Origin of the sequence: Streptomyces sp. NPDC093064, assembly GCF_044754605.1 — a bacterium.
Taxonomy (GTDB): Bacteria; Actinomycetota; Actinomycetes; order Streptomycetales; family Streptomycetaceae; genus Streptomyces.
Genome location: NZ_JBIVPK010000002.1, coordinates 1 through 55,352, shown reverse-complemented (window position 1 = coordinate 55,352; position 55,352 = coordinate 1). Strand labels below are relative to the sequence as shown.

Here is a 55,352-nt window from a genome sequence, read left to right as displayed (position 1 = left end):
CGGTGCGGATGCCCGGCAGCGCGGAGTAGAGGGTCTTGCCGGGGCAGAGGGTGGCGTAGCCGTCCCGGTGGCCGGAGACGGTGTTCAGGACGGCCTTCTGGCCGGTCTTGAACACGCCGGTGTTGTCGGCCGCGGTGAGGGTGACCTTGGCCTGCGGGTCGACGCCGTCCAGACCGAGCTTCCAGGCGCCGAGGTCGGCGATGGCCTGCTTGGCGGCGGCGGTCGGGGTGCCGCCGTTCTCGTAGTCGCCCAGCAGGGAGATGCCCGCGGAGTCGCCGTTGAAGCCGTAGGTGTGGGCGCCGCGCACCCGTTGGCCGACGCCCCCGGCGCGGCCCTCGAAGACGGTGCCGCACTTGTCGACGAAGAAGTTGTAGCCGACGTCGTTCCAGCCTTGGGTGCGCACGTGGTAGACGAGGATCGCGCGCATGATGGCGGGTGAGTCCGCGCAGCTGTAGTCGTTGGTGCCCGCGGTGTGGTGGACGAAGACGGCCTTCACCTTGGCCAGGTACTCGGGCGGGTCCTTGACCAGGGACTCGTCGGCGCCCCAGGTGGCGCGGTCGATGATCGCGGGGGTGGCGGGCTCGGTCGGCCCGGTCGGCGCCGTCGTCTCGGGTGCCGAGGGGGCGGGCGGCTGGGAGGCTTCGCCCGTGGGCTGCGGGGCCGATTCGGCCGGCTCCGGACCGGTGCTGTCGCCGGGGGCCGGGGAGTCGCCGGAGTCCGCGGGGCCGGTGGGCTCCGAGCCGTCGGTCGGCTGTGTGTCCGAGCCGGTGTCCGAGGTGGGTGCGGGTGACTCGGTGGTGGGGTCGGCGGAGCCGGTCGGCTCGGTTGTTTTCCCGCCGTCGTCGGTCGTGGCCTCGGCGGTGGGGGAGGGGGCCGTGTCCGAGGAGCCGTCGCCGTTGCCGGCTCCGCTGGTGGGCGTGGCGGACGAGGCGGTGTCCGGTGGGGTGTCGCCGGGCGCGGAGGAGGAGTCGGGGGAGGACGGCTGCTGGGTGGGGGCCGCGGTCTCGCCCGCGGAGTCTCCTGGCTTCGTGCCACCCTTGCCGTTGCCGTTGCCGTTGCCGTTGCCGTTGCCCTGACCGTTGCCGGTGTTGCCCTGGCCCTGGCCGTTGCCCTTGTTCTGGCCGTTGCCCTGGCTCTGCCCGTTCCCCTTGTTCTGGCCGTTCGCCTTGCCCTTGCCCTGCGGGGTGGTGCCGGGGTCGATCAGGTCGAGGCGCAGTCCGTCGGGGACGGTGGTCTGCTTCCCATCGGCCATGACCCGTGCCTCGACCGCGTCGGAGGGGCCCACCCACAGGGGTTCGGAGGCGCCGCGGGTGCCCGGGGCGCGACCTTCGTCGGTCTCGGGGCCGACCGTGTCGAAGTCGAGGTCGCGCCAGTCGGTCCACTCGCCGTCGGCGGCGGCGCGGGTACGTATCTGGGCGGTGCCGTCGAAGGTCCTGGCGCGGTCCTTCCAGGAGACACCGATCAGGGAGAAGGCCTTGGTGTCGGTGCGGGGAAGGGCGCGCTTCGAGCTGTCGTAGCCGACGAGCGCGATGGTGTCCGCCCTGGCCGGCCGGGCTTCCTCGGCGCCCGTGCCCGAGGAGTGATCGGGGGTCAGGACCACGGCGGCCGTGGCCAGACCCGCGCCGCCGATCACGGTGGCACCGACGGTCAGCCAGACCCGGCGCCTGTCGGCACGTGCGCGGCGGGAACGGGATCTTGAGGAACTCATGGTCTTCCCTCGGGGTTGTCGAGTGCGTGCTCTTCGCGATCAGGCAGCGCGCGGGGAATGCCGGTCGGCGGATTCGAATGCGACGCAGCTCGATGACGTGCCGTCGTCATTTCCGTCCTCTCGCACATGCCATTTCGCTGTTGCGTGAACCGGCGTTTATACCCGGCACCGGGAACGGCTGTCCAGTGAATGGAAATAACGGACAATCGACGCTCCTGCTTCGTTTGGAGCGTCAGCCAAGCTGGCCAAGTGCCGGTAATGTCCGGTCGCTTGACATGGTGTCCGTGAGATGAATAGGAATTTGTGGGCGGCCGCCCATGGTGTTGACCGCCGGCATCACGAAGCGGAAATGTGTCGCACGGTGCGCGCCGATCCGGAAAAAGGGAGTCCAATTCCTGGAATGCGGAATTCATGGCTCCGGAGAATCCGACGGATCCCGCTCGGCACGGAGCGAGGTGGATCGGCCGGGTCGTCGAGGAGGACTTCACCGTGCCCGACAAGGACCAACCTGCGCTAAAGTACGTCAAATTCGGGCTGTTTCACCCCTGGGAGAGTCCCGTGGCTCAGCAGGAGCGTGCCATCAGGACCCGCCGCGCGGTGCTCGACGCGGCCGCCGCGGTCTTCGCCGAACGGGGTTACGCCGCGGCCACCGTCGCCGAGATCCTCAGCCGGGCGAAGGTGACCAAGGGCGCCATGTACTTCCACTTCGACTCGAAGGCCTCCCTGGCCCGGGGCGTGCTCGCGGCGCAGGCCGGCATCGAGCACCACGTGCCCCGCGAACTCAAGCTCCAGGAATGGGTGGACGCGGGGATGACGCTCGCCGTCCGCCTCCCCGGGGAACCCCTGCTCCTCGCCGGTGTGCGGCTCTCCGCCGACCTCCAGGGCCGTGACGTCTTCGGCAGCGTCTGGCCCGCCTGGACGCAGCGCACCGCGGACTTCATCGAGGAGGCCAAGAGGCGCGGCGAAGTGCTGCCGCACGTCGTGCCGGAGACGACCGCGCACCTCTTCCTCGGGGCCTGGATCGGCGTCCAGTTCGTCTCCCAGGCGGTCGCCGGATGGGCCGATCTGGAGCGGCGGATGGCCGATCTCTTCGAGCACGTGCTGCCGGCCATCGCCACCCCGGCGGTACTGGTGCGGCTCGACACGGCGTCCGACCGGGGGAGTCGTGTCATCGCGGAGGCGGAGGCGGAGGCAGGGGCTGAGGCTGGGGCTGGGTCGAAGGCGGTGTCGCTGACCGCCGTGGCCGGCGACGGCTGAACGGGCGGGGCGCTCGACGCCCGGCCGGTCGGCACCGTCCCGTCGGAAGCGACCAGTCGGCACCTGCCGTCGGAAGCGACCGGTCGGCATCGTTCCGTCGGAAGCGCCCGGCTGGAACCGGCCACGCGGTTCGCGGACGGCCGCACGGCCGCGCCCCACGGACCTCGGTTCACCGCCCGGCCGTTTCCGTCAGGCCTCCCCGCCCGACCCCAGTGACCGTTGCTTGACCCGCTCCAGGTGCCGGGTGAAGACCTGCCGGGTCTGAGGGGTCAGGGTGCGCAGGGCCACCAGAGCGGTGATCACCACGTCGCACAACTCCGCCTCGACGTCGTCCCAGGTGTGGGTGGTGCCCTTGCGCGGGTTCCGGCCGGTCGCGCCGATCACGGCCTGGGCGACCTCGCCGACCTCCTCCGACAGCTTCAGGACCCGCGGCAGTACCGCCGCCTCCCGGCCCTCGTCGAGGGGGCGGTGACCGTCCAGCCAGGCCCACAGGTCGTCGACGGTGGACCAGATGTCCTCGGGCGGTGCCGGCGCGGTGCCGGGGTGCTGATCGCTCATGCAACGCAGCCTGCCACGACCGCCGGCTCCTGTTCCCGGCCTTGCGGCGGCCCGCCATGGCCGTCGGACCTGTTCCCGCCCGCGCCGCGGCCCGCCACGACCGCCGCGTCCTACTCCCCGAAAAGCGCCTCCTGCTCCCCCTCCTTCTCCTTACGCAGCCGCCGCACCCGCGCGCCCAGGACCACGGACGTCGCCGCGGCCGCCGTTGCGAACGCCGCCGGGACCATCCAGCCGCGGTTGACGGTGTGTCCGAGGGCGTGGTCCACGGAGAGCCGGCCGGGGCCCGCGATCACCAGGCCCACCGAGGTCAGGCCCAGCGAGGCGGCGTACTCGTAGCCGCCGCTCTGGGCGAAGAAGCCGCTGGGCGCGTGCACGGCTGCCGCCCCCGCCATCGCGCCGGCCGCCGCCGCACCCGCCGCCGGGGTCGCCAGGCCCATGGCCAGCAGCAGACCGCCGCCGGCCTCCGACAGCCCGGCCGCCATCGCGCTCGCCTTCCCCGGCCGGTAGCCCACGGACTCCATGAACCGGCCGGTCCCCTCGACCCCGCCCCCGCCGAACCAGCCCAGCAGCTTCTGCGCGCCGTGCGCGGCCAGCACGCCGCCGGTACCCAGCCGGAGCAGCAGCAGGCCCAGATCGCGTCGGTCGTAACAGGTCACGGTGACTCCCCAGGCAGACGGCGGATGAACAGCGGCGTCGGACTCGTTCAGGGTGTCCACCGTCGCACCGCCCACGCCCGCCGGGCTTGTCCTGCGCTCCGTTCGGGTGGCGGGGTCCGGGGACCGGTGTGACGCTGCCGACATGACGATTCAGACCGCCAGACTGAGCGACCCGGCCGTCCGTGCCTTCGTCACCGCCGTCAACGCGCACGACCGCGAGGGCTTCATGCAACTCCTCGCGCCCGGCGCGACCATGGCGGACGACGGAACCGACCGCGACCTCGCCGAGTGGATCGAGGAGGAGATCTTCTCCACGCACGGCCACATGGAGGTCGACAAGGAGTCAGCCGGCGGCCGCGCCCTCCTGGCCCGCTACTGCAACGACACCTGGGGCGAGATGCGCACGCGGTGGTCGTTCACCATCGCCGACGACGGCCGGATCTCGCGGTTCGAGACCGGCCAGGCGTAGCACAGCACCTGCTGTCGTCGCCGAGGGCGAGCACTGCATGGCCGTGCAGCACGCGCTGAACGTGCATCAGGACGCGCCTTCGATGCTCGCGCTGTGCGAGGAGCGGGACCTCGCCGGCGCCGACCCGCAGCGGCCGGCCCGCGCCGGGGCGCTGTGCGAAGTCCTGACCAGCGGCGGCCGTACGCTCGCCCAGGGCGCCCTGGCCCGGCTGTGGGCGTGCAGCGGGCGGACCGTTCCCGTCCCCGGATTCCGCTCGGCCGCCCAAGCCGAGGAGAACGCGGGCGCGCTCGCCAAGGGCCCGCCGACCGCCGCCCAGCCGGCCGGGACCGCCCGCGTCCTGGGGCGGTGAGCGGGCGTGGAGCCGGCGGTGAGGGTAATCCGACAGGGCATTCGGTAACCTGTCCTTTGATGATCTTTTGATCAGGCTTTGAGAACATGTCACGCATGGGCTCGGACTCGCTCTGTACGGTCCCCGGGTGCGTGATTCCTCTCGGTCCCCCCACCTGTCCCGGCGTTCCCTGCTCACCCTGGCCACGGCCGCCCCGCTGACCGCCATGACCGCCACCGGCCCGGCCGCGGCCGCGCCCCCCGCCCGCGCCGCCGGCGTGATCGGCGGCGCGCGGCTGGCCCGTGCGGGGGTGCAGGTGAGCGGTGCCACCGGCCTGCCCGCCCGCCTCACCGCCCGTGCCTGGCTCCTCGCCGACTGGGAGACGGGTCACGTGCTCGCCGCCCACCGCGCGCACCAGCCCCTCGCGCCCGCCTCCACGCTGAAGATGCTGTTCGCGGACACGGTGCTGGGGAAGTTCCACCGGGCCGAGCGGCACACCGTCACCGACGCCGAGCTGGCCGACATCCCCATGGGCTCCAGCCTCGTCGGGATTCAGGCCGGGACCACCTACACGGTGGAGCAGCTGTGGCAGGGCGTGTTCCTGCGCTCGGGCAACGACGCCGTGCACGTGCTCGCGCACATGAACGGCGGGGTGGCGAAGACGGTCGCCGAGATGCAGGCCAGGGCGGAGGACCTCCAGGCCCTGGACACCCACGTGGTCAGCCCCGACGGCTTCGACCACCCCGGTCAGCTGTCCTCGGCGTACGACCTGACGCTGATCGCCCGGCACGGGCTGCGCAACGCCGACTTCCGCCGCTACTGCGGCACGCACGACGCCGACTTCCCGGCCGGCCGGAACAAGAGCTTCCAGATCCAGAACACCGACCGCCTGCTGACCGGCGCGTGGGGCCTGAGGGCGTACAAGGGCCTGATCGGGGTGAAGAACGGCTACACCAGCGACGCCGGAAACACCTTCACCGGCGCGGCCGTACGCGGCGGTCGCACCCTGCTGGCCACGGTGCTGAACCCCCCGACCGGCAGCAACGCCGTCTACGAGGAGACCGCCGCCCTGCTCGACTGGGGCTTCGGGCAGGGGCGTTCCGCGCAGCCCGTCGGCACGCTGGTCGAGCCGCTGAGCGAGGGCGGGGCGAAGGTGGACGCGGGCGCGCCGCCCGAGAAGCAGGCCGCCGCCGGCCCGCCGGGCGCGGCGGCCGGCCGCCCCTCGGCCTGGCGGCTGCTGGAGGGCGCGGGCGGAACGGTCGCGCTGCTGACCGGCGGTATGTGGGCGCTGCGCCGGCGCTGGGCCGCGGCCGCCGACTCCGGAGGCCGCCACCGGCGCTGAGTCGCAGCCGTCTGAGCCGTAGCCGTATGTGCGGCAGCCGTTCCACGCACCGGTGCGGACCTCGCGGTCCCCCCGCGGGGTCCACCCCCGACCGGTGGCGTGGAACGACTGCCGCCTTCCCCCCCCCCGAGATGTGGCTCTGGGTCCGGCCGGCGGAAGTGCGCCGCTCCAACTGTGAAGCTCTGATGGAGGAGATGTCGAGCATAGGTGTGCTACCGGCCCCGATGGTACGGAGGTTGGAACTCCGCTTGTGCAGATTGCCCGTCGGTGGCCCGTTTCGCCGTCCGTCCCGGGCCGTTGGACTCCGGTCCGGCCCGTTTCGCCGTCCGTCCCGGGCCGTTCGGCTCCGTTCCGGACCGCTCAGCCCCGCCCCACGTACGGCATCGTCGTCGCCATGACCGTCGCGAACTGCACGTTCGCCTCCAGCGGCAGCTCGGCCATGTGCCGCACGGTGCGGGCCACGTCGGCGACGTCCATCACGGGTTCCGGGACCACCTCCCCATTGGCCTGGAGGGCGCCCGACTCCATCCGGGCCGTCATGTCGGTGGCCGCGTTGCCGATGTCGATCTGCCCGACCGCGATCCGGTACGGCCGCCCGTCCAGGGAGAGCGCCTTGGTCAGGCCGGTCAGGGCGTGCTTGGTGGCGGTGTAGGGCGCCGAGTGGGGCCGGGGCGTGTGCGCCGAGATCGAGCCGTTGTTGATGATCCGGCCGCCCTGCGGGTCCTGCTCCTTCATCTGCCGGTACGCCGCCTGCGCGCACAGGAAGGCCCCGTTGAGGTTGGTGTCCACCACGTGCCGCCACGCCTCGTAGGACAGGTCCTCCACCGGCACGCCGCCCGGTCCGAACGTGCCCGCGTTGTTGAACAGCAGGTCGACGCGTCCGAACCGCTCGACGGTGGCCGCGAACAGCGCGGCCACGTCGTCCGGCCGGGCCACGTTGGTGCGTACGGCGAGGGAGGCGGCCTCCGGGGCGAGCGCCGCCGTCTCCTCCAGCGTCTCGGGGCGGCGCCCCGCCAGGGCCACGGACCAGCCCGCGCGCAGCAGTTCCACGGCGACGGCCCGCCCGATGCCCGAGCCGGCGCCGGTCACCACGGCGATCTTCGATTGCCTGTCGGTCATGGCACGGAGCGTACGAGGACGGTCCGCCACGCGGAATCCACTGTCCGCCATACGGATGCCCGCCCGATGCCGCGGGGCTCAGGCGAGCGCGGGTTCCCGGTCCTGGCCGGCCTCCGGTCCGCCCGCCTCCCCCGGATACCGCACGCCGATGCGCTCCCGCACCGCGTCCAGCGTCCGCATCACCGCCAGGGTGCCCTCCAGCGGTACGAGCGGCGACTCCGTCTCACCGGCGCGCAGGGCCCGCATCACCTCCAGCGCCTCGTGCCGCAGGCTGGTGCGCGGACCGTCGGCCGGATCCGCGGTGAACTCCTCCGGCTCACGGCCGTGCCGGCGCAGCACGAAACGCTCCGGGTGGAAGAAGCCGGAGGGCACGTCGATCCGGCCCTCGGAGCCGGTGACCGAGGCGCGGGTCGCCGTGGAGCCCGTGATGGAGCAGTGCAACTGGGCCAGCGCGCCGCCGTCCCAGGAGAGCAGCGCGCCGGTCTGGAGGTCGACGCCCTCCGCGGAGAGCACCGCCCTGGCCGTCACGTCCGACGGCTCGCCGAGCAGCAACTGCGCGAACGACACCGGGTAGACGCCGAGGTCGAGCAGCGCCCCGCCGCCCAGGCGCGGGTCGCGCAGCCGGTGCGAGGGTGGGAAGGGGCCGGCCAGCCCGAAGTCGGCCTGGACGGTGCGCACTTCGCCGATCGCGCCGTCCTCGATCAGTGCCTTCAGGCGCCGTACCAGTGGATTGCAGTACATCCACATGGCCTCCATCAGGAACCGGTCGTGCTCCCGGGCGAGTGCGACGAGTTCCCGGGCCTGCCGCAGGTTCAGCGTGAACGGCTTCTCGCACAGCACGTTCCGACCGGCCTCCAGGCACAGGCCGGCGGCCGCCCGGTGGGCCGCGTGCGGGGCGGCGACGTAGACGACGTCGACGTCCGGGTCGTGGGCGAGCGCCTCCCAGTCGCCGTAGGCCCGTGGGATCCCGAACCGTTCCGCGAACGCCTTCGCCGGCTCCTCGGTGCGCGAGGCCACCGCCACGACCTCGGCGTCCGGCAGGTCCACCAGGTCCGCGGTGAACGCGGCCGCGATCTGGCCGGTCGCCAGAATCCCCCAGCGCACCGTCTTTTCCGCCACCCCGGACACTTCCGACATCCCGGACCCCACCCTCGATCACGCGTTCCTCGGCACGGTGTACGAGCTGAGAGCATAGGCGGCGGATCAGACGGAGAGGGCCGGACAAGGCCGAAGACGGCCGGTGAGGGCCGGAGAGGGAGGGTCACACATGTCGGAGGGTGGGGCGCCGGCGCCGCACGCGCCGCGGACGGCCGTACCGGAGCGGGGACTCGCCGGACCATCGGCGCGCGCGGCCCGCAGTGCCGGGCTGCTGGTGACCCTGATCCTCGGCGGGCTGACCGCGACGCCCCCGCTCGCGATGGACATGTACCTCCCGTCGCTGCCGGAGGTCACCCGGTCCCTGCACGCCCCGGCCGCGACCGTCCAGCTCACGCTGACCGCCTGCCTGGCCGGCATGGCGCTCGGGCAGATCGTGGTCGGTCCGATGAGCGACCGGTGGGGGCGCCGCCGCCCGCTGCTGGCCGGGCTGGCCGTCTACGTCCTCGCCACCGCGCTGTGCGCGTTCGCCCCGAACGTCGAGACGCTGGTCGCCTTCCGGCTGGCCCAGGGCCTGTCGGGCGCGGCCGGCATCGTGATCGCCCGCGCGGTCGTCCGGGACCTGTACGACGGCGTGGCCATGGCCCGCTTCTTCTCCACCCTGATGCTGATCTCCGGGGTCGCCCCGATCGTGGCGCCGCTGATCGGCGGGCAGATCCTGCGGGTGACGGACTGGCGGGGCGTGTTCGTCGTCCTCACGGTGGTCGGGGCGCTGCTGGCCGTCGTGGTCTGGACCCGGCTCCCGGAGACCCTGCCGCCCGCCCGGCGGCACGGCGGCGGGGTGGGCGAGACGCTGGGTTCGATGCGCCGGCTGCTCGCCGACCGCGCCTTCACCGGGTACCTGCTCGCGGGCGGCTTCGCCTTCGCCGCGCTGTTCGCGTACATAGCCGCCTCGCCGTTCGTGATCCAGGAGATCTACGGCGCCTCCCCGCAGACGTACAGCCTGCTGTTCGGGCTCAACTCGGTCGGGCTGGTCATCGTGGGCCAGATCAACGGCCGGGTGCTGGTCGGCCGGGTCCGCCTGGACCGGGTGCTGGCCGTCGGCCTCGCCGTGGTCATCCTGGCCGCGACCGGCCTGCTGCTGATGGCCGCGGGGGTCTTCGGGGACGTGGGCCTGGTGCCGGTGGCCGCCGCGCTCTTCGTGCTCATGTCCGCGATGGGCGTCACCCTGCCCAACACCCAGGCGCTCGCCCTGATGCGCACCCGGCAGCACGCCGGTTCCGCGTCCGCCCTGCTCGGTACGTCCTCCTTCCTCATCGGCGCGGTCGCCTCCCCGCTGGTCGGGATCGCCGGGGAGCACACCGCCGTGCCCATGGCGCTGGTCCAACTGGCGGCCGCACTGGTGGCGCTGGCCTGCTTCATGGGAATGTGCCGTCCCTGGAGGCCACGTGCGGCCGAGGGCCCGGGGGAGGAGAGCTGAGCGCACCGAGACTGCGCGGGGACACACCGGAGAAGGCCGGACTGGACCCCGCCGAGCTGCGTCACCTCGTCCGCGAGGTCCACGATCTCACCACCGGGGAGGATCCCTGGGCGGCGGGCGCCGTCGTGATCGCCGGGCGTGGTCCGGTGGTCGCCGTCGCGGAGGCGACGGGCTGGGCGGTGCGGTACGCCTCCTACGACCCCGACACCGACCGGGGGGTCGAACTGCCGCCCGCCCAGTGGGTGCCGATGACCCTGGACACGCCGTTCGACCTGGCCTCCCTCACCAAGCTGTTCACCGCGGTCGCCGTCGTGCAGCAGATCGAGCGGGGCACGCTGGGCATCGACGCGCGGGTGGGGGCGTACCTGCCGGAGTTCCGGGCGGCCGCCGCGCACGGCGTCACCGTACGGCAGTTGCTCACCCACACCTCCGGGCTGCGCCCCGAACTCCCGCTGTACGACTGCCCCGACGACGCCTCCCGGTCGGCGATGCTGCGCGCGGAGGCCCCGGTGGGCGAACCCGGCACGTACACCTACTCGGACCTCAACCCGCTGCTGCTCCAGCACGTCCTGGAGCGGATCACCGGCCGCACCCTGGACGTCCTGGTCCGCGACGGCATCACCCGCCCGCTGGGCATGGCGTCGACCCGCTTCGGCCCGTGCCCCGGCGCGGCGGCCACCGAGGACCAGCGGCGGCCGTGGGCCAAGGCGGACCGGGGGATGCTGCGCGGTGAGGTCCACGACGAGAACGCCTGGGCGCTGGGCGGTGTGGCCGGGCACGCGGGCCTGTTCTCGACGGCCCCCGACCTCGCGGTCTTCTGCCGCACGCTCCTCGCGGGCGGCTCCTACGGCCCCGCCCGGATCCTCGGCCCCGACTTCGTCGAGCTGCTGCTCGCCCCGCCGGGCCTGGGCCTCGCCGTGGACCAGCCGTGGTTCATGGGCGAACTGGCGGGCGGCGGTGCGGCGGGCCACACGGGCTTCACCGGCACGTCCCTGGTCCTGGACCCCGCCACGGACACCTTCCTGGTCCTCCTGGCCAACACGGTCCACCCCCGCCGCCGCCCACCGACAAGCACCCCACGCGCAGCAGCCGCAACCCGCCTGGCCCGAGCGGCCCGGACGGCCCGCCGGGCTTGAGGGGCGCGGGCGGTCCGGATGGTCTGCCGGGCCTGAGTGGCGCGGGCGGTCCGGGCGGTGTGTCGGGCCTGGGAGGCGTGGGCGGTCCGGGCGGGTCGCGGGAGCTGAGCGGCGCGGGCAGTCTTTGGGGCCTGTCGGCCGCGGGAGGCGGGAGTGGTCCGCGGCGCTCGCCGGGCCTGGGAGGCGCGAGCGCGGTCTGGGCAGCTTGACGGGCCTGGGTTTCGCCGTGGGTCAGCCGCGGTTCATGGGCGAGCCGGCGGATGGCGGTGCGGCGGCCCACACGGGCTTCACCGGCACGTTCCTGATCCTCCTGGCCAACACGGTCTACCCTCGCCGCCGCCCACCGACAAGTGCCCCACGCGCAGCCGCAACCCGCCTGGCCCGAGCGGCACGGTCGGTCCGCCGGGCCTGAGGGGCGCGAGCGGGTCCGGGGCGGCTCGTCGCAACCCGGCCGGCACGAGGTGGGAGGCGTGGGTCGGACCGTTGGAGCTGAGTAGTGGCGGCGGTTTGGGGGGCGTGGTGGGCCTGAGAGAATCGGATGGTGAATGACGTCGTACCCCCGTCGGAGACTCTCCGCTCCGCGCTCTCCGGTCTGCTCGACGGGCTGCCGCCCCGGCAGGCCGCGGGCGCCGTGGAGCGGCTGATCGCCAACTACCGGGGGAGCACCCCGACCGACGCGCCGATCCTGCGCGACCGCGCGGACGTGGTCGCCTACGCCGCCTACCGGATGCCGGCCACCTTCGAGGCGGTCCGCTCGGCGCTGGAGGCATTCGCGGAGGCCGCGCCCGACTGGACGCCCGGCAGCCACACCGACGTCGGCGGCGGGACCGGCGCCGCCGCCTGGGCCGTCGGCGCCACCTGGGACGGCGTCCGGCCGGTGACCGTGCTCGACTGGGCCGAGCCCGCGCTCGCCCTCGGCCGGGAGATCGCCGAGGCCGACCCGGCCCTGCGCGACGCCCGCTGGCAGCGCGCCCGGATCGGCGCAGCGCTCACCCTCGACGACACCGACCTCGTCACCGTCTCCTACGTCTTGGGCGAGCTGACCGAGGCCGACCGCACGGCCGTCGTGGACGCCGCCGCGGCCGCCGCCCGCGCCGTCGTGGTCGTCGAGCCCGGCTCACCCGACGGCTACGCCCGTGTCATCGAGGCCCGGGACCGGCTGATCGCGGCCGGCTTCCAGGTCGCCGCGCCCTGCCCGCACAGTGCCGCCTGCCCGATCGTGCCCGGCACCGACTGGTGCCACTTCTCGGCCCGGGTCAGCCGGTCCTCCCTGCACCGCCAGGTCAAGGGCGGCTCCCTCGCCTACGAGGACGAGAAGTTCAGCTACGTCGCCGCCACCCGCTTCCCGGTCGCCCCGGCCCCCGCGCGCGTGGTCCGCCGCCCCCAGATCCGCAAGGGCCAGGTCCTGCTGAACCTGTGCGCGCCCGACGAGGGCCTGCGACGGGAGACGGTCACCAAACGCCACGGCGACCTGTACAAGGCGGCCCGCGACACGGACTGGGGCGACCCCTGGCCGCCCCCCGACCCGACGCGCTAGCCGCCGGCCCCGCACGGTGCGGAAGGAGCGGCGAGACGCGTCGTCTCACGCCCCTGCTACCGTCGGCGCATGCCCGACAAGCCCGCCCCCGACGCCAGCCGCCGCAGTGAGAAGTCCCGCCGCGCGATCTACGCCGCCGCGCTCGCGCTCGTCGCCGAGACGGGGTACCCGAAGATCACGATCGAGTCGATCGCCGCGCGGGCCGGCGTGGGCAAGCAGACGATCTACCGCTGGTGGCCCTCGAAGGCGGACGTGCTCATGGAGGCGTTCCTCGACCTCGGCGAGCAGGCGGCGGCCCGGCAGGGGGACGCGCAGGGGGAGGGGCAGCCGGACGGGATCCCCGACACCGGCGACCTCGCCGCCGACCTCAAGGCCGTCCTGCGCGCCACCGTCGACGAGCTGTTCGACCCGGCGTTCGAGGCGCCCGCCCGGGCCCTGGCCGCCGAGGGCGTGGTGAACGAGCAGCTCGGCCGGGAGTTCGTGGCCAAGCTGCTCCAGCCGCAACTGGAGCTGTACGTCCGCAGGCTGCGCTCGGCCCAGGACGCCGGCGCCGTACGCCCCGGCGTCGACCCGCGCATCGCCCTGGAGCTCTTCGTCTCCCCGCTCGCCCAGCGCTGGCTCCAGCGCACCGCGCCGATCTCCTACGAGTACACCGACACCCTCGTCGACTACGCCCTGTACGGGCTCGCGCCGCGCTGAGCGCCGCCGCGGCCACCCCGGAGGCGGGCGCCACCACCCCGGTTGCGGGCTCCGGCCCCCCGAGGCGGAGGATGGTGGGAGCATGGGGCATGCAGTCCACACCAGCGAGGTCAGGGGATAGATGAGCGCGGAGTTCGGCGACCGCACCGGCCGGCAGGGCAAACTCACCAGGTGGCTGCGGGGACGCCGCCCCAAGGAGACGGCCGGCGACGGCGGTCGTGAGGACCTGCTGCTCGCCGCCGCCACCGCGGGACTCCCCCTCGCGCCCGCCGCGCACCCGGCCACCGGATACGGCTGCTCCTGCGACCGCGTCGGCTGCCCCACGCCCGCCCGGCACCCGGTGTCGTTCGCCTGGCAGACGCAGTCGACCACCGACCGCGCCCAGATCGAGCGCTGGGCCCGGCACCAGCCGCAGGCCAACTTCATCACCGCGACCGGAATGGTGCACGACGTCCTCGACGTGCCCCTGGAGGCCGGCCGCGAGGCCCTGGAGCGGCTGCTCGCCGAGGGCGTCGAGGTCGGTCCGGTCGCCGAGAGCGACGACGGCCGCATGCTGTTCTTCACCCTCACCCGCGGCACGCCCGAGGACGAGGACGAGTGGTGGCCCTGCGAGCTGGACTGCCATCCGGAGACCATGGACGAGCACCCGGGCCTGCGCTGGCACTGCCGCGGCTCCTACGTCCTGGTCCCGCCGGCCCGCCTGCCCGGCGACGACGACCAGCAGGTGCGCTGGCTGCGCGGCCCCGAGCACGTCCTCCCGGACCCCCTGAGCCTCCTGGAACCCCTCACCGACGCCTGCGCCCGCCACGCCGCCCAGGAGCCGGACCCCCACTCCACCACCTGGCCCCTGCACCACTGAACCTTCGTGGCCCGGGGGTTTCGTCCCGGACGCCGTGTGCGCGGTCCGTGCGGGTCCCGGGCGCTACTCGCCCCGGGCCGAGGTGAGGCCCTGGACGCGGGCCAGTATCGACACCCGCTGTCCGGCCGCGCCCCTCGGCGGGTCGAGGGCCACCTCGTTGGATATGAACTCCATCGTCAGGGACTGCCTGACCTCGCCCGTGGTGAGGGCCTGGACGTCCTTGTTGGGGGTGGGGACGGAGGCCCCCTCGGCGGCGGTCTGCTTCTCGTAATGGCGGGTGGCGAAGAACACCAGCGCGCCGCCGTCCGCGGTGCGCAGCGCCAGCGGGGCGTAGGCGCCGTCCGCCATGGGCTGGTCGATGTACTGCCGCGCCAGCCCCGGCCGGCTCGCGGCCCTGGTACGCAGCTTGCGCCAGCCGGTGGTGTGGGTGCCGTCGGCGAAGGCGTCCCCGCCGCCGGCCAGGTACGTCGCGTAGTCCTTGCTCAAGTCGCCGGGCGCGACCGCCAGTTCGGTGCTGCTCTCGGGCAGGGCCTCGGCCAGGCCGTCCGTGTCCTTCCGGAACTCCGGCACGTCGCCGGGGGCCGCCAGCGTCAGATACGCCACCCGCCACTCCTCGGTGGCGCCGTAACGCAGGAACACCAGCAGCCAGCGCTGGTTGCCGCCCTTGTTCCCCTTGGCGTCGGCGAGGAACCAGCGCGGCCAGCCCGCCTTCTTGGGGATCGTGAACTTCGCGTCCGTCAGCGTCAGCGGCGTGTGCGCCGAGTTGCCGCCCGGGTTGTTGGTGCGCCCCGCCTTCAGCCGCGCCCCGTCGATGGCGCCGAGCGCGCCGGTGACGAAGTCCGCGTCCAGGGTGCGGTCGTAGGCCTTGTCGGCCTCGTTGTAGGCGTCGGTGAACCGTGTCAGCGCCTTCGCGGCCTTTGCGGGGGTGGTGGCCGGAAGCACCTCACGCTCCCCGTGCACCACCACGCACCCGCTCGCTGTCAGCGTCAGCGCGGCCGTCGTGACCGCCGCCGTCGCCCAACGCTCAAGCCTGCGAAGCCTGCGAAGCCTGTGAGGGCCGCGAACCCTGCTCATCAGCCACCGAAACCTTCCTCTTCCCGGAGGCGAACCCTACCGGGGCGAAGAAGAGCGTGAGCGTCGGGACCAGGTACAGCAGCCACACCGTGACCTGGATGACGGTCGGGTCGGGCTGGAAGTTGAACACGCCCTTCAGCAGCGTGCCGTACCAGCTGTCCGGCGGGATGGTGCCGCTGATGTCGAAGGCGAGGTTGCCCAGCCCCGGCACCCAGGCGGCCTCCTGGAGGTCGTGGACGCCGTACGCCAGCACCCCCGCCGCGACGACGACCAGCATGGCGCCGGTCCAGGTGAAGAACTTGGCAAGGTTGATCCGCAGCGCGCCCCGGTAGAACAGCCAGCCCAGGAAGACCGCCGTGGCCAGGCCGAGGGCGACCCCGATCAGCGGACGCGGGGTGCCGTCGGAGGCCGCGTGGACCGACGCCCACACGAACAGGGCGGTTTCCAGGCCCTCACGACCCACGGCCAGGAACGCGGTGGCGACCAGCGCGCCCGTGCCCATCGCCAGCGCCTGGTCCAGCTTGCCGTGCAGTTCGGACTTCAGATGCCGGGCGGTGCGCCGCATCCAGAAGACCATCCAGGTCACCAGGGCGACGGCGAGGACCGACAGGCCGCCGCCGAGCGCCTCCTTGGCCTCGAACGTCAGCTCCTGGGAGCCGAATTCGAGGACACAGCCGAAGCCCATGGCGATGGCGACCGCGATGCCGATACCGGCCCAGACGGGCTTCAGGGCGTCCCTGCGGCCGGTCTTGACCAGATAGGCGATCAGGATGCACACGACGAGGCTGGCTTCCAGTCCCTCGCGCAGGCCGATCAGATAGTTGGAGAACACGGGTCACGCCTCCTCGGACAGCAGGGTGCGCCCCCACCAATCGTGCGGATCACGCACGCCGGGCGGGATCGCGAAGACCGCCGAACCCACGTGCTGGATGTACTGGTTGAGCGCGTCCGACGCCGCCAGCTTGCGCTGGAGCGGGATGAACCCGTTGCGCGGGTCGCGCTGGTAGGCCAGGAAGAACAGTCCGGCGTCCAGGCGGCCGAGGCCGTCGGTTCCGTCGGTGAAGGAGTAGCCGCGGCGCAGGATCGTGATCCCGCCGTTGGCGTCGGGGTGCGAGAGCCGTACGTGCGCGTCGGGCTTCATCGCCTTCAGGAACGGCTCGTCGTGCTCCGTGGCTTTGCCGACCGGTGCGCCCTCGCCCTTGTCCCGGCCGAAGATGTCCTCCTGCTCCTGGAGCGGAGCCCGGTCCCAGGTCTCGATGTTCATCCGGATGCGCCGGGTGACGAGGTACGAACCCCCGTGCATCCAGGTGTCGTCCGCGCCGCCGTCCTTGTCGCCGACCCAGACGAACTTGTCCAGCCGGCCGTTCTCGGTGCCCGCGATGTTGCGGGTGCCGTCCTTGAACCCGAAGAGGTTGCGCGGGGTGTGGGCGTCCGGGGTGGTGGAGGAGGTCTTGCCGAAGCCGAGCTGGGACCAGCGGACGGCGACCTTGCCGAAGCCGATGCGGGCCAGGTTGCGGATCGCGTGCACGGCGACCTGAGGGTCGTCCGCGCAGGCCTGGATGCACAGGTCACCGCCGGTGCGGGAGCGGTCCAGGTTGTCGCCGGGGAACTTGGGCAGGTCCACCAGGGCGGCCGGCCGCCTGTCCTCCAGCCCGAACTTCTCGAACAGCGACGGCCCGAAGCCGATGGTCAGCGTCAGCCGCGAGGGCTTGAGGCCCAGCGCCTCGCCGGTGTCGTCGGGCGGCGCCTCGGCGAGTCCGCCGTACGCGCCCTCCCCGACCTCCTTGCCGGCAGTCATCCGGCGCGCGGCGGCGGTCCAGTCCTTCAGCATCCGCACGAACTCGGCGCGGTCGTCGGTCTTCACGTCGAACGCGGCGAAGTGCAGCCGGTCCTGCACGGGCGTGGCGATGCCGGCCTGGTGGGCGCCGTGGAACTCCACCGCGCCGCCCGCCTCCGCGCCGACCGGGTCGAGGTCGGATCCGGTCTTGGTCATCGCCACCGCGCCGCCGGCCGCGACGGCGCCGAGCGCGATCCCGGCCCCGCCCCAGCCGATCACGGCGCGGCGGGACGGAGTGCTGTTCTGGGTCTCGGTCATCTCCCGCCCTCTACTTCACGACGGCCGCGGCGAGCTTGGACAGCGGCTCGGCGAGCGCGTTCACCGCGTCCGAGAGCTCCTTGCGGTCGTCCTTGCCGACCTTGTCGTAGGAGACGAACTCGTACGACGCCTTGTCCGTGCGGTACTTGTCGAGAAGCGCCTCGAGCGCGGCGAACTGCTTGTCGAGCTCCTTGGCCAGCGCCGGGTCGTTCTTCGAGGCGACCGGCTTGAGGAGTTCGTACGCCTTCTGCGCGCCCTCGACGTTGCCCTTGAAGTCGACCAGGTCGGTGTGGGCGTAGCGGTCCTCCTCGCCGGTGACCTTGCCCTGGGCGACCTCGTCGAGGAGTTCCTTGGCGCCGTTGGCCATGGAGGTCGGGGTGATCTCGGCGGTGCCGACCCGCTTCTGCCAGTCCTGGAGGTCGGTGAGGAGCTGCCCGGCGAGCGTCTTCTCCTCGGCGCCGATCTTGCCGTCCTTCCACAGCGCCTTCTCCAGGCGGTGCCAGCCGGTCCACTTCTGGCCGTCCTCCAGGCCGTCCTCGCGGACGTCGACCTTGGGGTCGATGTCGCCGAAGGACTCCGCGACCGGCTCGGTGCGCTCCCAGCCGAGGCGGGAGATCGCGTACGCCTTCTTGGCGGCCGGCAGATCGCCGGCCTTGATCGCCTTCACGAAGGCCTCGACGCGGGGGAGGGTCTCGTCGGCCTGCTCCTGGACGTACTGACGGTACTGGGCCACGGCCGCGTCCAGCTTGGGGTCGCGCTTGGCGGTCGTGCCGCCGGCCGCCTTGACCTCCTGGCGGATGCCCTTGCCCTTCATGCCCGGCTTGCAGGCGATGACGTAGTCGCCGGCCTTCACCTCGGCGGTGACCTTCTGCTTGATGCCGGGGCCGATGTTCTCGCGCTCGGCGACGATCCGGTCGTCCGGGAAGAGGAGGTAGACCTCGGTGACCTTCGAGCCCTTGTTCTCGATGGCGAGTTCGACGTGCCCGGCCGGGAACTCCTTCTTCGAGACCTCGCAGGCGTCGTCCTTCGCGGTCACATCGACCACGCGGTCGCCGTCCTGTGTGCCGCTCTTCTGCGTACAGGCCGTCACGGCGGTCAGAGCGACCGCTGCGGCGGCGGTGATGACGGAGAGGCGGACGGCTCGCATGCGAGGGCTCCCGGAAGTGGCTGGAAGGTGACCTGACACCTCACGACCATTGGTGAGGCTTGCCTAACTTAACCGAGGCTTACCTGATTCCTACCCGTGCTGACCGTGATTCAGGTCTCATGATCCGCGTGCGGGAACGAGTTGATCGCGAATGCGTCAAGTATGGGCAAAGGGATGGTCAAAGATAAGTCAAGTGCTCCGTCTGGGGATCACCAGGACTGCGCCCGTACGCGGGTGCGGAAGCACTTCCACCCGCTGGTCGTAGACCCGGGAGAGCAGTGCCTCGGAGAAGACCTCGGCGGGCGGTCCGTCGGCCACGACACGGCCGGCGCACAGGATCGCGACCCGGTGCGCGTACGCGGCGGCCAGCCCCAGGTCGTGCAGCACCACGACGACCGCGTCCCCGGCGTGCGCCCTTTCCCGGCACAGCCGCAGCACCATCTCCTGGTGCTTCAGGTCGAGCGCGGCGGTCGGCTCGTCCAGCAGCAGCAGCGCTGCCCGCTGGGCCAGCACCCGGGCGAGCGCGACCCGGGCCCGCTCGCCGCCGCTGAGCGCCGGGAACGGGCGCGCGGCGAACGCGGTCACCTCGGTGGCGGCCATCGCCTCGGCCACGATCCGCTCGTCCTCGTCCGGGGAGGCCGAGGACGCGTGCGGGGCTCGGCCCATCCGTACGACCTCCTCCACGGCGAAGGGGAAGGAGAGCGCCGCCGACTGCGGCAGCACGGCGCGGCGCAGCGCGAGTTCGGGCGCGGACCACTCGTGGGCCGGGCGGCCGTGGACGCGCACCATGCCCCGCGTGGGCGGGAGATCGGCGGCGAGCGCGCCCAACAGGGTCGACTTCCCGGCGCCGTTGGGGCCCACCAGGGCCAGCACCTCACCCGCGCGGACCGCGACGTCGGCGCCGTCGAGCACCTCGCGGGCGCCCCGGCGCACATGCAGCGCCTCCGTCTCGGCGAGCACGTCACCGGCCAGGGCCGGTGCGGGGGGAACCGGTCGGATCCTCGGCAGTCTCATGCCCAGCCTCCTTGCCTGCGGCGGGTGCGGCGCAGCAGCCAGAAGAAGAACGGGCTGCCGACCAGTGCGGTGAGCACGCCGAGCGGAAGCTCGGCGGGTGCGGCGACGGTGCGGGCGGCCAGGTCCGCGGCGAGCAGGACGAGCGCGCCGAGCAGAGCGCTGCCCGGCACCAGGAAGCGGTGCCCGGGCCCGGCCGCCATCCGCAGCAGATGCGGTACGACCAGGCCGACGAAGCCGATGATGCCGGAGACACTGACGGCCGCCGCGGTCAACAGGGCGATCACCAGCACCAGCACGATGCGCAGCCGCTCCACGTCGACGCCCAGGTGCCGGGCCGGACCCTCGCCGAGCGAGAGCAGGTCCAGACGGCGCGCGTACAGCGGCGCGATGCCCAGCCCGAGCACCGCGCACGGCAGGACGGCCATGACCTTCGGCCAGGTCGCCTGGGAGAGCGAGCCGAGCTGCCAGAAGGTGATCTGGTTGACCGCGGCGGAGTCCGCGAAGAACAGGAACAGCCCGATCAGCGCGCCCGCGAAGGCGTTCACCGCGATCCCGGTGAGGATCAGCGTCACCACCTCCGTACGGCCGCCCGAGCGCGCCATGGCGTACACCAGCAGGACCGTGCCCAGGCCCGCCGCGAAGGCGGCCACCGGGACCGTCCAGGTGCCGAGGAAGTCAAGACCGAGGGCGATCGCGGCGACCGCGCCGACCGCGGCGCCCGAGGAGACCCCGATGACGCCCGGCTCGGCCAGCGGATTGCCGAACACGCCCTGCATCAGCGCGCCCGCGCAGCCCAGTGAGGCGCCCACGAGCAGGGCCAGCACGATGCGCGGGAAGCGCACGTTCCACAGCACCGACTCCGCGACCCGGTCGAGACCGCTGCCGCCGAGGCCGATCCGGTGCAGTACGGAGGAGAGCACCTCGCCGGTCGGGACCGGGTACGCGCCGGTCCCGGCGGCGACCGGCACCAGGACGAGCAGACCGAGCACCAGAGCACCCGTCAGGAACCAGGACGTGCCGCGCCGCTTCCGGCCTGCGGGCGCGGGCGCCGCCCGCGGGGGGCGTACGGGCTTGTCGTCCAGCGCCGTCACCGGGCACCGTCCGCGTACAGCTGGGCGACGATCGACCGCAGCACCTGGTCCGTGCGCGGACCGTAGTTGAGCAGCACGCCGTCCTCGATCGCCACGACCCGGCGCTCCATGCCGGCCGGTGTCTGGGCGATGCCCGGGATCTTCACCAGCCCGTCGAGGCCGCCGACGGACTCGAGGCCCTTGCTCATCACGAGGATCGCGTCCGGCGCGGCCTTCGCCAGCGCCTCGGTGGTGATGGCGGTGAAGTCCTTGGTGAGCCCCGAGTCGGCGCCCGCGTCGATCCCGCCCGCCGCCTCGACGAGCGAGGTCGCGCCCGACCCGGCGCCGCCGATGAGGTACACGGAGGCCGAACCGCGCAAGTACAGGAAGGCGACGCGGGGATGGTCGGCGTGCGCCGGAATCGCCTTCCGTACGGCGGCGATCCGGTCCTGCGAGCGCCGGGTCAGCCGCGTGCCCGCCGCCGGGACGCCGAGTGCGCCGGCGACCGCCCGGATGCGCGGCCCGACGTCGTCCAGGCCCTTGGCCGGGTCGACCACGAGCACCGGCACGCCCGCGGCGCGGATCTGGTCCATGGCCTCCCGCGGCCCGGAGGCGGTCTCGGCGATCACGAGGTCGGGGGCGAGCGACAGGACGCTCTCGGCGGAGACGTCGTGATTGCGGGTCACCACCGGGAGGTTCCCCGCCTGTTCGAAAGTGGCCGTGACATCGCGGGCGACGACCCGGTCGCCCAGGCCCAGCGTGAACACGATCTCGCTGAGGCTGCCGGACAGCGGCACGATCCGCCGCGCCTTCCGGACGGTCACCTTCCTGCCGTCGGCGGACTCGACCGTGACGGGGAACCGGGTCGCGGCCGTGTCCGTCAGCGGTTCGACCCGGTCGGCGACCGGACTCGGCACCGTCGTGGTCGCGGCGGCGGAGGCCTCGGCGGGCCCTTCGCACCCGGTCGTGGTCAGGGCGAGGGCGAGCACCGACACCAGTGCTGTCGCCAGTTGTGTGCGCAAGCGTCGCACGGCTCGGTCCGTTCTCTCGTCGTCGATGCCGATCTTCCGGCGGAGTCAGCTTAGGTTAGCCTTACCTTTGTTCGCTACCGGCTGCGGATCCGGAGGACTTCCATGCCCGCGCGCCCTCGTACCCTGGTCACCGCGGTGTGCCCGGCCCTCGCCGTGCTCACGGTGGCCCTGCTGTCAGCCCTACTGCCGGCGCCCGCCGCGCACGCGGCCAACCGCTCCGTGCAGGGCGGCCGGCTCGACTGGGGCATCAAGTCCTCGTTCCAGAGCTATGTCACCGGGCCCATGGCCAAGGGGAGTTTCTCCCTGACCGGCGGTGCCGCCACGGTCGGCGGCAGCGGCTTCCGCTTCCACTCGGCGACGGGCACCTACGACGGCACCACGGGCGCGTTCCGCGCCGCCTTCTCCGGCGGGGTCCGCTTCGTCGGCCACCAGGAGGCGGGCGGCGGGTACCAGTTGGACCTCACCCTCAGCCGTCCCACCGTGAGCGTCAGCGGCACCACCGGCACGCTCTACGTGGACGTCGTGAGCAAGTCGAGGAACACCGGCGCGGTCGCCACGTCCGCCCAAGTGCCCTTCGCCACCCTTTCCCTGGGCGGAATCGACATGAGAGGCGGCGGCGACGCCGTCGTCCTCAACAACCTGCCCGCCACCCTCACCGCCCAGGGCGCCCGGTCCTTCGCCGGCTACTACACGGCCGGAACCCCGCTGGACCCGCTGAGCCTCGCGGCGGACGTGCGCCCGGCCACGAGGACGGCGGCACCGTCGCCCACGCCCACTCCCTCCAAGCCCGCGCGGAAGAAGACCACTTCACATCAGGCGCTCGTGAACGGCGCAGTCGACTGGGGTGTGCGCCGCACCTTCCGCGAGTACGTCACCGGGGACATCGCCCGCGGCAAGTGGACCCTGACCGACGGGGCCCAGGACGGCGGCGCCCTCTTCCGCTTCCCCGCCGGCCGGGGCACGTACGACAAGGGCGCACTCGACGCCTCGTTCAAGGGCACCGTGCGCTTCACCGGCGCGCACGGCCTGGACCTGGAACTGAGCGCCGTCCGCGTCACCGTCGCCGAGGGCAGGGGCACGCTCTACGCCGACGTGGCGGGCGATCGCCTGACCGCCGCGAAGGTCCCTCTGGTCACCTTCGCCGCCAAGGACCTGACCGCCCACGACGGACTGGCCGAGATGACCGAGGCCCCGGCCGAACTGACCGCACGCGGCGCCAAGGCGTTCGGCGGGATGTACCCGGCGGGCACCGCGATGGACCCGGTGTCCCTGGCCGTCGCCCTCACCGACACCGCCGAGCTGCCCGCCCTGCCCGACCTGGGCAGCGCGGTCACCGACACCGCCTCGCCCGCACCCACGACGGCCGCCCCCGCCCCCGCACCCACGACGGTCGCCCCCGCCCCCGCCCCCTCGGCCGAGCCGGTCGCGGCCACCGGCGACGACGGCATCCCGGCCCTGCCGGTCGCGCTCGCCGTGGGCGGTGCGCTGGTCGTGGCGCTCGGCGGGGCGGCGCTCTTCCGCCGCAGGAACCGTACGGCGTCCGCCGCGGGTTCGGGCGCCTCCGCGAACTCCGCTGACGCGGCCTCCGGTTCCGACGCCGCTCCCGCCTCCGGGCCCGACGAGGAGCCGTCCGCCGGGTCGTGACCTGCCCGGCCGTCTCGGCCGGCCGGACCCCCAAGCCCCCTCCCCCCAACCCCCCCAGGTCCTGATCCCCTCCGCCGCCCCACAGGCGGACCCCGCCACGAGGAGAACCGTCATGTCCGCCACCGTCACCCGCGCCCGCAGACGGCCGGTGATGTTCGCCGCCGCCGTGGCCACGGCCACCGCGCTGGGCGCCGCCGCCCTGGCCACGGCCCCCGGTGCCGCCGCGGCCTCCGTGCCGCTGACCGGCTACGAACTGAGCTGGGGCATCAAGGAGTCGTACCGCAACTACGTCACCGGCCCCTACACCAAGGGCACGTTCACCGCCGCCGACGGCGCCTCCCAGGCCGACGGCAACGGCGTCTTCACTCTCACCGACGGCCAGGGAACCTACGACAGCACCCACCACACGCTGCACCTGGCCTTCAAGGGCACCCTCGTCGCCGAGTCGTCGGTGCACGGCTTCAAGCGGGTGCTCAGCGACTTCCGGTACGACAGCGCCACGGGCGTCCTCACCGCCGACCTGACCGCCGACGACGGCCCGACCCGGCAGGACGTGCCGTTCGCCGAGGTCGCGGCACCGACCGGCGCGGACATGAGCGGCCTGGCCACCACCCTCACCACCGAGGCCGGCACCTTCCTCGGCAGCCCCTCCTACGCGGGCGCGGCGGGCGACCCGCTGTCGGTGGTGAAGAAGCAGGGCACGGCGTCGCCGAGCCCGTCGCCGAGCAAGTCGGAGACGGGCTCGCCCGAACCGACGTCCTCGCCCACCTCGTCGGCCTCGCCGAGCGCGTCGGAGACCGGCGGCCCGTCGTCCCCGAAGCCCAGTGACTCGGCCTCCCAAACCGGCAAGCCCACGACGTCCACCTCCCCGTACGCCTCCACCGCGCCCGCCCCGGCCCGGGGCGACATCGCCGACGGCAGGCTGACCTGGGGCGTGAAGGACTCCTTCCGCGGCTATGTCGTGGGCCCGGTGGCCAAGGGCCGGATCACGACCTCGGACGGCGCCTCCCAGGCGTCCGGCAACGGCGCGTTCACCTTCGCCGACGCCACCGGCACCTACGACACCGAGGCCGGCACCCTCTCCGCCGCGTTCAAGGGCTCGGTGAACTTCAAGGGCCACCAGGGCGAGGGCGACGGCGGCGGCTACGGGCTCGACCTCACCCTCGACCATGTCCGGGCCGCCCTCGACGGCGGGTCCGGCAAGCTGACCGCCGATGTCACCAGCCTCGGCGAGAAGTCGCCGAACGTGGTCCTGGCGGACCTGAAGGCCGGCTCCGCCAAGCTCACCGCCAAGAATGACGTCATCACCGTGAATGACGTGACGGCGACGCTGACCGAGGCCGGCGCCAAGGCGTTCGGCGGCTTCTACGACAAGGGCACCGCGCTCGACCCGGTGAACCTGTCCGTCGCCCTCACCGAGGGCGCCGAACTCCCCGTCGGCAACGGCACTTCGGGCGGCGGCACCGGCACGGGCGGCACCGGCACCACCGGCGGCACAGGGGGCACGGGCGGTACCGGCTCGACGACCGGCGGCATCGGCTCCACCACCGGCGGCATCGGCGGCAGCATGGCCGCCACCGGCTCGGACGTCCCGGTCGATGCCCTGGGCGTGGCCGCCGCGGCGACCGTGGCGGCGGGCGCGGGCGTGCTCTTCGCACTGCGCAGGCGGCGCGACACGCAGGCCTGATCCGCGTCGGCTGCGGTGCCGTCCCGTTCGGACGGCACCGCCGCCGCGATGCTTCAATGCCCGGGTGACCGATTACGACGTGCTGCGCGTCTTCTGCGGGCCGCGCGGCGGCTACGGCAACGAACTCGGTGTCGTACGCGACGGCTCGCTCGTCCCCGACCAGGACGACCGCCAGGAGCTGGCCGCCAAACTCGGCTTCAGCGAGACGGTGTTCGTCGACGACCCCGAGCGCGGCGTCGTCGACATCTACACCCCCACCCTGCGCCTGCCGTTCGCGGGCCACCCCTGCGTCGGGGTGGCGTGGCTCCTGGACGTGCCGGAACTGGTCACCCCCGTCGGCACCGTGGGCACCCGCCTGGACGGCGAGTTCACCTGGATCGAGGCACGCCCGGAGTGGGCCCCACCGCGCACCCTGCGCCAGTACGCCACCGCCGCCGAGGTCGACGACCTGCCCGTACCGCCGCCCGGCGAGTGGATCTACGCCTGGTCCTGGGAGGACGAGGCCGCCGGCCGCATCCGCGCCCGCGCCTTCCCCGGCCGCGACGACGGCATCGAGGAGGACGAGGCAACAGGAGCGGCGGCCCTGCTACTGACGGCCCGACTGGGCCGTGCCCTGAACATCGTCCAGGGCGCGGGTTCGCAGATCCTGACGGCACCCCAGCCGGGCGGCTGGGCGGAGGTCGGCGGCAGGGTGATCCTGGAACGCTGACGCGCACGGGCCGTGCCCCCGTGGCCCCCGGCCGGGGTCATGCCGACAGGGGGAACTCCTCGCCCAGGGCGTGGAAGACCGCCGTGTTCAAGGAGAACGCCTTCTTGCACTCGGTCACGATCCGCTGCCTCTCCAGGTCGTCGGCGTTGACGGTGCCCAGGAGTTCGCGGTAACTCCGCTTGAACGCGGCCGGGTTGGGGATCTCCTCGAAGACGTAGAAGCGGACGCCGTTGCCCCTCTTGGTGAAGCCCCACGTCTTCTCCGCCTTGTCCCGGATGATCTGGCCGCCGGAGAGGTCGCCGAGGTAGCGGGTGTAGTGGTGGGCGATGTAGCCGGCCGGCCACCGCTCGGCGCACTCGCGCACCCGTGCCGCGTACGCCTCGGTCGCGGGCAGCACGCTCACCTCCGAGCGCCAGGAGGCGCCGCGCAGATGCTCCAGGTCCCGCTCCAGCGCAGCCAACCGGAACAGCTCGGGCCGGATGAACGGGCCCGCCACCGGATCCGACGCCAGCCGTCCGGCCCCGTCCTCCAGCGCCTCGTACACGAACCAGAGTTGCTCGGTGTACCGCGCGTACGCGTCCACGTCGAGCCGGCCGCCGAGCAGATCACTCATGAAGGTCGAGGTCTCCGCCTCCGTGTGCTGCTCGTGAGAGGCGGTGCGGATGAGCGTCGAGAAGGAATCCATGTGGCCATCCTCTAAGGTAAGCCTTACCTAAGTCAATGGGTTTACCGACACGCTGTCGGGAAAACTGTACTTCGAATTCCGGCCAAACGGACACATGAGCATGTAAGAAAGGCCCGCCCCCGAAGGGAGCGGGCCACAGCCGAAGCGGGCGCGGTGCTACGGCAGCGTCAGGATCTCCGTCCCCGTCTCCGTCACCACCAGCGTGTGCTCGAACTGGGCGGTGCGCCTGCGGTCCTTGGTGACGACCGTCCAGCCGTCCTCCCAGACGTCGTACTCGTATGTGCCCAGCGTCAGCATCGGCTCGATCGTGAAGGTCATCCCGGGCTGGATGACCGTCGTGGCGTGCGGGCTGTCGTAGTGCGGGACGATCAGCCCGGAGTGGAACGACGTGTTGATGCCGTGACCGGTGAAGTCCCGGACCACCCCGTAGCCGAACCGCTTGGCGTACGACTCGATGACCCGGCCGATGATGTTGATCTGCCGCCCGGGGCGGACCGCCTTGATCGCGCGGTTGAGGGCCTCGCGGGTGCGCTCCACCAGCAGGCGGCTCTCCTCGTCCACGTCACCCACGAGATACGTCGCGTTGTTGTCCCCGTGCACCCCGCCGATGTACGCCGTCACGTCCAGGTTGACGATGTCGCCGTCCCGCAGCACGGTCGAGTCCGGGATGCCGTGGCAGATGACCTCGTTGACCGAGGCGCACAGCGACTTGGGGAAGCCGCGGTAGCCGAGCGTGGAGGGATAGGCACCGTGGTCGCACATGAACTCGTGCGCCACCCGGTCCAGCTCGTCCGTGGTGACGCCGGGCGCGATGTGCCGCGCCGCCTCCGCCATCGCCTGCGCGGCGATCCGCCCGGCGAGCCGCATCGCCTCGACGGTCTCCGGCGTCTGCACCTCCGGCCCGGCGTACGGCTTCGGCGTCGGCCTGCCGACGTACTCGGGGCGGCGGATGTTTCCGGGCACGGAACGGGGCGGGGACAGCTCCCCGGGGACGAGCAACGACTGGCCAGACATGTCGGCGAGTCTATCCGGGGGCGATGGGGGAACATGTCCGTGGCGAGAGGAGCTGGTCATGGCCCTGTTCAAGAAGCGGACCGTCGGAAAGCCGGGCGAGTGGTACTACTGCCTGGAGCACAAGAAGGTCGAGGAGGGGCCCGAGTGTCCCGCCAAGGACCGGTTCGGCCCGTACGCCTCCCGCGAGGAGGCCCAGCACGCGATGGACACCGCCCGCGAACGCAACCTCCAGTGGGAGAACGACCCCCGCTGGCACGACGCGCCGACAGGCGGGACCGAGGAGGGCAGCGGGGGCTGATCAGGCCCGAAGGCGCCGATCACAGGGATCACGCGGCCGCGCGCACGGCGGCGGCCGCGCGGTCCTCGCGCAGCCGCACCGCGTGCTCGTTCGTCCGAGCGTCGTACCGCATCAGCCCCGGCAGGCACAGCGCCAGCAGCCCCACCGCGCCCGCGCACAGCAGCCCGCCCGACCACACCGACGCCCGTACGCCCCACCACGCGGCGAACCCGCCCGAGCGGACCTGCCCGAGCTGCGGGCCCGCCGAGTAGGACAGCAACTCGATCCCGGCGAGCCGGCCGCGCAGCGCGTCCGGGATCGTCTGGTTCCACATGGCGCCCCGGAAGACCCCGCTGACCATGTCGCAGCCGCCGGCCACGGTCAGGAACAGCAGCACCAGCCACACGTTGCCCACGGCACCGGCGGCCGCCACCGCCAGCCCCCACAGCAGCGCCGCCAGCACCACCATCCGCCCGTGCCGGTGCACCCGGGAGGTCCAGCCGCTGGTCAGGCTCACCAGCAGCGAGCCGAGCGGCACGGCGGCGTACATCAGTCCCAGCGCCCAGCGCGCGCCCAACTCGTCCGCGAGGAAGGGCAGCACGGCCAGCGGCATCGCCAGGAACATCGCGGCCAGGTCGACCACGTACGTCCCCAGGAGCTCCTTGCGGCCCCAGGCGTACCGGGCGCCCTCGGCGATGGCCCGCAGGGACGGCTTCGCGGCCTCGTGGGTGGCCGGCTGGGCGGCGATGCGCACGACCAGGACGACCGAGACCGCGAACGTCACCACGTCCGCGGCGTACGCCCAGGACAGGCCCGCGTACGCCACCACCACGCCCGCCGCGGCCGGACCCGCCACCCCGCCGACCGTCCAGCGCAGGGAGTTGAGCGCGGTCGCCGCTGTGAGGTGCTCGTGGGCCACGATCCGCGGCCACAGCGAGTCCAGCGCGGGCCGCTGCACGGCGGTCAGGGCGGCACAGAGGGCGGCGATCACGTAGAGCGGCCACACGGCCGGGTGCGGCAGCAGCGCCCCGGCCAGCAGCGCCGCGCTGAGCAGCCCCTGCCCGACCTCGGTCCACACGATCAGCCGGCGCTTGTCCAGCGCGTCCGCGAGTGCCCCGCCGTACAGCCCGAACACGATCAGCGGGACCAGCTCCACGGCCCCGAGCGCGCCCACCGCCGCGGCCGAACCGGTCAGCTCCTTCAACTGCACCGGCAGCGCCACGAAGGTGAGGAAGCTGCCGAAGTTCGAGATCAGGCCCGACACCCACAGCCGCCGGAAGTCGCGTGAGGCCTTCCAGGGGGCGAGGTCGGGGAGCACGGCCCGCAGGCCGGAGACAGGGGCGGGGGAGTCGTCGGTCACGAGGGGCCATCGTCGGCAGGCGGAGGGCCGGCGGCAACCGGTTTTCCGTGCGCCCCGCTACCAGCGCGGCGGGGGAGGCGCCGTCAGGAGGTCCGTCAGCCGCGACAGGCGGTCCCGGAAGCGGCCGCGGCCGCGCGGAGCCGGCAGCGCGTTCTCCCCGGCCGCCGCGCTCACCAGGTGCTGCACGGTGTCCAGGTCCAGCTCGGCCCCAGGCGGCACCGCCAGCGTCTCGTGCGCCATCGCCTCCAGCTCGCCCCCGCCGGAGCCCAGGGCCAGTACCGTCGCTCCGGCCCGCCGGGCCTCGTGCACCCGCTCCAGGAGCGGGGCGGGCTCCTCCGGGGCCACCACGAGCAGCGTCTCGCCGCGCCGGGCCGCCGCCAGCCGCCCCAGACCCACGGCCAGGTGCTCCCGGTCCGCGGGGCGCGGGGCGTGCCGGACGAGCGTCGGGGCCAGCTCCGGGGTGCCCGACCAGGCGGCCTCGTCCACCAGATGCGCCGCCAGATGCCAGGGCTCGTCCTCCGGTGTGCCCACGAGCAGCAGCCCGCCCCCGTGCGACACCACGGCCCCCCGCAGCACCCCGGCGAACCGCCGGGTGGCCCCCAGCCACTCCGTTCCGGCGAGCACCTCGCGCAGCAACGTGACCCGTACGGCGTCCATACGCGCGCATCCTGCCGCAAACAGTCAGGGCCGGCGCGGACTTCGGTCCGCCTTCGCTCTTCCGGGGGACCCGGCGGCAGCGGGGGCCGCGGACGTAGAGTCGGCGCATGACCTCTAGCGACAGTGCACACAAGGCCCCCGCCAAGGACCCCTGGGACCTCCCCGACGTCTCCGGGCTGATCGTGGGCGTGCTCGGGGGAACCGGTCCGCAGGGCAAGGGCCTGGCCTACCGGCTCGCCCGCGCCGGGCAGAAGGTGATCATCGGCTCGCGTGCCGCCGAGCGGGCCCGGGCGGCGGCCGAGGAGACCGGGCACGGCGTCGAGGGCGCCGACAACGCCGAGACCGCGCGCCGCAGCGACATCGTGATCGTCGCCGTGCCGTGGGAGGGCCACGGCAAGACCCTCGAGGCCCTGCGCGAGGAACTGGCCGGCAAGCTCGTCGTGGACTGCGTCAACCCGCTCGGCTTCGACAAGAAGGGCGCCTACGCGCTCAAGCCGGAGGAGGGCAGCGCCGCCGAGCAGGCCGCGGCCCTGCTGCCGGACTCGCGGGTGACGGCGGCCTTCCACCACCTGTCGGCGGTCCTCCTCCAGGACTCCGGGATCGAGCGGATCGACACCGACGTGATGGTCCTCGGCGAGGAGCGCGCCGACGTGGAGACCGTCCAGGCGCTGGCCGGCCGCATCCCCGGCATGCGGGGCGTCTTCGCCGGGCGGCTGCGCAACGCCCACCAGGTGGAGTCGCTGGTCGCGAACCTGATCTCGGTCAACCGCCGCTACAAGGCGCACGCGGGACTCCGCATCACGGACGTATGAGCCGATGGGGGACACTGTTGCCGGACGCTTCCGCACGGAGGCCTCCGCCACGCTCGAAGCAGTGCCCCCCGACAGGAGCCGACCGCCATGCAGCCCTCGCCCCCGTCCAGCCCGGCCCGGCGACTCGCCCTCTACGCCCTGATCGTCTGCGTGCTCGCGGTGGCCGCGGCCGTCGTCTCCTTCGTCCAGGGCAGCTGGCTCGGGGTGGTGTGGATCCTGCTGGCCGGGCTGTCGTCCAACATGACCTGGTACTACGCCCGCCGCGGCCGGACGGGGCAGGACCGCTCCGTCACCGGTTGACCGTGCACAACGCGCTGGGGCTGTCCCAGAAGCGGTACAGGTCCCCGCCGCAGGCCTGGTCCAGGTACCCGACGCCCAAGTGACCCAGGATCGCGTGGATCATGTCGAAGAAGGCGCTCCCGACCGACGGCAGGAACAGCAGCGCGAAGACCAGCAGCACGCCGAACGGCGCGATCGACTGCACCTGGCGCTTGACGCCCTGCGACAGCCAGGGCTCGATGACGCCGTAGCCGTCCAGGCCCGGGACCGGCAGGGAGTTCAGGATCGCCGCCGTCACCTGGAGCAGCGCGAGGAAGGCCAGCGCGAACCGGAACTCGCGGGGCACGCCGTCCAGCGCGTCGAGCCAGAACGGCGCCGTGCACACCACCGCGAACAGCGCGTTCGTCAGCGGTCCCGCCGCCGAGACCAGGCTGTGCCGCCAGCGGCCCCGGATCCGGCCGCGCTCGATGAACACGGCGCCGCCGGGCAGCCCGATCCCGCCCATGATCAGGAACAGGAGCGGAAGCAGGATGCTCAGCACGGCGTGCGTGTACTTCAGCGGGTTCAGTGTCAGGTAGCCCTTGGCGCCGACCGTGACGTCACCGCTGTGCAGCGCGGTGCGCGCGTGCGCGTACTCGTGCAGGCACAGCGAGACGACCCAGGCCGCGGTCACGAACAGGAACACCGACAGGCCCGGGCGGGCCGGAATCGGGTGGAATCCGGTCCAGGCGGCCCAGCCCGCGACCGCGGTGACGGCCAGGATGCCGAGGAAGACGGGGCTGATCCGGCGGTCGCCGCGGTGGGTGGTGACGGACGTCATGGGGGACGGCTCCTGTGCTCGTACGGTTCGTCCGGCGAGCCCGACCGTACCGGGCACACGGGGAGAACGTCCCGCCCCGGGCCGCGGGTTCCGGGACCGACCGGGCGCCGCGCCGCCGAAATCCCGTGACCGGCCGTGACATCACCGGAGACAATGGACCCCGTGCGCTACCGCATCCTCGGCACCACGCAGGTGCTCCGCCCCGACGGCACCGCCGTCCCGGTCGGCGGGGCGCGGCTGCGTGCCCTGCTGACCGTGCTCGCCCTGCGTCCCGGCCGTACGGTCCCGGTGCGCGTCCTCGTCGACGAGGTGTGGGACGGCGAGCCGCCCGCCGACGCCACGGGCGCGCTCCAGGCCCTGGTCGGGCGGCTGCGCCGGACCCTCGGCGCGGACGCGGTGGCTTCCGCGGAGGGCGGCTACCGGCTCGCCGCCGCGGCCGACGACGTCGACGTGCACCGCTTCGAGCGGCTGGCCGGGGAGGGCCTGCGCGCGCTGGCCGACGGCGACCCCGCGAAGGCGGCCGTCGTCCTCGACGACGCCCTCGCGCTGTGGCGCGGCCCCGCCCTCGCCGACCTGCCCGACCGCACCGCCGAGGCGGCCCGCTGGAACACCCGCCACCTGGACGTGCGCCGCGCCCGCCTCACCGCCGCCCTCGCCCTCGGGTACGCCGAGCAGAGCCTGCCCGAGCTGACCGCCCTGTGCGACACCCACCCCCTGGACGAACCCCTCCAGACCCTCCGCCTGCGCGCCCTGCGCGACGCGGGCCGCACCGCGGAGGCCCTGGCCGCCTACGAGGACGTACGCCGTCTGCTGGCCGACCGCCTCGGCTCCGACCCGGGCCCGGAACTGCGCGCGCTGCACGGGGAACTGCTGCGGCCGCACGGGCCGCGCCCCGCCGGCGGGCCGCGGCAGGCGCCCGGCCCGGCCGCCGCCGGGGCCCGGACCGCCGCGCCCGGTTCCGGCACGGTGTCGGGGCCGCGCGCCGCCGAGGACACCGCCGCCCCCGCGACGGCACCCCTCGCCGGGCCCGCCGCCGGCGTCCCGGCCGGCGCCGGGGGTGAGCAGGCGGACCCCGCCGCGGCCCCCGTGACGGTCACCTCCCGCCCCCCGAGCAACCTCCGCGCCCGGCTCACCTCCTTCGTGGGCCGCGAGGCCGACATCGAGACGATCCGGGCCGACCTCGGGGCCGCGCGTCTCGTGACGCTGCTCGGGCCGGGCGGCGCCGGGAAGACCCGCCTGTCGCAGGAGGCCGCCGAGGCCCTGCGGCCGGTGCCGCGGGACGGGGTGTGGCTGGCCGAACTCGCCCCCGTCGACGACGCCGAGGCCGTGCCCGAGGCCGTGCTCACGGCCGTCGGCGCCCGCGAGACCGTGCTGTACGGCGCCGGGGCCGAGGAGATGCGGGCGGTGGTCGCCGAGCGGCACGACGACCCCGTCGACCGGCTGGTGGAGCACTGCGCCCGGCGCCGCATGCTGCTCCTGCTCGACAACTGCGAGCACGTCGTCGACGCGGCGGCCCGCCTCGTCGAGGAGCTGCTCGCCCGCTGCCCCCACCTCACCGTCCTCGCCACCAGCCGGGAACCCCTGGGCATACCCGGCGAGGTGCTGCGGCCGGTCGAGCCGCTGCCCGAGCCGGTCGCGCTGCGGCTGCTCGCCGACCGCGGGGCCGCCGTACGGCCCGGGTTCCGCCCCGACGCCGACCAGGACACCGCGGACGCCTGCGCCGAGATCTGCCTGCGTCTGGACGGGCTGCCGCTCGCCATCGAACTCGCCGCCGCCCGGCTGCGGATGCTGGCCCCACGGCAGATCGCCGACCGGCTCGACGACCGCTTCCGCCTGCTCACCTCCGGCAGCCGTACCGTCCTGCCCCGCCAGCAGACCCTGCGGGCCGTCGTCGACTGGTCCTGGGACCTGCTCGACGCCGAGGAGCGGAACGTCCTGAGCCGGCTGTCCGTCTTCGCCGGCGGCTGCGACCTCGCCGCCGCCGAGGCCGTGTGCGGCCCCGCCGCCTTCGACGCCCTCGCCTCCCTCGTCGACAAGTCCCTCGTGGTGGCCACCCCTGCCGCCGACGGCGGGATGCGCTACCGGCTGCTGGAGACCGTCGCCGAGTACGCCGGGGAACGGCTCGACGAGGCCGGCGGCCGCACCGAGAACGGGCGCGCCCACCTGACGTACTACCGCGAACTGGCCCGCACCACCGACCCGTTGCTGCGCGGCTCCGGACAACAGGCGGCCATCGCCAGGTTCGAGCTGGAGTACGAGAACCTGCGCACCGCCCTGCGCCACGCCGTCGCCGTACGCGACGAGCAGGAGGCCCTGTGCCTGCTCCTCTCGCTCGCCGGCTATTGGCAGATGCGCGACATGCGCATCGAGGCCCGCAACTGGTGCGGCGAGATCATGGCGCTCGGTCCCGACCCCTTCACCGAGCCGGTCCGGCGCGCCGCACCCGTCTGGCAGCGGTGCACGGACGCCCCGCCCCCGATGACCGGCGAGGTCCTCGCCGAGGCACGCCGGGGCCTGCACCTCATCCATCTCTCCTGCATGGACACCGAGTTGGAGGCCTGGGAGTCGCCCGAGGCGAAACGGAAACTGCGGCTCATCGCCGAGGTCTACCAGCCCGGTCAGCCGCAGATCTGCCGCAGCCCCGGCATGCTCTGGATGTTCGCGGTGATGCTGACCGGCGACGTGGAGCGTCTGCGCGAGGTCACCGACGCCGCCGTACGCACCTGCCGCGAGACCCCGGGGTTCGAGTGGGAGCTGGCCCACGCCCTCCAGTGGCGCGCCAACCTGCTGGCCAACCGCACCGACTGGGCCGGGGACGCGGGCCGGGACGCCGACGAGTCGCTGGAGATCTTCCGCCGCCTCGGGGACTCCTGGGGCACCGCCGAGGCGCTCTCCGCGCGCGCGGAGGCCCTTGAGCGCACCGGCGCCTACCTGCCGGCCGCCGCCGACTACCGGGCGGCCATCGAGCACGCCGAACGCCTCGGCGCCCCCGCCCAGGTCGCCGTCCTCAACGCCCGCCTGGGCAGCGTGCTGTTGGAGGCGGGCGACGCCGAACAGGGCGAACGGCTGCTGCGCGAGGTCATCGAGCAGAGCCGCAACGGCCACAACGACGCCATGCCCGCCGCCCGGCTCTACCTCGCGGGCTGGCTCGGCATGGCCCGCCGTATCACCGAAGCGCGCGAGCAACTGCTCTTGCTGCGCGAGGAGTTCAGCATCTCGCACTTTGTCGTCTTCGACGCCTTCATCCTCGGCGCGGAGGCCTGGCTGGACGCGGCCGACGGCGACTACGAGAACGCCCTCGACAAGTCCCGCCGGGCGCTGGAGCAGGCCCAGAACCCGCTGTCCCAGGCCATCGCGCCCCATATGCGCTCGGCGTACCTGACCATCGGTGCCACGGCCCTGGCCGGCGTGGACGGCGGACGCAGAGCCCGGGACGCCGCTCGCTGCGTCGGCGCCGCCGACGCCCTGCTGCCGCCCCGCCACGTCCCCTCGTCCCTGGAGCGCCATGTCTACGACGAGGTCGTCGCGCGCACGCGGGCGCTGCTCGGCGAGGAGGCGTACCAGGCCGCGTACGCGGAGGGCGGCGGCCTGTCCCCGCAGGAGGCCGCCGCCCTGATCTGAGCCGCACCGGCGCGCGGCCGTGCGGTCAGCTCTTGGTGCGGAACTTGTGGATCGCCACCGGCGCCATCACCGCCGTGATCCCCGCCGACCAGGCCAGCGTCAACCACAGGCTGTGTGCCACCGGGCCGCCCACCATCAGCCCGCGGGCGCTGTCCGCGAGGGCGGACAGCGGATTGTACTCGGTGAAGTTCCGCAGCCAGCCCGGCATCGTCCCGGGCGGCGCGAAGATGGACGAGCCGAACTGCAGCGGCATCAGCACCAGAAAGCCCATCGCCTGCACGGACTGCGCGTTCTTCATCACCACGCCGAGCGTGAGGAACACCCACATCAGCGCCGAGCCGAACACCGCCGACAGCCCCACGGCGGCGAACAGGCCGGGCCAGTTCTCGATCTCGAAGCCCACGAGGACGCCGACGACCAGCAGGACGGCCGTCGCGATCATCATCCGCAGCAGCTCCACCGAGATCTTGGCGAACAGCACCGAGCCGCGCCCGATCGGCAGAGACCGGAAGCGGTCCATGACGCCGGAGTTGAAGTCCTGGTTGAAACCGGTGCCCACGCTCTGGGCCAGGTTCATCCCCATCATGGCCATCAGGCCGGGCACGATGTACTGCACGTACTGCTGTTGCCCGCCGCCCAGCGACTGCCCGATCGAGCCGCCGAAGACGTACACGAACAGCAGCGTGAAGATCACCGGGAACAGGATCGCGTCGAACATCGACTCCGGGTCCTGCCGGATCCACAGCAGGTTGCGGCGGACCAGCGCGCCGGTGTGCCGCAGATGGCTGCGCAGCGGGATCCGGGCGTCGGCCTTGAGGCCGGGGGAGCCCAGGGGGGTCGTGGTGACGGCACTCATGCGGCGACCTCTTCGCGGGTGTCGGCGGGCACGGTGTCCTGCGGGGCACTGGCGCGGTGGCCGGTGAGGGACAGGAACACCTCGTCCAGGCTGGGCAGTTCGGTGGTGATGGAGCTGATCGTGATACCGCGCGCAGTGACCGCGCCGACCACGGCGGTCAGCTGCTCGTCGCTGAGGACCGGCACGAGCAGGGAGCCGGACGCGGCGTCGACGGTCGTCGCGGCGAGCCCGGTGATGCCCAGCTCGTCGAGCATCCCCGCCAGCGGGCCCAGTTCGAGCGCGTCGGCCGGCTTCACCCGCAGGGTGCGCCCGCCGACCTTCGCCTTCAGCTCCTCGATGCCGCCGCCCGCGACGACCTTCCCGCGGTCGACGACGGTCAGCTCGGAGGCGAGCTGCTCGGCCTCCTCCATGTACTGGGTGGTCAGCAGCACGGTGACCCCGTCGCCGACCATCGCCTTGACCTCGGCCCACACCTCGTTGCGGGTACGGGGGTCGAGGCCCGTGGTCGGCTCGTCCAGGAACAGGACGGCGGGCCGCCCGATCATCGAGGCGGCGAGGTCGAGCCGCCGCCGCATGCCGCCGGAGTAGGTGCGGGCCGGCCGCCGCGCGGCCTCGGTGAGCGAGAACCGCTCCAGCAGCTCGTCGGCGCGGGCGCGGGCCTCCTTGCGCGGCAGGTCGAGCAGCCGGCCGATCAGGTACAGGTTCTCCCAGCCGGGGAGCTTCTCGTCCACGGAGGCGTACTGCCCGGTCAGCCCGATGACCCGGCGCAGCTGGCGGGGCTGCCGTACGACGTCGTAGCCGGCCACGGTGGCCTGTCCGGCGTCCGGGGCGAGCAGGGTGGACAGGATGCGTACGAGGGTGGTCTTGCCGGCTCCGTTCGGCCCGAGCACGCCCATCACGGTGCCCTCGCGCACGTTCAGGTCCACGCCGTCCAGTGCCTTGGTCTCGCCGTAGTGCTTGACCAGCCCCCGCACGGTCACGGCGTTCGGCACGCCGCCGGGGTTGTCGTCGATTCGCGTCATGCCCCGTACGGTGCCAGCCCCCACCGACAAACCGCCGACAGCCCACCGACAGACAGCCGACCAGCCTGCGTAGCCGCGGTGAGCCGACCCACCCCAGCCGCAGCACCGGCCCACCCTTCAAGAAACCGGCAGCCCCGCCGACGGGGGAAGATCGGCGGGGCTGCCCTGGTACCGCGATGGCTCAACTGGAGGTCAGTGCACCGAGTGCTCCTCCAGCGGGAACGTCCCGCCCACCACATCCTCCGCGAAGGCCTTGGCCGCGTTGCCCATGACCTCGCGCAGGTCGGCGTACTTCTTGACGAACTTCGGCACGCGCCCGCCGGTCAGCCCGAGCATGTCGGTCCACACCAGCACCTGCCCGTCCGTGTCGGGACCGGCGCCGATGCCGACCGTCGGGATGTGCAGCACCTGGGTCACCTCGGCGGCCAGTTCGGCCGGCACCAGCTCCAGGACCACCGCGAACGCGCCCGCGTCCTGAACGGCCTTCGCGTCCCGCAGCAGTTGCTGCGCCGCCTCCTCGCCGCGGCCCTGGACGCGGTAGCCCATGGCGTTGACGGACTGCGGGGTCAGGCCGATGTGGGCCATGACCGGGATGCCGGACTCCACCAGGAGCCGGATCTGCTCGTGGGAACGCTCGCCGCCCTCCAGCTTCACCGCGCCGACGCCCGCCTCCTTCACCAGCCGGGTCGCCGAGCGCAGTGCCTGCACCGGGCCCTCCTGGTAGGAGCCGAAGGGGAGGTCGCCGACGATCAGGGCACGCTGGGTGCCGCGGACGACGGCGGCCGACAGCATGGTCATCTCGTCGAGCGTGACGGGGACGGTCGTCTCGTAGCCGAGGTGGCAGTTGCCCGCGGAGTCGCCGACCAGCATCACCGGGATGCCGGCCTCGTCGAAGACGGACGCGGTCATCGCGTCGTAGGCGGTGAGCATGGGCCACTTCTCGCCGCGTTCCTTGGCGAGGGAGATGTCGCGAACAGTGATGCGGCGGGTGCCCTTCCCCCCGTACAGCGCCTTGCTGCCGTCGGAGGGCTTGTTGTGGGCAGCCGAAAGCTGCGTCATGACAACGGCTCCTTCAGTCATCTCGGGGCGCCCTTACGGCGTCCCCGGATCCCTCTCATGGTGGCACCTCGTGCCGGACGCGGCCAGAGGAGCCCCGTGTGCGCAACCTCTCGGCACGGAGGGCGTAAGATCTGGGTAAAGGATTGCGATACGAGACGGTCTCGTATCGGAAATGCCCCTACGCTCGGCGCCATGACTACTCCTGCCGACCGTGCCGCCCACGGCCCCCGGGTTCCGGAAGCGGTGCACCGCCGCCGTTGGGCGATTCTCGGCGCGTTGATGCTGAGCCTGCTGATAGTGGTGCTCGACAACTCGATCCTGAACGTCGCGATCAAGACCATCTCGACCCCCGCCCCGACCGGCCTGGGCGCCACGCAGAGCGAGCTGGAGTGGGCGATCAACGCCTACACCCTCGTCTTCGCGGGCCTGTTGTTCACCTCGGGCCTGGTCGGTGACCGCATCGGGCGCAAGAAGGTCCTGATCGGCGGCCTCGTCGTGTTCGGCGTCGGCTCCGCGCTGGCGGCCGAGTCCGGCTCGCCGGGCCAACTCATCGCCTTCCGCGCCCTGATGGCCCTCGGCGCCGCCTTCGTCATGCCGGCCACCCTGGCCGTCCTGATGAACGTCTTCGAGCGCGAGGAGCAGCCCAAGGCCATCGGCATCTGGGCGGGCGGCGTCGGCCTGGCCATCGCGATCGGCCCGATCACCGGCGGTCTGCTCCTGGACCACTTCTGGTGGGGCTCGGTCTTCCTGGTCAACGTTCCCATCGTCATCCTCGCGGTCGCGCTGATGCTGTGGCTGGTGCCCGACTCCCGCGACCCGCGGCCCGGCCGCCTCGACCCGATCGGCGTGGTGCTGTCCGTCGTCGGCCTGGTCCTGCTCGTCTACGGCATCATCCGGGGCGGCGAGCTCGCCGACTTCACCAACGCGACCGTGCTGTCGACGATCGTGGCGGGCCTGCTCGTCCTCGCGGCCTTCGTGGTCTACGAAAAGCGCAGCGACCACCCGTCCCTGGACGTCACGTACTTCAAGAACAAGGTCTTCTCGGCCGCCATGACCGCCATCGCGCTGGTCTTCTTCGCACTGATGGGCGTGACGTTCTTCGGCGTCTTCTACACCCAGAGCGTGCGCGGCTACTCGCCGCTGGAGTCCGGTGTGCTGATGCTGCCGCTCGCCGTCGCGCAGTTGATCTTCGCGCCGCGGGCCCGGCTGGTCGTCGACCGCTTCGGCAACAAGGCCACCACCACGGGCGGACTGATCCTGCTCGCCGCCATGCTGGCCGCCTTCGCCGGCTTCGAGGCCGACACGCCGATCTGGCTGCTGGAGGTCGTCTTCTTCCTCATGGGCACCGGCATGGCGCACATCATGACGCCGACCAGCGTCGTCATCATGCAGGCGCTGCCCCGCGAGAAGGCCGGCTCGGCCTCCGCGCTCAGCAACACCTTCCGCCAGGTCGGCGGCGCCCTCGGCATCGCCGTCCTCGGCTCGGTGCTCTCGACGGCGTACCGCAACGACATCGAGGGCAAGCTCGGCCTGCTGCCGGCCGGACTGCGCGACAAGGCCGGCGAGTCCATCGAGGCCACCCTCGGCATCGCGGCCAAGCTCGGCCCGCAGGGCAAGGCCCTGATCGGTCCGGCCAACGACGCCTTCCTGCACGCCATGCACGTCACCGCGCTGTGCGGCACCGTGGTCGCGCTCGTCGGCGCGGTCGTGGTGGCCGTGTTCCTGCCGGGCAAGGAGGCCCTGCCGCAGAAGGGCGAGGAGGAAGAGGAACTGGTGGCCGCGGTGGAGTAGCCGGGGCACGGGGGCCACGCGGCGACGGGGGACTGCCGGCCGGGGGAGGCCGTCGGTGGGTTGAACCCACCGGCGACCGCCCGATAGGACAATCTCCCTGTACGACGAAAGGACGGCCTACGTGAGCCTTGCCGACAGCCACGCCGCTGCCGACGCCCCCGTGCGGGGGCGCCCCCGCAGCGAAGCGGTGGAACGCGCCATCGTGGAGGGCGTGATGAAGCTGCTGGAGGACGGTGTGCCGCTGGCCGAACTCTCCATTGAACGCATCGCCCGCACCGCGGGCGTCGGCAAGGCCACCATCTACCGGCGCTGGAGCGGCAAGGAGGAGCTGTTCGTCGACGTCGTACGCGCCACCGAGCCCCCCGACCCCGAACTGCCGGGCACCTCCATGCGCGACGACCTCGTGGCCATCCTCGAACAGCTGCGCCGCCGCGGCCTGGTGAGCCGCAGCTCGCTCATCCTGCACAACGTCTACGCCCAGATGAAGAGCAGCCCGAAGATCTGGTGTGCCTACCACGCGACCGTCGTCGAGCCGCGGCGCAAACTCCAGGTGGAGGTCCTGCGCCGGGGGCAGCGCGAGGGCGAACTGCGCCGGGACATCGACGTCGACCTGCTCGGCGACCTCTTCGTCGGCCCCATGCTGGTGCGCAGCGTGATGCGCCCCGACGCCGGCCTGCCCGAGGGGCTGTCGGAGCAGATAGTGGACGCGGTGCTCGAAGGACTACGACCTGTCAGTTCCCCGCGTTGATGTGCGCGTTTCGTCACAGATGGGGCTGTGGGCGGCGCGACCGGAACTCCGCGCGCCGACTTCTTCGTCCTCCTGCCCGTACGGCCGTCAAGGACGGCGGGAACGGTGCCGATCATCCCCTAGTGTCGTAGAACACGGGGGGTGAACGGTGTGCACGGCAGGCAGTGAGGCGACGGTATGGCGCGACAGGCGTACGTGACGGAGACGGCGGGCGGCTCGGGGCCCGAGCGCCCAGGGGACCGGCTCCGGCGCCTGGCGCGCGCCTTCTCCGACGGCCGGCGCGGCGACGCGGGGATCTGGCGCCGGGGCCTCCTTCTCGCCGCGTTCGCGGTCGCCCTTGCCCTGGTGATGCTGATGCACGCGCAGATCCCCAACCGGATCGGCAACCTCGGCAGCCTCATCGAGACCTTCCTGCCGTGGGCGGGCCTGTTCGTGCCGGTGCTGCTGGTGCTGGCCCTGGTACGCAGGTCGCCGATCGCGCTGATCGCCGTGCTGCTGCCCGGGATCGTCTGGTACAACCAGTTCAGCAGCCTGCTCACCGACAAGACGGGCACCGGCGGCGAACTGATGGTCGCCACGCACAACGTCAACGCCGACAACCCCGACCCGTCCGGCACCGCCCGGGATCTGGCCGCCTCCGGGGCCCAGGTACTCGCCCTGGAGGAGCTGAAGACGTCCGCGCTCCCCGTCTACGAGCGGGCGCTCGCCCCGGTGTACCGGTACCACACGGTGCAGGGCACGGTCGGGCTGTGGAGCAAGTACCCGATCAGCGGCGTCCGCTCCGTCGACATCAAGCTGGGCTGGACGCGCGCCCTGCGCGCCACCGTGGGGACGCCCGAGGGGGCCGTCGCGGTGTACGTCGCCCACATGCCCTCGGTGCGGGTGAAACTGAACGCCGGGTTCACCGCCGCACAGCGCGACGAGAGCGCGGACGCGCTGGGCGAGACGATCGCCGGTGAGCAACTGCCCCGGGTGGTCCTGCTCGGCGACCTGAACGGCACCATGAGCGACCGCTCGCTCAACGCGGTCACCTCCCAGATGCGCTCCACCCAGGGCGCCGCGGGCAGCGGGTTCGGGTTCAGCTGGCCGGCGTCGTTCCCGATGGCGCGGATCGACCAGATCATGGTCAGGGGAGTGGAGCCGGTGAGCTCCTGGACCCTGCCACGTACGGGCAGCGACCATCTGCCGGTGGCCGCGCGTGTGAACGTCACCACATCGGCAACCGGGTCTTAACCTGCTGGAATACTGGGCCTGAGAGGCTTTGTTCCGTCTCTGAACATACGCGGATCACCGCGGTACGGAACTCCTGCCCCGCACGCTTCGAAGCTCTGAAAGGCCCTCCATGCCCCTGGCTGTGCTCGCCCTCGCCGTGGGCGCCTTCGGCATCGGTACCACCGAGTTCGTCATCATGGGGCTGCTCCCCGACGTCGCCGACGACCTGCACGTCTCGATCCCCGCCGCCGGACACCTGGTCTCGGCGTACGCGCTGGGCGTCGTCATCGGCGCCCCGCTGCTGGCCGCCGTCACCTCGCGGCTGCCCCGCCGGCACGTCCTGATCGGCCTCATGGCCCTGTTCGTCGTCGGCAACGCGCTGTCCGCCCTCGCCCCCGGCTACGACTGGCTGCTGGCCGCCCGCTTCCTCAGCGGACTGCCGCACGGCGCCTTCTTCGGTGTGGGCGCCGTCGTCGCCGCGACCATGGTGCCGCCGGAGCGCAGGGCCCGTTCGGTGTCCCTGATGATGCTCGGCCTGACCCTGGCGAACGTCGTCGGTGTCCCGGCCGCCACGCTCATGGGCCAGCGCCTCGGCTGGCGGGTGACCTTCCTCGCGGTCAGCGTGATCGGGATCGCCGCGATAGCGTCCCTCGTCCTGCTGGTCCCGCGCGACCGCGGCCACGCCCCCGCGGCCGGCCTGCGCCGCGAACTGGCCGCCCTGCGCTCCCTCCCGGTCTGGCTGGCCCTGCTGACGACCGTGGCGGGCTTCGGCGCGCTGTTCTCGGCCTACAGCTACATCACGCCGATGCTCACCGGTTCCGCCGGGTACGCCGAGGCCGGAGTGACGCTGCTGCTGGCCCTGTTCGGGGTGGGCGCGACCGTCGGCAACCTGCTGGGCGGGCGGCTGGCCGACCACTCGACGCGGGGCACGCTGCTCGGCGGGCTCACCGCGCTGGCGGTCGTGCTGGCGCTGTTCCCGCTGCTGATGCGGACCGAGTGGAGCGCGGCCCTCGCGGTGGCCCTGCTGGGCACAGCGGCGTTCGTCACGGGTTCGCCGCTCCAGCTCATGGTCATGGAGAAGGCGTCCACGGCCCCCTCCCTGGCCTCAGCGGCCAACCAGGCCGCGTTCAACCTGGCGAACGCGGGCGGCGCCTGGATCGGCGGGCTGGCGCTCGCCGCGGGCCTCGGCGTGACCTCGCCGGCGCTCGCGGGGGCCGCCCTCGCGGTGCTGGGCCTCGCAGTGGCCGGCCTGGCGTACCGGGTGGACCTGCGGCGGGCGGGTGGCGTGCGGGTCGGGCGGGAGCGCGTGGTCGCCTCGCACATGCCGTCCGCGGCCCGTACCGGGGTCCCTTCCCGCTCGATGAGCACGGGGGGACCCCGGGACGGGGCCGTCCGGGCCGAGGGTGGTGCGGGTGGTCCGGCGGCCTAGCCCCGGGGGCACCCGTACCCTCGTTGTCCCTGTGTGGGAGCCGGTGCCTACGCCGACTCCCGCCAGCCGTTCGTGATCGGCAGGCGCCGGTCCTTGCCGAAGCCCTTCGCGGAGATCTTCGTGCCCGGCGGGTACTGGCGCCGCTTGTACTCGGCCGTGTCGACCATGCGGAGCGTCTTCGTGACCAGCTCGCGGTCGTATCCGGCCGCGACGATCAGGTCGGCGCCCTTGTCCTGGTCGACGTAGAGCTCCAGGATCGCGTCCAGCACCGGGTAGTCCGGGAGCGAGTCGGTGTCGACCTGGCCGGGGCGCAGCTCCGCGCTCGGCGGCTTGGTGATGGAGTTCTCCGGGATCGGCGGGACCTCGCCCCGCTCGGCCGCGGCCCGGTTGCGCCACTCGGCCAGTTGGAAGACCGACGTCTTGTACACGTCCTTGATCGGGCCGTACGCGCCCACCGAGTCGCCGTACAGCGTCGAGTAGCCCACCGCAAGCTCCGACTTGTTGCCGGGCGCGAGGACGATGTGGCCCTCCTGGTTGGAGACCGCCATCAGCAGCGTGCCGCGCAGCCGGGACTGGAGGTTCTCCTCGGCCAGGCCCGTCAGGCCCAGGGAGCCCATGTACGCGTCGAACATCGGCGCGATCGCGACGGTGCGGAAGTTGAGGCCGGTGCGCCGTGCCAGCTCGGCGGCGTCGTCCTTGGAGTGCTCCGAGGAGTACTTGGACGGCATGGAGACGCCGTACACGTTCTCCGCGCCCACCGCGTCGCAGGCGATCGCCGCGACCAGCGCGGAGTCGATGCCGCCGGACAGGCCGATCAGCACGGAGCGGAAGCCGTTCTTGCGCACGTACGCGCGCAGGCCCACGACCAGCGCCGTGTAGACCTCCTCGTCGTCGTCCATGCGCGCGGCGTACTCGCCGGTCGGCTCCGGCTCGTAGGCCGGCAGCGGCTCCTCGGACAGCACCACGCGGTCGATGCGCAGACCGTCGTCGACCACGCCCGTGGGCGCCTGCGCCGAGGCGGCCGGCAGGTCCAGGTCCAGCACCATGAGGTCCACGGCGAACTGCGGCGCCCGCGCGACCACCTCGCCGTCCGGGGCGACCACGATCGAGTCGCCGTCGAAGACCAGCTCGTCCTGCCCGCCGGTCATGGCGAGGTAGGCGAGGGTGCAGCCGGCCTCCTGGGCCCGCTTGCGGACCAGGTCGAGGCGGGTGTCGTCCTTCAGGCGCTCGTACGGCGAGGCGTTGATCGAGACCAGCAGCCCGGCGCCCGCGCTGCGGGCGGCCGGCACCCGGCCACCGTCCTGCCACAGGTCCTCGCAGATGGCGAGCGCGACGTCGACGCCGTGCACCCGCAGGACCGGCATGGTGTCGCCGGGGACGAAGTAGCGGAACTCGTCGAAGACGCCGTAGTTCGGCAGGTGGTGCTTGGCGAAGCTCAGCACCACCTCGCCGCGGTGCAGCACCGCCGCCGCGTTCTGCGGCGCGCCGGCGGGCATGCCGTACTTCGGCTGGGCGGTCTCGCCGCGGTCGAGGTAGCCGACGAGCACCGGCAGCTCCCCGAGGCCCTCCGCGGCGAGCCGGGCGGCGAGGGCGCGCAGCGCGGCGCGGGACGCCTGCACGAAGGACGACCTGAGGGCCAGATCCTCGACGGGGTACCCGGTCAACGCCATCTCCGGGAACACCGCGAGATGCGCTCCGCGCTCGGCGGACTCCCGGGCCCGGCGGACGATCGCCTCGGAGTTCCCGGCGAGGTCTCCGACGCGCGAGTCGATCTGGTTCAGGGCGAGACGTAGTTGAGGCACGCGCCCAGTGTAATCGTCAAAGCGACGCGATAGCCGGGCGCGGAGGTGTGGGCCACCCCACGCCGCCCGGGCCCGCGCGCGTGGCGGTAACCGCCTCCGTGCCTGTGCGTGCGCCGCGCGCCTGGGCCGGTGGGCTGTCCGGGCGTCTGCTTCTGTTGGCCGGTGCCTGGCCGCGGGGAGTCGCCCGCTCTCATGTGGCCCGTCTGCCGACCGGCCGCGGGCCCCGACCGGCAGGGGATCGCTCGCGGGCGTGACGGCGCCGCCTCGTGCGCTCGCGTCGGCTGTCCGGGCGCCCGTCCTCGTCGGACGGTGGCCGTTCCGCGTGGGGGCTTGCCCCGTGTTCCTGTGGCTCGCGCTGTCATGATGCTCCTACGGACCACGCGGGAGGACGTACCCATGACCTTCGTCCGCGTCGACGGCGTCGTCCACCACGTCGTCGTCGACGGCAGCGGGCCGCTCTGTGTGCTGAGTCCGGGGCTCGGGATGTGCTGGTTCGACTGGGACGGTGTCGCCGCGCTGCTGGCCCCGTACCGGACGGTCGTGCGGTTCGACCGGCCCGGGCTCGGGCTCAGCGGGCACGCGCGTGCGTGGCCGACGCTCGGGGCGGAGGCCCGGCGTATCGCGGCCGTGCTCGACGCGGTGGGCGCGGACGGGCCCGCCGCGGTCGTCGGGCATTCGATCGCCGGGTTCCACGCCGAGGCCTTCTCCCGGCTGTTCCCCGAGCGGACTGCCGCACTCGTGCTCGTCGACTCCAGCGTGGAGGAGGACCCCCGCCCCCGCCGGGCGCGCGCCGCCCGCGACGCCGCCACGCGCGCGTGCGGCGCGCTGGCGAGCGCGGCCGGTCTGCCCCGCGCCGCCGGACCGCTGCTGCGCCGCGCGGCGGTCCGGGCGGGCCGGGTCGGGGGAGGCGAACCGGCGCCGTACGACCGGGTCCGCAGCGCCTACTCCACGAGCCGCTGGCTGCGTGAGGCCCTGGCCGAGAACGCCACCTACGCCGACCAGGCCGTCGAACTCGCCGCCCTGCGGCGGTCGCGGACGCTGCCGCCCGGCCTGCCGGTCACCGTGCTCGCCGCCGACGACCCGCGCCGGCCCGCGCCCCGGCGGGAGCGGTGGCTCGCCCGGCAGCGTGCGCTCGCCGCGGTCCTGGGCGGCGCGTTCCGGCCGAGCGCACCCGCCGGCCACCTGCTCATGCTCGACCGCCCCGAGGACGTCGCCGACGCCGTGCTGCACGCACGTGTGCGCCCGCCCCTCCCGGAGGAGAAGCGGGCGCACGGCCGCTGACCTGGTGTCAGCGGCGGTAGGACTCCACATAGCCGTTCGCGGGGGAGCCGACGCCGGTGACGGTGTCGTAGCCCTCGACCGCCTTGAGCGAGCTGTCCTTGCCCAGGCTGCGGACGGAGACGCTCAGGCCGTCCGCGGCGTCGACGCCGTTGACGTAGTCGACCCGCGCGACCGCGAGGTCCTTGCCGGTCGGCTGGTCCACCACGTCGTGGTAGACCTTCGAGCCGTACCTGGCATAGATCGCCGGGTTGGCGAAGCCGATCGCCTTGCCGCCGCGGGCCTCCTGGGCGAGGCCCTGGACGGCCGCCATGACCGGCGCGGCCAGCGAGGTGCCGCCGATGCGGTACTCGCTGTACCGCTGCGACCCGTCCGGGAAGGTCTGCGTCTGACCCACCAGGAAGCCGGTGTTCGGGTCGGCGACCGCCGCGATGTCCGGGACGACGCGGTTGCCGGCCTTGTTGTTGGCCGTGGCCAGCGCCTTCGGCACAACGCCCGTCTGGTACGACGGCTGCGGCACGGTCCGGCTGGTGCCACCGCCCGCGCCCGAGGTGAACGCGCCGGGGAAGCCCGCCCAACTCCTGCCGTCCGCGGACAGCGAGGCCTTCTGGGTGCCCCAGCCGGTCTCCCACAGGTACTTGTGGCCCTTGCCGACGGCCAGCGAGGTACCGCCGACGGCGGTCACCCACGCCGAGTTGGCCGGGGTGTCGACCTGCTTCGTACCGGTGTTGGCGACCTCGTCGCCGTCGTCACCGGAGGAGAAGTAGAAGCCGATGCCCTCGACCGCGCCGAACTGGAAGACCTGGTCGTAGGCCGCCGCGACGTCCGGCGTCTCGTTGGCCTCGATGTCGCCCCAGGAGTTGGAGACGATGTCGGCCAGGTGGTTGTCGACGATCTTGCTCAGCGACTCGAGCAGGTCGTCGTCGTAGCAGGAGGCGGCGCCCACGTAGACGACGTTCGCGTCCGGCGCGACCGCGTGCACGGCCTCGACGTCGAGGGTCTCCTCGCCGTACCAGCCGGCCGCCCCGCACTCCTCGGTGTCCGTGTAGCCGGCCGGGAGCACCTGGCGCAACTGGCCCGTCTTCCAGGGCTTGTCGCCGTTCTTCTTCGCGTAGTTGGCCGCGTCGACGGCGATGGTCGGCGAGGCGTACGCGTCGGTGATGGCGATGCGGACGCCCTTGCCGGTGTACTTGCCGGCGCCGTAGGCGGACCGCAGCTCCTTGCCGGTGTAGCCCTTGACGGCGTACGGGACCTTCTGGCCGTACGCGGAGGGCAGCGTGCTCGCCACGTTCGAGCCGTAGTACGTGGAGAACGGCCCGGCGTTCTTGAACACGTCGTCCGGCGGCGGCAGCTGGTCCTTGTGCTTCGCCTTGTGCGGCGCGTTGTCCAGGCCGGTGACGGTCAGGACGGTGCCGTTCAGGGAGGCCGGCACCGAGGCCGTCCGCGCCGGGGCGCGGTAGGTCCTCGACCCCTTGGCGAAGTTGTGCAGCTGGGTGCCGAACGCCTTCTCGGCGGCGGCGACGTCACCGGAGACGGCGACGTAGTGCGCCGTCACGGAGGTGACCTTCAGCCCCGACGACGCCAGCCACGACTTCACGGCATCCACCTGGGCCTTCGTCGCGCCAAAGCGCGCCTGCGCCTCCTGGGCGCTCAGGTACCTGCCGTACGAGGCCGAGGACGGGTCGGACACCGCCGCGGCGTACCGGGCGAGGCCGGCGGCGTCCTGTCCGGCCAGGTAGACCCGGGCGTGGACCTGGGCGCTGTCCGAGGTGGCGCCCTTGTCCGCCGTGGCCGTCGCCCAGACGGGCTTGGTGCCCGCGAGCGCGCTGCGGCCCGGGTTGTCCGCAGCGTGCGCGGGTATGCCGAGCGCCAGTGCGCCGGCGAGCAGCGGCAGGGTCGCCGCCAAGCTCATTCCGGCGCGCGCTGTGGCACGGTTGGATCTCATAGAACCCCCTGCGATGCGTTCGCATGTGACGCAATGAGTGGTCGGTCCTCGCGCAATCCGCGTAGAGCCCGCGGCGGTAAGGGTCTTTCGTTTGGATCACACGATCGGGGCCACTCTTCCCGATGAACCGTTCATGCCAGGGGAATGTGAAGGCCAAGAGAAACCCAAGGAACCGCCAGGCGCGGCGAATTGCGGCTTTCGCCCCCGGTCCGGAGTCGGGGGAAAGACGCGTCCGGGTCACGAAGGAGGCGTCCGGGTTACGAACGGGGAACTCCCGGCTATGAACGAGGCGCCGCGCCACGCTCCTTGAGCATGTCGGCCATCAACCGCATCTCCGACCGCTGCGATGCGACCATGCCCCGCGCGAGCCTCTTCTCCACACCCACCGCGCAGCGGGCGACACAGCCCTCGGCCATGTGGACGCCGCCCTTGTGATGGCCCGTCATCAGCTGAAGGTAGAACACCTCGGCCTGCCTGCCGCCGAGTTCACCGAGCTTGCGCATCTCCGAGTTGGTCGCCATGCCGGGCATCAGCGCGCCGTCCTCGCCGGCGGGCATGTCGCCCATGCCCATCCACGTCATCGGCGGGTCCGCCGACACCTTCGGCAGCTCCCACAGGTCGAGCCAGCCCAGCAGCATGCCCCGCTGGTTGGCCTGCGTCTGCGCGATGTCGTAGGCGAGGCGGCGCACTTCGGTGTCCGTGGTGCGGTCGCGCACGATGAACGACATCTCGACGGCCTGCTGGTGGTGGACCGCCATGTCCCGGGCGAAGCCGGCGTCCGCGGAGCCGGTGGTGGGCGCCTTCGCGGCGTGGCGCGCCCCGCCGCTGTCCTCGGCGACCGCGTAGGTGATCGCCCCCGTCGCGACCAGCGCGGCCGCCGCGGCCCCGGCGATCAGCCCGATGTGCCTCAACGGTCCAGACCGCCCGTGCAGGTGGCACCCGGCTCGGGCGTCTGCGGGCCCTGGACGAACTCGGCGAGGAACTTGTCCACTTGCGGGTCCTTCGCGCTCGTCACCGTGCGCTGGTGCGCCCAGGCGGACAGCATGAGGGGGTCCTTCTGGTCCTCGACCGGGCTCATCAGCGTGTACGGCGTCTTCCTCACCTTCGCCGCGAGCACGGCCACGTCCGCCTTGGACGCCTTGCTGTTGTACGTCACCCAGACGGCGCCGTGCTCCAGCGCGTGCACGGCGCTTTCGTTCTTCACCGGTTCGGTGTACACGTCGCCGTTGCAGTTCTGCCAGACCGGGTTGTGGTCGCCGCCGACCGGGGGCTCCATCGGATAGGTCACCGGGGCGGTGGTGTGGTTGCGCTCCAGCGTGCCCTTCCAGGTCCGTACGCCGTCCGCGCGGGTGACGAAGTGGCCTCCGTCACCGCCCTTCTCGTCGCTCGCCGCGGCCGGCGCGGCGTCCGAGGACCCCGAGTTCAGGAGCACCACGCCGCCGGTGACCAGCCCGGCCACGACGACCACGCTCGCGGCCACCGTGAGCAGCCGCGTGCGCCGCTCCCGGACGCGCTGCGCCCGGCGCATCTCCTCTGTACGGGCCTTGTGCTGTCCGGTGTCGGTCCGGTGCGCGGAGTCCATGGCGGAGTCCTTCGTGGGGAAGGGGTGGGCGGGTGTGGCGTGCGGGTGGCTGTGCGTGCCCGAGGGGCCCGCTGATCGTAGTGGGACGGAAGCGCCCGCAGGGAGACCGCCGATAAGTTGAACGGCGGATGCGCATTATCTACCCTTGGCCGCATGCGGCTGCTGCGCTCCACCGACATGGCGCTGCGCGTCCTGATGAGGCTCGCCGTCGCCGGCGAGTCGAGCCCCACGACCCGGGAGGTCGCGGGCGACATGGGCGTGCCGTACACGCATACCGCGAAGGTCGTCGCCGAACTCCAGCACCGCGGTCTGCTCGCGGCCCGCCGCGGCCGCGGCGGCGGACTGACGCTCACCGAAGCGGGCCGCGACGCCTCGGTCGGCGCTCTCGTACGCGCCCTGGAGGGCGAGGGCGACGTGGCCGACTGCGAGGGCAGCATTCCCTGCCCGCTCCGCTCCGACTGCCGCCTGCGCGGCGCCCTGCGGCGGGCCCAGGAGGCCTTCTACGCCGCGCTCGACCCCCTCACGGTCGCCGACGTGGTCGCGGAGCCGACGGGACCGCTGCTGCTGGGGCTGCCCGCCATGCGGCCGCCGACCTGAGCGCGGGGCACGCACGGTCAGCCCCGGGGAGACCCGGAGGGACGAGAGCACACCGCGGCCGAGACGGAGCACACCGTCTCGGCCGGCCTTCGGAACACATCGGCCGGATCAGCCAGGGAGCTGACCGGTCAGGCCGCCTGCTGGGCCGGCCACAGGTCCGGGGCCGGATCGGTCAGGCGGCCTGCTGGGCCGGCCACAGGTCCGGGGCTGGACTGGTCAGGCGGCCTGCTGGGCCAACCACAGGTCCGGGCCGAAGACCTCGTAGTGGATGTCGGCCGGGGACACGCCCTTGCCGATCAGCTGCTCGCGCACCGCCCGCATGAAGGGCAGCGGGCCGCACAGGTACGCGCGCGTGCCGGCCGGGACGTCGACGTCGCCGAGGTCGACCAGGCCGGGCCGCCCGGTGCCTGCCGTGTCCTCGTCGTCCTGGTCGTCCTCGTTGTCCTCGTCGTACTGCTCGTAGAAGAAGACCGGCCGCGCGTCCGGCAGCTTGGCCGCGTACGCGTGGTGGTCGGAGCGGAGCGCGTGCGCGGTGGGGGAGCGGTCGGCGTGGACCACGGTCACCGGGGCGCTGTGGCCGATGAGGGCGAGCTGCTCCAGCATGGCGATCATCGGGGTGACGCCGATGCCCGCGGAGGCGAGCAGCAGCGGCGCCTCGGTCTCCTCCAGGACGAGGTCGCCGTACGGGGCGGACAGCTGGAGGACGTCACCCACGCGCACGTGTGCGTGCAGGTGGTTCGAGACCTCCCCGTCGGGCGTAGTGGCGTCGCCGGCCACCCGCTTGACGCCGAACTGCCGCACCGGCGATCCGGGGGCCGCGGTCAGGCTGTACTGGCGGATCTGGCGGGCCCCGTCCGGGAGCTCGACGCCGACCGAGACGTACTGGCCGGCGCGGTAGCCGGGCACCGGGGCGTCGTCGGCGGGGCGCAGCTTGAAGGTGGCCACGTCCGCGGTCTCCTCGATCCGCTCCACAACCTCCCACTCGCGCCAGCCGCGCTGCTCGCTCTGCTCGTACAGGCGCTTCTCGATGGCGATGAGGGCGTTGGCCATCAGCCAGTAGACCTCGGTCCAGGCGGCGGCGACCTCCGGGGTCACCGCCTCGCCGAGCACCTCGGCGATGGCCGCGAACAGGTGCTCGTGGACGACCGGGTACTGCTCCGGCGTGACCCCCAGGGACGCGTGCTTGTGGGCGATGCGCTGGAGCATCAGGTCGGGGCGCTGGTCCGGGTTCTCCACCAGGTAGGTGGCGAAGGCGGCGATGGAGCCGGCCAGGGCCTGCCGCTGCGTGCCGGCGGCCTGGTTGCCGCGGTTGAACAGATCGCGCAGCAGCTCGGGGTGGGCGTCGAACAGTCTGGCGTAGAAGCGCTCGGTGATCTGGCCGATCGCCGCGCCGACGGCGGGGAGGGTGGCGCGGACGGTGGCTGCTGACTGCTCGGACAGCATGGTGACTCCTCGATGACTCGATCGGATGGGCTCGATCGCTCGACTGATCCAAACGGTATGGAAACTTGCATTTGAGATGCAAATTATGGAGGCGTGTCGTCGGTCACGTGGGTGACGGTTCGGCCATTACGGATGACGGTGCGAGCGGGCAAGATGGGCGACAGAGCGGTACGCCTGCCGTACGCGGGGCGAGCGCCCCGGCGCGACGGCCGGGCGACCGGGCTCCGCAACACGTGTGAAACGCGGCCGTGGTGGGATGCTCAGGTGCCCGACGGTCTCCCGTGATACCGAACACAGGCGGCCTGACCAGCAAGGATGGGGAAGCGGAAGATGGACAAGCAGCAGGAGTTCGTGCTCCGGACGTTGGAGGAGCGCGACATCCGGTTCGTACGCCTGTGGTTCACGGACGTGCTCGGCTTCCTCAAGTCCGTGGCCGTCGCGCCCGCCGAGCTGGAGCAGGCCTTCGACGAGGGCATCGGTTTCGACGGCTCCGCCATCGAGGGCTTCGTCCGGGTCTACGAGTCCGACATGATCGCCAAGCCCGACCCGTCCACCTTCCAGATCCTGCCCTGGCGCGCGGAGGCCCCCGGTACGGCCCGCATGTTCTGCGACATCCTCATGCCGGACGGCTCCCCCTCCTTCGCCGACCCGCGCTACGTCCTCAAGCGCGCCCTGGCCCGCACCTCCGACCTCGGCTTCACCTTCTACACCCACCCCGAGATCGAGTTCTTCCTGCTCAAGAACCGCCCGCTGGACGGCTCCCGCCCCACGCCCGCGGACAACTCCGGCTACTTCGACCACACGCCGCAGGCCATCGGCATGGACTTCCGCCGTCAGGCGATCACCATGCTGGAGTCGATGGGCATCTCGGTGGAGTTCTCCCACCACGAGGGCGCCCCGGGCCAGCAGGAGATCGACCTGCGCTACGCCGACGCCCTGTCCACCGCGGACAACATCATGACGTTCCGCCTGGTCATGAAGCAGGTCGCGCTCGAGCAGGGCCTCCAGGCCACGTTCATGCCCAAGCCCTTCTCGGAGTTCCCCGGCTCCGGCATGCACTCGCACCTGTCGCTGTTCGAAGGCGACCGGAACGCCTTCTACGAGTCCGGCGCCGAGTACCAGCTCTCGAAGGTGGGCCGCTCCTTCATCGCGGGCCTCCTCCGCCACGCCGCCGAGATCTCCGCGGTCACCAACCAGTGGGTGAACTCCTACAAGCGCATCTGGGGCGGCTCCGAGCGCACCGCTGGCGCCGGCGGCGAGGCCCCCTCGTACATCTGCTGGGGCCACAACAACCGCTCGGCCCTGGTCCGCGTCCCGATGTACAAGCCCGGCAAGACCGGCTCCGCGCGCGTGGAGGTCCGTTCCCTCGACTCCGGCGCGAACCCCTATCTGGCCTACGCCGTCCTCCTGGCCGCCGGCCTGAAGGGCATCGAGGAGGGCTACGAGCTCCCGCCGGGTGCCGAGGACGACGTCTGGGCCCTGTCCAACGCCGAACGCCGCGCGATGGGCATCGAACCGCTCCCGCAGAACCTCGGCGAGGCCCTGACCCTGATGGAGAACAGCGACCTGGTCGCCGACACCCTCGGCGAGCACGTCTTCGACTTCTTCCTCCGCAACAAGCGCGCCGAATGGCACGAGTACCGCTCGGAGGTCACGGCCTTCGAACTGAAGAAGCACCTGCCGGTGCTGTAGGCGCAGGTCAAGGCGAGTTTCCCGCCCATCTGACGGACGGGGCCGACGATCACGGACCGTCGGCCCCGCAGCGTCTCACCGCCGCTGGGCCGTCTCTGGGCCGTCCGGCACGGGATCGGTGCCCTCGTACAGGCTGTCCACGGCCTTCCGGGCCCGCGCGTCGCTACTCGGCATGAGGTGCGTGTAGACCCGGAGCGTGAACCCCGGATCGCTGTGTCCGAGGTAATGGCTCAGGGCCTTGATGTTCTCGCCGGCGTCCAGCAGAACCGAGGCGTAGAAGTGCCTGAGCGCGTGCATGCCATGTTCGCGGGCCGCCTGGTGACGCTCGCCCGGCTTCGGCTGGGGGATCAGCCCGGCCGCGACGAGAGCGGGCTTCCAAGCGCGGTCGTTGAAGTCGGTCCGCCGAACCGCGCCCGCACCATCAAGGCGGGTGAACAGCAGTCGCCTCGTGACCAGGGGACCGTCCAGCCGAAGCCACGGCAGGGTGATCTCTACCGGGGGGAACTCTTCCATGTGGCCCTTGAGGACATGCGCCACGCGGTCGGGCAAGGGGACGTCGCGGACCTTGTTGCGCTTGGGCGGGGCGAACACGAGACCGCCCTTGGTCACCTTCACCTGGTTCACGACGTGCAGCCACCCGGAGTCAAGGTCGATTTCGTCGACGGGAAGCCCGAAGATCTCCCCTTGCCGGAGCCCGCATCCGCCTCCGAGGTCGACCGCGGCCCGGAAGCGTTCGGGCAGCGCAGCCCGTACGGCGAAGACGCGGTCGGAGGTCCACGGGACGATACGGCCCCTTCCTGCGGCAGGGGGCCTTACGGATTGTGCGTGGCAAGGGTTCTTTGTCAGGTGACCGTCGTCCACAGCCGCATTGAGGATCGTCGATACGTTGTTGTAGATCACACGCCGGTACGACGATGCGGGCAGGGCCCGTTCCAGTTCGCTCAGCCAGTCCCGGATGTGTTCCGGCTTGAAGGAACCGAGCGGCCGTGGACCGAGGTAGGGGATGGCATGGCCACGAATTGCCGACTCGACAGACTCTCGCGTCGTCATGTCGGTGGTCTGCGTGTTTAGCCACTTCTCTGCGTACTGCCGAAACGTCACGCGTCCGGCGGTCGGGTCGTTGTACTGGCCGCGCGACATGTCGGCCTCGATGTGGGCCAGCCATTGATCTGCCAGCCGCTTCTGTCCGTCTGGGAATGACTTGCTCTTCTCGGTCCCGTCCGGCCCGATGTAGCGGGCGCGGTACCGCATCCCCGTGCCGTAGCGGTCAGTTCGTACGCGGCGGGGCTTGCCGGCGGGGTCGTTTTCCGTCTTGTACCAGCGGTCTTGGATGTGGCCTGCCATTAGGCAGTGGTCCTCTCGACATACGGCAGGGAGAGCCGCCCGTGCGGCTCTCCCTGCTGTGTGGTGGGTGTTCGGTTAGGCGGCGGTTTCGGCGTGCTTGCGCTGGTCGACGTAGGCCCGTACGTCGGCGGGGTCGTAGCGAAGGTGCTTGCCGATGCGGAAGCCGCGCGGGCCGGTGCGTTTCTTGCGCCACTGGTAGACGGTCTCCAGGGGTACCTCAGGGCCCCGGCGTTTGCCTCGGATGTCTGGTTGATCATGTGATGCCGTAGAGGGCGAGGACGCGGTGGCGTTCGGTGTGGGCTCGGCGTCCGGC

The 55,352-nt window shown here is 72.6% G+C and carries 49 protein-coding genes and 1 pseudogene (1 of these 50 running past the window's edge); 23 read left to right on the top strand and 27 right to left on the bottom strand.

The features are described 5' to 3' along the window. Positions 1–1,708 carry the 5' portion of an N-acetylmuramoyl-L-alanine amidase gene (locus ACIQFZ_RS03135; protein ID WP_402690484.1) on the bottom strand. 32 nt of this gene lie to the left of the window's left edge, so the window shows 1,708 of its 1,740 coding nt (coding positions 1–1,708); its start codon is at positions 1,706–1,708; the stop codon falls past the left edge of the window. 558 nt (positions 1,709–2,266) lie between these two features. Between ACIQFZ_RS03135 and ACIQFZ_RS03130 the strand changes: the two genes are divergently transcribed. Further along, the gene (locus tag ACIQFZ_RS03130) at positions 2,267–2,965 is read left to right on the top strand and encodes a ScbR family autoregulator-binding transcription factor (protein ID WP_402690483.1); all 699 of its coding nucleotides are present in this window, start codon (positions 2,267–2,269) and stop codon (positions 2,963–2,965) included. A gap of 189 nt (positions 2,966–3,154) precedes the next feature. Here ACIQFZ_RS03130 and ACIQFZ_RS03125 read toward each other — a convergent pair whose 3' ends face one another. Both ACIQFZ_RS03125 and ACIQFZ_RS03120 read right to left on the bottom strand, forming a co-directional pair. After that, positions 3,155–3,523 (bottom strand): MazG-like family protein, encoded by a 369-nt coding sequence (locus ACIQFZ_RS03125; protein ID WP_383057509.1) that lies wholly within the window; start codon positions 3,521–3,523, stop codon positions 3,155–3,157. Positions 3,524–3,633: 110 nt separating this feature from the next. Continuing rightward, positions 3,634–4,179, bottom strand: a complete 546-nt coding sequence (locus ACIQFZ_RS03120; RefSeq protein ID WP_402690482.1) for a DoxX family protein — start codon at positions 4,177–4,179, stop codon at positions 3,634–3,636. 142 nt (positions 4,180–4,321) lie between these two features. Between ACIQFZ_RS03120 and ACIQFZ_RS03115 the strand changes: the two genes are divergently transcribed. The 3 genes and pseudogenes from ACIQFZ_RS03115 to ACIQFZ_RS03105 all read left to right on the top strand — a co-directional run bounded on the left by ACIQFZ_RS03115 (position 4,322) and on the right by ACIQFZ_RS03105 (position 6,318). Continuing rightward, on the top strand, positions 4,322–4,648 hold the full coding sequence (locus ACIQFZ_RS03115) for a nuclear transport factor 2 family protein (RefSeq protein ID WP_365419647.1): 327 nt from the start codon (positions 4,322–4,324) through the stop codon (positions 4,646–4,648). A gap of 10 nt (positions 4,649–4,658) precedes the next feature. Continuing rightward, positions 4,659–4,997: pseudogene (locus ACIQFZ_RS03110) on the top strand (aldo/keto reductase); the annotation flags it as partial. 127 nt (positions 4,998–5,124) lie between these two features. After that, entirely contained in the window at positions 5,125–6,318 is a 1,194-nt protein-coding gene (locus ACIQFZ_RS03105; RefSeq protein ID WP_402690481.1) for a D-alanyl-D-alanine carboxypeptidase family protein, read from the top strand. Positions 6,319–6,678: 360 nt separating this feature from the next. Here ACIQFZ_RS03105 and ACIQFZ_RS03100 read toward each other — a convergent pair whose 3' ends face one another. Together ACIQFZ_RS03100 and ACIQFZ_RS03095 are read right to left on the bottom strand one after the other, a co-directional pair. After that, positions 6,679–7,437: an SDR family oxidoreductase gene (locus ACIQFZ_RS03100; protein WP_402690480.1), complete on the bottom strand. Its 759-nt coding sequence runs from the start codon at positions 7,435–7,437 to the stop codon at positions 6,679–6,681. A 78-nt stretch (positions 7,438–7,515) separates the two neighbouring features. Then, the gene (locus ACIQFZ_RS03095) at positions 7,516–8,574 is read right to left on the bottom strand and encodes a Gfo/Idh/MocA family protein (protein WP_402690479.1); all 1,059 of its coding nucleotides are present in this window, start codon (positions 8,572–8,574) and stop codon (positions 7,516–7,518) included. 130 nt (positions 8,575–8,704) lie between these two features. On the opposite strand from ACIQFZ_RS03095, the gene ACIQFZ_RS03090 reads away from it, so the two are divergent. The 5 genes from ACIQFZ_RS03090 (at position 8,705) to ACIQFZ_RS03070 (ending at position 14,243) form a co-directional block, all read left to right on the top strand. After that, positions 8,705–10,012 (top strand): multidrug effflux MFS transporter, encoded by a 1,308-nt coding sequence (locus ACIQFZ_RS03090; RefSeq protein WP_402690478.1) that lies wholly within the window; start codon positions 8,705–8,707, stop codon positions 10,010–10,012. Continuing rightward, the gene (locus ACIQFZ_RS03085; protein WP_402690477.1) at positions 9,961–11,148 is read left to right on the top strand and encodes a serine hydrolase domain-containing protein; all 1,188 of its coding nucleotides are present in this window, start codon (positions 9,961–9,963) and stop codon (positions 11,146–11,148) included. Before ACIQFZ_RS03090 ends, ACIQFZ_RS03085 begins: the two co-directional genes overlap by 52 nt. A gap of 538 nt (positions 11,149–11,686) precedes the next feature. Then, the gene (locus tag ACIQFZ_RS03080; protein WP_402690476.1) at positions 11,687–12,685 is read left to right on the top strand and encodes a small ribosomal subunit Rsm22 family protein; all 999 of its coding nucleotides are present in this window, start codon (positions 11,687–11,689) and stop codon (positions 12,683–12,685) included. 69 nt (positions 12,686–12,754) lie between these two features. Then, a complete protein-coding gene (locus ACIQFZ_RS03075) occupies positions 12,755–13,384 on the top strand; it encodes a TetR/AcrR family transcriptional regulator (RefSeq protein ID WP_365427423.1) in 630 nt (209 codons plus the stop codon). Between the two features lie 121 nt (positions 13,385–13,505). After that, positions 13,506–14,243 (top strand): bifunctional DNA primase/polymerase, encoded by a 738-nt coding sequence (locus ACIQFZ_RS03070; RefSeq protein WP_402690475.1) that lies wholly within the window; start codon positions 13,506–13,508, stop codon positions 14,241–14,243. 63 nt (positions 14,244–14,306) lie between these two features. On the opposite strand, the gene ACIQFZ_RS03065 is transcribed toward ACIQFZ_RS03070, so the two are convergent. From ACIQFZ_RS03065 to ACIQFZ_RS03035, 7 genes are all read right to left on the bottom strand, one after another. Next, positions 14,307–15,317: a hypothetical protein gene (locus ACIQFZ_RS03065; protein ID WP_402690474.1), complete on the bottom strand. Its 1,011-nt coding sequence runs from the start codon at positions 15,315–15,317 to the stop codon at positions 14,307–14,309. Beyond that, positions 15,268–16,149, bottom strand: coding sequence for an iron uptake transporter permease EfeU (gene efeU, locus ACIQFZ_RS03060; RefSeq protein WP_402690473.1), 882 nt, complete (start codon positions 16,147–16,149; stop codon positions 15,268–15,270). Before efeU ends, ACIQFZ_RS03065 begins: the two co-directional genes overlap by 50 nt. Before the next feature lie 3 nt (positions 16,150–16,152). Further along, positions 16,153–17,412, bottom strand: a complete 1,260-nt coding sequence (gene efeB / locus ACIQFZ_RS03055; RefSeq protein WP_365427411.1) for an iron uptake transporter deferrochelatase/peroxidase subunit — start codon at positions 17,410–17,412, stop codon at positions 16,153–16,155. Between the two features lie 10 nt (positions 17,413–17,422). Then, complete coding sequence (gene efeO, locus ACIQFZ_RS03050) at positions 17,423–18,559, bottom strand: iron uptake system protein EfeO (protein ID WP_365427408.1); 1,137 nt, start codon at positions 18,557–18,559, stop codon at positions 17,423–17,425. 189 nt (positions 18,560–18,748) lie between these two features. Beyond that, entirely contained in the window at positions 18,749–19,573 is an 825-nt protein-coding gene (locus ACIQFZ_RS03045; protein WP_402690472.1) for a heme ABC transporter ATP-binding protein, read from the bottom strand. Continuing rightward, positions 19,570–20,664 carry a FecCD family ABC transporter permease gene (locus ACIQFZ_RS03040; protein WP_402690471.1) on the bottom strand — a complete coding sequence of 365 codons (1,095 nt, stop codon included), beginning with the start codon at positions 20,662–20,664 and terminating at the stop codon, positions 19,570–19,572. Before ACIQFZ_RS03040 ends, ACIQFZ_RS03045 begins: the two co-directional genes overlap by 4 nt. Then, a complete protein-coding gene (locus ACIQFZ_RS03035) occupies positions 20,661–21,674 on the bottom strand; it encodes a hemin ABC transporter substrate-binding protein (protein WP_402690470.1) in 1,014 nt (337 codons plus the stop codon). The genes ACIQFZ_RS03040 and ACIQFZ_RS03035 overlap by 4 nt, the downstream gene beginning before the upstream one ends. A 102-nt stretch (positions 21,675–21,776) precedes the next feature. On the opposite strand from ACIQFZ_RS03035, the gene ACIQFZ_RS03030 reads away from it, so the two are divergent. From ACIQFZ_RS03030 to ACIQFZ_RS03020, 3 genes are all read left to right on the top strand, one after another. Then, the gene (locus ACIQFZ_RS03030) at positions 21,777–23,318 is read left to right on the top strand and encodes an HtaA domain-containing protein (protein WP_402690469.1); all 1,542 of its coding nucleotides are present in this window, start codon (positions 21,777–21,779) and stop codon (positions 23,316–23,318) included. A gap of 112 nt (positions 23,319–23,430) precedes the next feature. Continuing rightward, a complete protein-coding gene (locus ACIQFZ_RS03025; RefSeq protein WP_402690468.1) occupies positions 23,431–25,005 on the top strand; it encodes an HtaA domain-containing protein in 1,575 nt (524 codons plus the stop codon). A 64-nt stretch (positions 25,006–25,069) separates the two neighbouring features. Continuing rightward, positions 25,070–25,714: a PhzF family phenazine biosynthesis protein gene (locus ACIQFZ_RS03020; RefSeq protein ID WP_383057497.1), complete on the top strand. Its 645-nt coding sequence runs from the start codon at positions 25,070–25,072 to the stop codon at positions 25,712–25,714. Between the two features lie 37 nt (positions 25,715–25,751). Here ACIQFZ_RS03020 and ACIQFZ_RS03015 read toward each other — a convergent pair whose 3' ends face one another. Together ACIQFZ_RS03015 and map are read right to left on the bottom strand one after the other, a co-directional pair. Continuing rightward, on the bottom strand, positions 25,752–26,399 hold the full coding sequence (locus ACIQFZ_RS03015; RefSeq protein WP_402690467.1) for a heme oxygenase (biliverdin-producing): 648 nt from the start codon (positions 26,397–26,399) through the stop codon (positions 25,752–25,754). A 156-nt stretch (positions 26,400–26,555) separates the two neighbouring features. Then, positions 26,556–27,413, bottom strand: a complete 858-nt coding sequence (gene map, locus ACIQFZ_RS03010; RefSeq protein ID WP_365429793.1) for a type I methionyl aminopeptidase — start codon at positions 27,411–27,413, stop codon at positions 26,556–26,558. Between the two features lie 58 nt (positions 27,414–27,471). Between map and ACIQFZ_RS03005 the strand changes: the two genes are divergently transcribed. Beyond that, entirely contained in the window at positions 27,472–27,711 is a 240-nt protein-coding gene (locus tag ACIQFZ_RS03005) for a hypothetical protein (RefSeq protein WP_365429795.1), read from the top strand. A gap of 28 nt (positions 27,712–27,739) precedes the next feature. Here ACIQFZ_RS03005 and ACIQFZ_RS03000 read toward each other — a convergent pair whose 3' ends face one another. Then, a complete protein-coding gene (locus ACIQFZ_RS03000; protein WP_365774520.1) occupies positions 27,740–29,050 on the bottom strand; it encodes an MFS transporter in 1,311 nt (436 codons plus the stop codon). Between the two features lie 57 nt (positions 29,051–29,107). Next, complete coding sequence (locus ACIQFZ_RS02995) at positions 29,108–29,707, bottom strand: hypothetical protein (protein WP_361409178.1); 600 nt, start codon at positions 29,705–29,707, stop codon at positions 29,108–29,110. Between the two features lie 107 nt (positions 29,708–29,814). Between ACIQFZ_RS02995 and npdG the strand changes: the two genes are divergently transcribed. Together npdG and ACIQFZ_RS02985 are read left to right on the top strand one after the other, a co-directional pair. Further along, the gene (gene npdG / locus ACIQFZ_RS02990; RefSeq protein ID WP_361409180.1) at positions 29,815–30,519 is read left to right on the top strand and encodes an NADPH-dependent F420 reductase; all 705 of its coding nucleotides are present in this window, start codon (positions 29,815–29,817) and stop codon (positions 30,517–30,519) included. A gap of 87 nt (positions 30,520–30,606) precedes the next feature. After that, on the top strand, positions 30,607–30,819 hold the full coding sequence (locus ACIQFZ_RS02985; RefSeq protein ID WP_361409183.1) for a hypothetical protein: 213 nt from the start codon (positions 30,607–30,609) through the stop codon (positions 30,817–30,819). Here the strand turns inward: ACIQFZ_RS02985 and ACIQFZ_RS02980 are convergent. Then, positions 30,809–31,618 (bottom strand): site-2 protease family protein, encoded by an 810-nt coding sequence (locus ACIQFZ_RS02980; protein WP_365429800.1) that lies wholly within the window; start codon positions 31,616–31,618, stop codon positions 30,809–30,811. The two genes, ACIQFZ_RS02985 and ACIQFZ_RS02980, sit on opposite strands and share 11 nt — an antisense overlap. 153 nt (positions 31,619–31,771) lie before the next feature. Here ACIQFZ_RS02980 and ACIQFZ_RS02975 point away from each other — a divergent pair, with 153 nt between their 5' ends. Then, positions 31,772–35,239: an AfsR/SARP family transcriptional regulator gene (locus ACIQFZ_RS02975; RefSeq protein ID WP_402690611.1), complete on the top strand. Its 3,468-nt coding sequence runs from the start codon at positions 31,772–31,774 to the stop codon at positions 35,237–35,239. A gap of 25 nt (positions 35,240–35,264) precedes the next feature. Here the strand turns inward: ACIQFZ_RS02975 and ACIQFZ_RS02970 are convergent, their stop codons facing one another. The 3 genes from ACIQFZ_RS02970 to panB form a co-directional block, all read right to left on the bottom strand. Further along, a complete protein-coding gene (locus ACIQFZ_RS02970; RefSeq protein ID WP_141361456.1) occupies positions 35,265–36,095 on the bottom strand; it encodes an ABC transporter permease in 831 nt (276 codons plus the stop codon). Continuing rightward, positions 36,092–37,117, bottom strand: coding sequence for an ATP-binding cassette domain-containing protein (locus tag ACIQFZ_RS02965; protein WP_383057493.1), 1,026 nt, complete (start codon positions 37,115–37,117; stop codon positions 36,092–36,094). Before ACIQFZ_RS02965 ends, ACIQFZ_RS02970 begins: the two co-directional genes overlap by 4 nt. 192 nt (positions 37,118–37,309) lie before the next feature. Continuing rightward, positions 37,310–38,176, bottom strand: coding sequence for a 3-methyl-2-oxobutanoate hydroxymethyltransferase (panB, locus tag ACIQFZ_RS02960; protein WP_383057492.1), 867 nt, complete (start codon positions 38,174–38,176; stop codon positions 37,310–37,312). A gap of 192 nt (positions 38,177–38,368) precedes the next feature. On the opposite strand from panB, the gene ACIQFZ_RS02955 reads away from it, so the two are divergent. From ACIQFZ_RS02955 to ACIQFZ_RS02940, 4 genes are all read left to right on the top strand, one after another. Next, a complete protein-coding gene (locus tag ACIQFZ_RS02955; RefSeq protein ID WP_365426810.1) occupies positions 38,369–39,967 on the top strand; it encodes an MFS transporter in 1,599 nt (532 codons plus the stop codon). Between the two features lie 121 nt (positions 39,968–40,088). Next, positions 40,089–40,715, top strand: coding sequence for a TetR/AcrR family transcriptional regulator (locus ACIQFZ_RS02950; protein ID WP_365426807.1), 627 nt, complete (start codon positions 40,089–40,091; stop codon positions 40,713–40,715). A 177-nt stretch (positions 40,716–40,892) separates the two neighbouring features. Further along, positions 40,893–41,948, top strand: a complete 1,056-nt coding sequence (locus ACIQFZ_RS02945; RefSeq protein ID WP_383057490.1) for an endonuclease/exonuclease/phosphatase family protein — start codon at positions 40,893–40,895, stop codon at positions 41,946–41,948. 109 nt (positions 41,949–42,057) lie between these two features. Further along, positions 42,058–43,356 carry an MFS transporter gene (locus tag ACIQFZ_RS02940; RefSeq protein ID WP_383057488.1) on the top strand — a complete coding sequence of 433 codons (1,299 nt, stop codon included), beginning with the start codon at positions 42,058–42,060 and terminating at the stop codon, positions 43,354–43,356. Positions 43,357–43,403: 47 nt separating this feature from the next. On the opposite strand, the gene ACIQFZ_RS02935 is transcribed toward ACIQFZ_RS02940, so the two are convergent. Then, entirely contained in the window at positions 43,404–45,158 is a 1,755-nt protein-coding gene (locus tag ACIQFZ_RS02935) for an NAD+ synthase (protein WP_402690466.1), read from the bottom strand. 396 nt (positions 45,159–45,554) lie between these two features. Between ACIQFZ_RS02935 and ACIQFZ_RS02930 the strand changes: the two genes are divergently transcribed. Continuing rightward, entirely contained in the window at positions 45,555–46,439 is an 885-nt protein-coding gene (locus ACIQFZ_RS02930; RefSeq protein ID WP_402690465.1) for an alpha/beta fold hydrolase, read from the top strand. A gap of 7 nt (positions 46,440–46,446) precedes the next feature. On the opposite strand, the gene ACIQFZ_RS02925 is transcribed toward ACIQFZ_RS02930, so the two are convergent. The 3 genes from ACIQFZ_RS02925 to ACIQFZ_RS02915 all read right to left on the bottom strand — a co-directional run bounded on the left by ACIQFZ_RS02925 (position 46,447) and on the right by ACIQFZ_RS02915 (position 49,963). After that, positions 46,447–48,381, bottom strand: a complete 1,935-nt coding sequence (locus tag ACIQFZ_RS02925) for a protease pro-enzyme activation domain-containing protein (protein ID WP_402690464.1) — start codon at positions 48,379–48,381, stop codon at positions 46,447–46,449. A 278-nt stretch (positions 48,382–48,659) separates the two neighbouring features. Next, positions 48,660–49,292: a DUF305 domain-containing protein gene (locus ACIQFZ_RS02920; RefSeq protein WP_402690463.1), complete on the bottom strand. Its 633-nt coding sequence runs from the start codon at positions 49,290–49,292 to the stop codon at positions 48,660–48,662. After that, entirely contained in the window at positions 49,289–49,963 is a 675-nt protein-coding gene (locus tag ACIQFZ_RS02915; protein ID WP_365426786.1) for a DUF3105 domain-containing protein, read from the bottom strand. Before ACIQFZ_RS02915 ends, ACIQFZ_RS02920 begins: the two co-directional genes overlap by 4 nt. Positions 49,964–50,116: 153 nt before the next feature. On the opposite strand from ACIQFZ_RS02915, the gene ACIQFZ_RS02910 reads away from it, so the two are divergent. Further along, positions 50,117–50,560 (top strand): RrF2 family transcriptional regulator, encoded by a 444-nt coding sequence (locus ACIQFZ_RS02910; protein WP_402690462.1) that lies wholly within the window; start codon positions 50,117–50,119, stop codon positions 50,558–50,560. Between the two features lie 216 nt (positions 50,561–50,776). Here ACIQFZ_RS02910 and ACIQFZ_RS02905 read toward each other — a convergent pair whose 3' ends face one another. After that, positions 50,777–52,003 carry a globin domain-containing protein gene (locus ACIQFZ_RS02905; protein WP_402690461.1) on the bottom strand — a complete coding sequence of 409 codons (1,227 nt, stop codon included), beginning with the start codon at positions 52,001–52,003 and terminating at the stop codon, positions 50,777–50,779. 330 nt (positions 52,004–52,333) lie between these two features. Between ACIQFZ_RS02905 and glnA the strand changes: the two genes are divergently transcribed. Continuing rightward, positions 52,334–53,695 carry a type I glutamate--ammonia ligase gene (glnA, locus tag ACIQFZ_RS02900; protein ID WP_365774509.1) on the top strand — a complete coding sequence of 454 codons (1,362 nt, stop codon included), beginning with the start codon at positions 52,334–52,336 and terminating at the stop codon, positions 53,693–53,695. 75 nt (positions 53,696–53,770) lie between these two features. Here glnA and ACIQFZ_RS02895 read toward each other — a convergent pair whose 3' ends face one another. Further along, positions 53,771–55,039: a tyrosine-type recombinase/integrase gene (locus ACIQFZ_RS02895; RefSeq protein ID WP_402690460.1), complete on the bottom strand. Its 1,269-nt coding sequence runs from the start codon at positions 55,037–55,039 to the stop codon at positions 53,771–53,773. A 75-nt stretch (positions 55,040–55,114) separates the two neighbouring features. Then, positions 55,115–55,352, bottom strand: a 238-nt coding sequence (locus ACIQFZ_RS02890; RefSeq protein ID WP_402690459.1) for a helix-turn-helix transcriptional regulator, incomplete at its 5' end; no start/stop codon positions are given.

What these genes read in the sequence shown, in the direction of transcription:
- map (WP_365429793.1), bottom strand. Translation starts at nt 27,413, where the DNA reads ATGTCTGGCCAGTCGTTGCTCGTCCCCGGGGAGCTGTCCCCGCCCCGT.
- ACIQFZ_RS02905 (WP_402690461.1), bottom strand. Translation starts at nt 52,003, where the DNA reads ATGCTGTCCGAGCAGTCAGCAGCCACCGTCCGCGCCACCCTCCCCGCC.
- ACIQFZ_RS02940 (WP_383057488.1), top strand. Translation starts at nt 42,058, where the DNA reads ATGCCCCTGGCTGTGCTCGCCCTCGCCGTGGGCGCCTTCGGCATCGGT.
- ACIQFZ_RS02945 (WP_383057490.1), top strand. Translation starts at nt 40,893, where the DNA reads ATGGCGCGACAGGCGTACGTGACGGAGACGGCGGGCGGCTCGGGGCCC.
- ACIQFZ_RS03015 (WP_402690467.1), bottom strand. Translation starts at nt 26,399, where the DNA reads ATGGATTCCTTCTCGACGCTCATCCGCACCGCCTCTCACGAGCAGCAC.
- ACIQFZ_RS03100 (WP_402690480.1), bottom strand. Translation starts at nt 7,437, where the DNA reads ATGACCGACAGGCAATCGAAGATCGCCGTGGTGACCGGCGCCGGCTCG.
- ACIQFZ_RS02895 (WP_402690460.1), bottom strand. Translation starts at nt 55,039, where the DNA reads ATGGCAGGCCACATCCAAGACCGCTGGTACAAGACGGAAAACGACCCC.
- efeB (WP_365427411.1), bottom strand. Translation starts at nt 17,412, where the DNA reads ATGACCGAGACCCAGAACAGCACTCCGTCCCGCCGCGCCGTGATCGGC.
- ACIQFZ_RS02955 (WP_365426810.1), top strand. Translation starts at nt 38,369, where the DNA reads ATGACTACTCCTGCCGACCGTGCCGCCCACGGCCCCCGGGTTCCGGAA.
- ACIQFZ_RS02995 (WP_361409178.1), bottom strand. Translation starts at nt 29,707, where the DNA reads ATGGACGCCGTACGGGTCACGTTGCTGCGCGAGGTGCTCGCCGGAACG.
- ACIQFZ_RS03080 (WP_402690476.1), top strand. Translation starts at nt 11,687, where the DNA reads ATGGTGAATGACGTCGTACCCCCGTCGGAGACTCTCCGCTCCGCGCTC.
- ACIQFZ_RS02910 (WP_402690462.1), top strand. Translation starts at nt 50,117, where the DNA reads ATGCGGCTGCTGCGCTCCACCGACATGGCGCTGCGCGTCCTGATGAGG.
- ACIQFZ_RS03030 (WP_402690469.1), top strand. Translation starts at nt 21,777, where the DNA reads ATGCCCGCGCGCCCTCGTACCCTGGTCACCGCGGTGTGCCCGGCCCTC.
- glnA (WP_365774509.1), top strand. Translation starts at nt 52,334, where the DNA reads ATGGACAAGCAGCAGGAGTTCGTGCTCCGGACGTTGGAGGAGCGCGAC.
- ACIQFZ_RS02930 (WP_402690465.1), top strand. Translation starts at nt 45,555, where the DNA reads ATGACCTTCGTCCGCGTCGACGGCGTCGTCCACCACGTCGTCGTCGAC.
- ACIQFZ_RS02980 (WP_365429800.1), bottom strand. Translation starts at nt 31,618, where the DNA reads ATGACGTCCGTCACCACCCACCGCGGCGACCGCCGGATCAGCCCCGTC.
- npdG (WP_361409180.1), top strand. Translation starts at nt 29,815, where the DNA reads ATGACCTCTAGCGACAGTGCACACAAGGCCCCCGCCAAGGACCCCTGG.
- ACIQFZ_RS02925 (WP_402690464.1), bottom strand. Translation starts at nt 48,381, where the DNA reads ATGAGATCCAACCGTGCCACAGCGCGCGCCGGAATGAGCTTGGCGGCG.
- ACIQFZ_RS03115 (WP_365419647.1), top strand. Translation starts at nt 4,322, where the DNA reads ATGACGATTCAGACCGCCAGACTGAGCGACCCGGCCGTCCGTGCCTTC.
- ACIQFZ_RS03065 (WP_402690474.1), bottom strand. Translation starts at nt 15,317, where the DNA reads ATGAGCAGGGTTCGCGGCCCTCACAGGCTTCGCAGGCTTCGCAGGCTT.
- ACIQFZ_RS02970 (WP_141361456.1), bottom strand. Translation starts at nt 36,095, where the DNA reads ATGAGTGCCGTCACCACGACCCCCCTGGGCTCCCCCGGCCTCAAGGCC.
- ACIQFZ_RS03005 (WP_365429795.1), top strand. Translation starts at nt 27,472, where the DNA reads ATGGCCCTGTTCAAGAAGCGGACCGTCGGAAAGCCGGGCGAGTGGTAC.
- ACIQFZ_RS03025 (WP_402690468.1), top strand. Translation starts at nt 23,431, where the DNA reads ATGTCCGCCACCGTCACCCGCGCCCGCAGACGGCCGGTGATGTTCGCC.
- ACIQFZ_RS03090 (WP_402690478.1), top strand. Translation starts at nt 8,705, where the DNA reads ATGTCGGAGGGTGGGGCGCCGGCGCCGCACGCGCCGCGGACGGCCGTA.
- ACIQFZ_RS02985 (WP_361409183.1), top strand. Translation starts at nt 30,607, where the DNA reads ATGCAGCCCTCGCCCCCGTCCAGCCCGGCCCGGCGACTCGCCCTCTAC.
- ACIQFZ_RS03095 (WP_402690479.1), bottom strand. Translation starts at nt 8,574, where the DNA reads ATGTCGGAAGTGTCCGGGGTGGCGGAAAAGACGGTGCGCTGGGGGATT.
- ACIQFZ_RS02965 (WP_383057493.1), bottom strand. Translation starts at nt 37,117, where the DNA reads ATGACGCGAATCGACGACAACCCCGGCGGCGTGCCGAACGCCGTGACC.
- ACIQFZ_RS03075 (WP_365427423.1), top strand. Translation starts at nt 12,755, where the DNA reads ATGCCCGACAAGCCCGCCCCCGACGCCAGCCGCCGCAGTGAGAAGTCC.
- ACIQFZ_RS03045 (WP_402690472.1), bottom strand. Translation starts at nt 19,573, where the DNA reads ATGAGACTGCCGAGGATCCGACCGGTTCCCCCCGCACCGGCCCTGGCC.
- ACIQFZ_RS02975 (WP_402690611.1), top strand. Translation starts at nt 31,772, where the DNA reads ATGGACCCCGTGCGCTACCGCATCCTCGGCACCACGCAGGTGCTCCGC.
- ACIQFZ_RS03070 (WP_402690475.1), top strand. Translation starts at nt 13,506, where the DNA reads ATGAGCGCGGAGTTCGGCGACCGCACCGGCCGGCAGGGCAAACTCACC.
- ACIQFZ_RS03125 (WP_383057509.1), bottom strand. Translation starts at nt 3,523, where the DNA reads ATGAGCGATCAGCACCCCGGCACCGCGCCGGCACCGCCCGAGGACATC.
- efeO (WP_365427408.1), bottom strand. Translation starts at nt 18,559, where the DNA reads ATGCGAGCCGTCCGCCTCTCCGTCATCACCGCCGCCGCAGCGGTCGCT.
- ACIQFZ_RS02915 (WP_365426786.1), bottom strand. Translation starts at nt 49,963, where the DNA reads ATGGACTCCGCGCACCGGACCGACACCGGACAGCACAAGGCCCGTACA.
- panB (WP_383057492.1), bottom strand. Translation starts at nt 38,176, where the DNA reads ATGACGCAGCTTTCGGCTGCCCACAACAAGCCCTCCGACGGCAGCAAG.